At 74.1% G+C, this 55,334-nt stretch carries 57 protein-coding genes (1 of these 57 running past the window's edge); 35 read left to right on the top strand and 22 right to left on the bottom strand.

What is annotated here, in order from left to right; genetic code table 11:
* On the bottom strand, positions 1-1,128 hold the start of the coding sequence (locus tag KMS84_RS16485; protein WP_256916970.1) for a glycoside hydrolase family 3 protein. The gene continues 1,881 nt to the left of window position 1, outside the view; 1,128 of the gene's 3,009 nt are visible here — the first part of the coding sequence; it begins with the start codon at positions 1,126-1,128; its stop codon lies beyond the left edge, outside the window.
* A gap of 466 nt (positions 1,129-1,594) precedes the next feature.
* On the opposite strand from KMS84_RS16485, the gene KMS84_RS16480 reads away from it, so the two are divergent.
* Complete coding sequence (locus KMS84_RS16480) at positions 1,595-2,152, top strand: PadR family transcriptional regulator (RefSeq protein ID WP_256916969.1); 558 nt, start codon at positions 1,595-1,597, stop codon at positions 2,150-2,152.
* A 108-nt stretch (positions 2,153-2,260) separates the two neighbouring features.
* Positions 2,261-3,985: an acyl-CoA dehydrogenase family protein gene (locus KMS84_RS16475; RefSeq protein WP_256916968.1), complete on the top strand. Its 1,725-nt coding sequence runs from the start codon at positions 2,261-2,263 to the stop codon at positions 3,983-3,985.
* A gap of 152 nt (positions 3,986-4,137) precedes the next feature.
* Here the strand turns inward: KMS84_RS16475 and KMS84_RS16470 are convergent, their stop codons facing one another.
* The 3 genes from KMS84_RS16470 to KMS84_RS16460 all read right to left on the bottom strand — a co-directional run bounded on the left by KMS84_RS16470 (position 4,138) and on the right by KMS84_RS16460 (position 6,766).
* Positions 4,138-4,872, bottom strand: a complete 735-nt coding sequence (locus KMS84_RS16470) for a DUF6193 family natural product biosynthesis protein (protein WP_256916967.1) — start codon at positions 4,870-4,872, stop codon at positions 4,138-4,140.
* A gap of 26 nt (positions 4,873-4,898) precedes the next feature.
* Positions 4,899-5,552, bottom strand: coding sequence for a leucine efflux protein LeuE (gene leuE, locus KMS84_RS16465; RefSeq protein WP_256916966.1), 654 nt, complete (start codon positions 5,550-5,552; stop codon positions 4,899-4,901).
* Between the two features lie 116 nt (positions 5,553-5,668).
* A complete protein-coding gene (locus tag KMS84_RS16460) occupies positions 5,669-6,766 on the bottom strand; it encodes a hypothetical protein (protein ID WP_256916965.1) in 1,098 nt (365 codons plus the stop codon).
* Positions 6,767-7,145: 379 nt separating this feature from the next.
* Here KMS84_RS16460 and KMS84_RS16455 point away from each other — a divergent pair, with 379 nt between their 5' ends.
* From KMS84_RS16455 to KMS84_RS16430, 6 genes are all read left to right on the top strand, one after another.
* Complete coding sequence (locus KMS84_RS16455; protein WP_256916964.1) at positions 7,146-8,249, top strand: sensor histidine kinase; 1,104 nt, start codon at positions 7,146-7,148, stop codon at positions 8,247-8,249.
* Positions 8,243-8,905: a response regulator gene (locus KMS84_RS16450; protein WP_256916963.1), complete on the top strand. Its 663-nt coding sequence runs from the start codon at positions 8,243-8,245 to the stop codon at positions 8,903-8,905. Before KMS84_RS16455 ends, KMS84_RS16450 begins: the two co-directional genes overlap by 7 nt.
* 73 nt (positions 8,906-8,978) lie before the next feature.
* The gene (locus tag KMS84_RS16445; protein WP_256916962.1) at positions 8,979-10,454 is read left to right on the top strand and encodes a nitrilase-related carbon-nitrogen hydrolase; all 1,476 of its coding nucleotides are present in this window, start codon (positions 8,979-8,981) and stop codon (positions 10,452-10,454) included.
* A 130-nt stretch (positions 10,455-10,584) separates the two neighbouring features.
* Entirely contained in the window at positions 10,585-10,836 is a 252-nt protein-coding gene (locus tag KMS84_RS16440) for an NfeD C-terminal domain-containing protein (RefSeq protein WP_256916961.1), read from the top strand.
* 11 nt (positions 10,837-10,847) lie between these two features.
* Positions 10,848-12,044 (top strand): SPFH domain-containing protein, encoded by a 1,197-nt coding sequence (locus KMS84_RS16435; RefSeq protein ID WP_256916960.1) that lies wholly within the window; start codon positions 10,848-10,850, stop codon positions 12,042-12,044.
* Between the two features lie 115 nt (positions 12,045-12,159).
* The gene (locus KMS84_RS16430) at positions 12,160-13,002 is read left to right on the top strand and encodes a hypothetical protein (protein WP_256916959.1); all 843 of its coding nucleotides are present in this window, start codon (positions 12,160-12,162) and stop codon (positions 13,000-13,002) included.
* A 27-nt stretch (positions 13,003-13,029) separates the two neighbouring features.
* On the opposite strand, the gene KMS84_RS16425 is transcribed toward KMS84_RS16430, so the two are convergent.
* Positions 13,030-13,629, bottom strand: coding sequence for a TetR/AcrR family transcriptional regulator (locus KMS84_RS16425; protein WP_256916958.1), 600 nt, complete (start codon positions 13,627-13,629; stop codon positions 13,030-13,032).
* Between the two features lie 256 nt (positions 13,630-13,885).
* Here KMS84_RS16425 and KMS84_RS16420 point away from each other — a divergent pair, with 256 nt between their 5' ends.
* The 5 genes from KMS84_RS16420 (at position 13,886) to KMS84_RS16400 (ending at position 19,477) form a co-directional block, all read left to right on the top strand.
* On the top strand, positions 13,886-14,464 hold the full coding sequence (locus KMS84_RS16420; protein WP_256916957.1) for a 2Fe-2S iron-sulfur cluster-binding protein: 579 nt from the start codon (positions 13,886-13,888) through the stop codon (positions 14,462-14,464).
* Entirely contained in the window at positions 14,461-15,453 is a 993-nt protein-coding gene (locus tag KMS84_RS16415) for an FAD binding domain-containing protein (RefSeq protein WP_256916956.1), read from the top strand. The genes KMS84_RS16420 and KMS84_RS16415 overlap by 4 nt, the downstream gene beginning before the upstream one ends.
* A complete protein-coding gene (locus tag KMS84_RS16410) occupies positions 15,450-17,573 on the top strand; it encodes a xanthine dehydrogenase family protein molybdopterin-binding subunit (RefSeq protein ID WP_256916955.1) in 2,124 nt (707 codons plus the stop codon). Before KMS84_RS16415 ends, KMS84_RS16410 begins: the two co-directional genes overlap by 4 nt.
* Positions 17,566-18,687, top strand: coding sequence for an XdhC family protein (locus tag KMS84_RS16405; protein ID WP_256916954.1), 1,122 nt, complete (start codon positions 17,566-17,568; stop codon positions 18,685-18,687). The genes KMS84_RS16410 and KMS84_RS16405 overlap by 8 nt, the downstream gene beginning before the upstream one ends.
* Before the next feature lie 394 nt (positions 18,688-19,081).
* On the top strand, positions 19,082-19,477 hold the full coding sequence (locus KMS84_RS16400) for a hypothetical protein (protein WP_256916953.1): 396 nt from the start codon (positions 19,082-19,084) through the stop codon (positions 19,475-19,477).
* Positions 19,478-19,492: 15 nt separating this feature from the next.
* Here the strand turns inward: KMS84_RS16400 and KMS84_RS16395 are convergent, their stop codons facing one another.
* Positions 19,493-19,774 (bottom strand): DUF3253 domain-containing protein, encoded by a 282-nt coding sequence (locus tag KMS84_RS16395; protein WP_256916952.1) that lies wholly within the window; start codon positions 19,772-19,774, stop codon positions 19,493-19,495.
* 226 nt (positions 19,775-20,000) lie between these two features.
* Between KMS84_RS16395 and KMS84_RS16390 the strand changes: the two genes are divergently transcribed.
* Positions 20,001-20,768, top strand: a complete 768-nt coding sequence (locus KMS84_RS16390; RefSeq protein WP_256916976.1) for a class I SAM-dependent methyltransferase — start codon at positions 20,001-20,003, stop codon at positions 20,766-20,768.
* Positions 20,769-20,798: 30 nt separating this feature from the next.
* Here the strand turns inward: KMS84_RS16390 and KMS84_RS16385 are convergent, their stop codons facing one another.
* Positions 20,799-21,398, bottom strand: a complete 600-nt coding sequence (locus KMS84_RS16385; RefSeq protein ID WP_256916951.1) for a hypothetical protein — start codon at positions 21,396-21,398, stop codon at positions 20,799-20,801.
* Between the two features lie 174 nt (positions 21,399-21,572).
* Positions 21,573-22,484, bottom strand: coding sequence for a helix-turn-helix transcriptional regulator (locus KMS84_RS16380; RefSeq protein WP_256916975.1), 912 nt, complete (start codon positions 22,482-22,484; stop codon positions 21,573-21,575).
* Positions 22,485-22,632: 148 nt separating this feature from the next.
* Between KMS84_RS16380 and KMS84_RS16375 the strand changes: the two genes are divergently transcribed.
* The 4 genes from KMS84_RS16375 (at position 22,633) to KMS84_RS16360 (ending at position 25,698) form a co-directional block, all read left to right on the top strand.
* Positions 22,633-23,394 carry a nuclear transport factor 2 family protein gene (locus KMS84_RS16375; protein WP_256916950.1) on the top strand — a complete coding sequence of 254 codons (762 nt, stop codon included), beginning with the start codon at positions 22,633-22,635 and terminating at the stop codon, positions 23,392-23,394.
* Positions 23,395-23,544: 150 nt separating this feature from the next.
* The gene (locus KMS84_RS16370) at positions 23,545-23,925 is read left to right on the top strand and encodes a nuclear transport factor 2 family protein (RefSeq protein WP_256916949.1); all 381 of its coding nucleotides are present in this window, start codon (positions 23,545-23,547) and stop codon (positions 23,923-23,925) included.
* A 51-nt stretch (positions 23,926-23,976) separates the two neighbouring features.
* Positions 23,977-24,906, top strand: a complete 930-nt coding sequence (locus tag KMS84_RS16365; protein WP_256916948.1) for a hypothetical protein — start codon at positions 23,977-23,979, stop codon at positions 24,904-24,906.
* Between the two features lie 117 nt (positions 24,907-25,023).
* Complete coding sequence (locus KMS84_RS16360; protein WP_256916947.1) at positions 25,024-25,698, top strand: hypothetical protein; 675 nt, start codon at positions 25,024-25,026, stop codon at positions 25,696-25,698.
* Between the two features lie 173 nt (positions 25,699-25,871).
* Here KMS84_RS16360 and xynC read toward each other — a convergent pair whose 3' ends face one another.
* Complete coding sequence (gene xynC, locus KMS84_RS16355; RefSeq protein WP_285893584.1) at positions 25,872-27,179, bottom strand: glucuronoarabinoxylan endo-1,4-beta-xylanase XynC; 1,308 nt, start codon at positions 27,177-27,179, stop codon at positions 25,872-25,874.
* 453 nt (positions 27,180-27,632) lie between these two features.
* On the opposite strand from xynC, the gene KMS84_RS16350 reads away from it, so the two are divergent.
* Positions 27,633-28,775, top strand: a complete 1,143-nt coding sequence (locus KMS84_RS16350; protein WP_256916946.1) for a S8 family peptidase — start codon at positions 27,633-27,635, stop codon at positions 28,773-28,775.
* Between the two features lie 21 nt (positions 28,776-28,796).
* Here the strand turns inward: KMS84_RS16350 and KMS84_RS16345 are convergent, their stop codons facing one another.
* A complete protein-coding gene (locus KMS84_RS16345) occupies positions 28,797-29,534 on the bottom strand; it encodes a flavodoxin family protein (RefSeq protein ID WP_256916945.1) in 738 nt (245 codons plus the stop codon).
* Positions 29,535-29,813: 279 nt separating this feature from the next.
* On the opposite strand from KMS84_RS16345, the gene KMS84_RS16340 reads away from it, so the two are divergent.
* The 6 genes from KMS84_RS16340 (at position 29,814) to KMS84_RS16315 (ending at position 34,974) form a co-directional block, all read left to right on the top strand.
* Positions 29,814-29,936 carry a hypothetical protein gene (locus KMS84_RS16340; protein WP_256916944.1) on the top strand — a complete coding sequence of 41 codons (123 nt, stop codon included), beginning with the start codon at positions 29,814-29,816 and terminating at the stop codon, positions 29,934-29,936.
* A gap of 35 nt (positions 29,937-29,971) precedes the next feature.
* Entirely contained in the window at positions 29,972-31,135 is a 1,164-nt protein-coding gene (locus KMS84_RS16335) for an MFS transporter (protein WP_256916973.1), read from the top strand.
* 247 nt (positions 31,136-31,382) lie between these two features.
* Positions 31,383-31,943, top strand: coding sequence for a snapalysin family zinc-dependent metalloprotease (locus tag KMS84_RS16330; RefSeq protein WP_256916943.1), 561 nt, complete (start codon positions 31,383-31,385; stop codon positions 31,941-31,943).
* Between the two features lie 97 nt (positions 31,944-32,040).
* On the top strand, positions 32,041-32,343 hold the full coding sequence (locus KMS84_RS16325) for an antibiotic biosynthesis monooxygenase family protein (protein ID WP_256916942.1): 303 nt from the start codon (positions 32,041-32,043) through the stop codon (positions 32,341-32,343).
* 205 nt (positions 32,344-32,548) lie between these two features.
* Complete coding sequence (locus tag KMS84_RS16320) at positions 32,549-34,210, top strand: serine/threonine-protein kinase (protein WP_256916941.1); 1,662 nt, start codon at positions 32,549-32,551, stop codon at positions 34,208-34,210.
* Complete coding sequence (locus tag KMS84_RS16315) at positions 34,207-34,974, top strand: hypothetical protein (protein WP_256916940.1); 768 nt, start codon at positions 34,207-34,209, stop codon at positions 34,972-34,974. The genes KMS84_RS16320 and KMS84_RS16315 overlap by 4 nt, the downstream gene beginning before the upstream one ends.
* 68 nt (positions 34,975-35,042) lie before the next feature.
* Here the strand turns inward: KMS84_RS16315 and KMS84_RS16310 are convergent, their stop codons facing one another.
* The 3 genes from KMS84_RS16310 to KMS84_RS16300 form a co-directional block, all read right to left on the bottom strand.
* Positions 35,043-35,315: an acetyl-CoA synthetase gene (locus tag KMS84_RS16310; RefSeq protein WP_256916939.1), complete on the bottom strand. Its 273-nt coding sequence runs from the start codon at positions 35,313-35,315 to the stop codon at positions 35,043-35,045.
* 424 nt (positions 35,316-35,739) lie between these two features.
* Positions 35,740-36,033 (bottom strand): hypothetical protein, encoded by a 294-nt coding sequence (locus KMS84_RS16305; protein WP_256916938.1) that lies wholly within the window; start codon positions 36,031-36,033, stop codon positions 35,740-35,742.
* A gap of 62 nt (positions 36,034-36,095) precedes the next feature.
* Entirely contained in the window at positions 36,096-36,287 is a 192-nt protein-coding gene (locus KMS84_RS16300) for a hypothetical protein (protein ID WP_256916937.1), read from the bottom strand.
* 218 nt (positions 36,288-36,505) lie between these two features.
* On the opposite strand from KMS84_RS16300, the gene KMS84_RS16295 reads away from it, so the two are divergent.
* Positions 36,506-36,895, top strand: coding sequence for a VOC family protein (locus tag KMS84_RS16295; protein ID WP_256916936.1), 390 nt, complete (start codon positions 36,506-36,508; stop codon positions 36,893-36,895).
* A 115-nt stretch (positions 36,896-37,010) separates the two neighbouring features.
* On the opposite strand, the gene KMS84_RS16290 is transcribed toward KMS84_RS16295, so the two are convergent.
* The 3 genes from KMS84_RS16290 to KMS84_RS16280 form a co-directional block, all read right to left on the bottom strand.
* Positions 37,011-37,838: an SCO6745 family protein gene (locus tag KMS84_RS16290; RefSeq protein WP_256916935.1), complete on the bottom strand. Its 828-nt coding sequence runs from the start codon at positions 37,836-37,838 to the stop codon at positions 37,011-37,013.
* 109 nt (positions 37,839-37,947) lie between these two features.
* A complete protein-coding gene (locus tag KMS84_RS16285) occupies positions 37,948-38,862 on the bottom strand; it encodes an aldo/keto reductase (RefSeq protein ID WP_256916934.1) in 915 nt (304 codons plus the stop codon).
* Between the two features lie 254 nt (positions 38,863-39,116).
* On the bottom strand, positions 39,117-39,494 hold the full coding sequence (locus KMS84_RS16280) for a hypothetical protein (RefSeq protein WP_256916933.1): 378 nt from the start codon (positions 39,492-39,494) through the stop codon (positions 39,117-39,119).
* Between the two features lie 227 nt (positions 39,495-39,721).
* On the opposite strand from KMS84_RS16280, the gene KMS84_RS16275 reads away from it, so the two are divergent.
* Complete coding sequence (locus KMS84_RS16275; RefSeq protein WP_256916932.1) at positions 39,722-41,110, top strand: helix-turn-helix domain-containing protein; 1,389 nt, start codon at positions 39,722-39,724, stop codon at positions 41,108-41,110.
* Between the two features lie 146 nt (positions 41,111-41,256).
* Positions 41,257-41,859: a sugar O-acetyltransferase gene (locus KMS84_RS16270; protein WP_256916931.1), complete on the top strand. Its 603-nt coding sequence runs from the start codon at positions 41,257-41,259 to the stop codon at positions 41,857-41,859.
* Positions 41,860-42,016: 157 nt separating this feature from the next.
* On the opposite strand, the gene KMS84_RS16265 is transcribed toward KMS84_RS16270, so the two are convergent.
* The gene (locus tag KMS84_RS16265) at positions 42,017-42,259 is read right to left on the bottom strand and encodes a DUF5302 domain-containing protein (RefSeq protein WP_256916930.1); all 243 of its coding nucleotides are present in this window, start codon (positions 42,257-42,259) and stop codon (positions 42,017-42,019) included.
* Between the two features lie 165 nt (positions 42,260-42,424).
* Here KMS84_RS16265 and KMS84_RS16260 point away from each other — a divergent pair, with 165 nt between their 5' ends.
* From KMS84_RS16260 to KMS84_RS16240, 5 genes are all read left to right on the top strand, one after another.
* A complete protein-coding gene (locus tag KMS84_RS16260; protein WP_256916929.1) occupies positions 42,425-42,931 on the top strand; it encodes a hypothetical protein in 507 nt (168 codons plus the stop codon).
* Positions 42,932-43,177: 246 nt separating this feature from the next.
* On the top strand, positions 43,178-43,528 hold the full coding sequence (locus tag KMS84_RS16255) for an STAS domain-containing protein (RefSeq protein WP_256916928.1): 351 nt from the start codon (positions 43,178-43,180) through the stop codon (positions 43,526-43,528).
* A 207-nt stretch (positions 43,529-43,735) separates the two neighbouring features.
* Positions 43,736-45,496 carry a bifunctional phosphatase PAP2/diacylglycerol kinase family protein gene (locus tag KMS84_RS16250; protein ID WP_256916972.1) on the top strand — a complete coding sequence of 587 codons (1,761 nt, stop codon included), beginning with the start codon at positions 43,736-43,738 and terminating at the stop codon, positions 45,494-45,496.
* Position 45,497: 1 nt separating this feature from the next.
* Entirely contained in the window at positions 45,498-46,451 is a 954-nt protein-coding gene (locus tag KMS84_RS16245; protein ID WP_256916927.1) for a YihY/virulence factor BrkB family protein, read from the top strand.
* The gene (locus KMS84_RS16240) at positions 46,452-47,222 is read left to right on the top strand and encodes a phosphatase PAP2 family protein (protein WP_256916926.1); all 771 of its coding nucleotides are present in this window, start codon (positions 46,452-46,454) and stop codon (positions 47,220-47,222) included.
* A 250-nt stretch (positions 47,223-47,472) separates the two neighbouring features.
* Here KMS84_RS16240 and KMS84_RS16235 read toward each other — a convergent pair whose 3' ends face one another.
* The 5 genes from KMS84_RS16235 to KMS84_RS16215 form a co-directional block, all read right to left on the bottom strand.
* Entirely contained in the window at positions 47,473-49,026 is a 1,554-nt protein-coding gene (locus KMS84_RS16235) for an FAD-dependent oxidoreductase (RefSeq protein ID WP_256916925.1), read from the bottom strand.
* Positions 49,023-49,754, bottom strand: coding sequence for a class I SAM-dependent methyltransferase (locus KMS84_RS16230; RefSeq protein ID WP_256916924.1), 732 nt, complete (start codon positions 49,752-49,754; stop codon positions 49,023-49,025). Before KMS84_RS16230 ends, KMS84_RS16235 begins: the two co-directional genes overlap by 4 nt.
* A 56-nt stretch (positions 49,755-49,810) precedes the next feature.
* A complete protein-coding gene (locus KMS84_RS16225) occupies positions 49,811-51,007 on the bottom strand; it encodes a lycopene cyclase family protein (RefSeq protein WP_256916922.1) in 1,197 nt (398 codons plus the stop codon).
* Positions 51,008-51,179: 172 nt separating this feature from the next.
* Positions 51,180-51,605, bottom strand: coding sequence for a hypothetical protein (locus KMS84_RS16220; RefSeq protein ID WP_256916921.1), 426 nt, complete (start codon positions 51,603-51,605; stop codon positions 51,180-51,182).
* A gap of 327 nt (positions 51,606-51,932) precedes the next feature.
* A complete protein-coding gene (locus KMS84_RS16215; RefSeq protein ID WP_256916920.1) occupies positions 51,933-52,559 on the bottom strand; it encodes a sigma-70 family RNA polymerase sigma factor in 627 nt (208 codons plus the stop codon).
* A gap of 337 nt (positions 52,560-52,896) precedes the next feature.
* Between KMS84_RS16215 and KMS84_RS16210 the strand changes: the two genes are divergently transcribed.
* Together KMS84_RS16210 and crtI are read left to right on the top strand one after the other, a co-directional pair.
* Positions 52,897-54,246 carry a polyprenyl synthetase family protein gene (locus KMS84_RS16210; RefSeq protein ID WP_256916919.1) on the top strand — a complete coding sequence of 450 codons (1,350 nt, stop codon included), beginning with the start codon at positions 52,897-52,899 and terminating at the stop codon, positions 54,244-54,246.
* The coding region (gene crtI / locus KMS84_RS16205) for a phytoene desaturase family protein (RefSeq protein WP_256916918.1) at positions 54,243-55,334 on the top strand (1,092 nt) is incomplete at its 3' end. The genes KMS84_RS16210 and crtI, both read left to right, overlap by 4 nt.

Genomic DNA, 55,334 nt, shown 5'->3' with positions numbered 1-55,334 from the left:
CCCCAGTTCGTAGGCGGTGACGTCGGCCCCCTCCCCCACCGCCCCGCGCTCGGCCTGGGTCATCTGCCCGGCCTTCTCCTTCAGGGACATGCGGGAGAGCAGGTCGGCCACGCGCGTGCGCACCGGCAACCGGGCGTTCAGGTACGGCAGTCCGTTCGCGTCGACGACGATCTCGGGTGTCTCGGCGGGCGCCTTGGCGCCGGTGACCGTGAGCCGGAGCGGGACGGTCTCGGCGGTCTCGGCCGGCTTGTCCCGGAGGGTGCGGACCGTGACGGTCCGTGTGGCGCCCGAGGCCGTGCCCGCCGGGAAGGTGAGCGTTCCACTGACCGGCGTGTAGTCCCTGCCGGGTTCGGCCGTGCCGTCGGCGGTCGCGTAGGCGACGGTCACCGGCTCGTCGAGGGGGGCGGAGGCGGTGGTGGCGACGGTGACCGAGACGGTGGCCGTGCCGCCCTCCCGCACCGGGTAGACGGCGGCGTCGGTCGTCACGGTCGCGCGCAGGGACTGGTCGGCCCGGCCGTACAGCTCGACGTCGTCCATGGCGAAGTCGCCCTTGACGCCGACGGGGAGCGTGAGTGCGTAGCCCCACATCCGGTCGAGTCCGAGGACGTGGTCGATGCCTCCGACGGGCTGGTAGTCCGTGCGGTAGACGAAGTCGGCGAAGGGGAGCTCGACCTGCTTCCAGCCGGTGAAGTCGTCGGTGAAGGAGGTGGTCCACAGTTCGGAGGTCTCGCCGTTCGCGCCGCCGTCCTTGATCTCGAAGGGGATCTTCCCGCCGGTGTTGCGGCCCTCCCACCACAAGCGGACGCCCCGGTGGGCGGACCAGTCGTGGGCGGGCCGGTCGGCGGCGAAGTCGTGGGTGAAGCCTCCGTAGCCGCTGATGTCGTAGGCGCCCGTGAGCACCTTCTCGCCCTCCGGGGCGTCGGCGCGGGCGGTCAGCCGGAGGGCGGGCGGATCGTCGCTGTCGCCGCCCCAGGCGAAGATGCCCTCGGCCGGCTGGGAGGCGAAGGGGACCTCGCCCTCGAAGCGGTCCACGGGCACCGGGAGGGGGTCGTCGGCGGCCCGGGAGGCCGTCGGCGACACCACGGCGAGGAGCAGGACGGTGGAGAGGAGCAGAGCGGTTCTCGGCATGGACCTTCCCTGGACTCTCATGGTTCACTCAATACTTAGATCACGTCGTGAGTTAACTAACGGCCCGCACACCCGTCAAGACGTCACGTCAGACATCTCGGGAAGGGCGACACCCCATGAGGGAGACCCCCCGCACGGTCCGGGTCCTGCCGGCCGGACTCCCCGCCACGGACGACTCCGCGGAGCGCCGTGCGCCCTGGACGCGCTCGGCTCCGAGCACTCGGGCGGCGCCGATCTGATCGTGCGCGGGGGCCGCCGACCAGAAGTGGCGGTTGCGGTAGGGAGGTGCGGGCCCCGGCGGTGAGCGGCCGGCCGCGCCCCGACGGTGAGGGGGTGACGCGTGTTCCGCCGCCGAGGGGGTGGGGCATGCGCCGCCCGGCGATGGACCGGGTCACCCGCGCCGGGTGAGCCGTGTCTCACGGCGACGGCGTTGCTATGCAACGAGGTGCATAGGAAGATCGTGCGCATGGCGCTCGAGCACGCGATCCTCGTCTCCCTGCTGGAGAAGCCGGGCTCCGGCTACGAGCTGGCCCGGCGCTTCGAGCGGTCCATCGGCTACTTCTGGACCGCCACCCACCAGCAGATCTACCGCGTGCTCAAGCGCATGGAGAGCGACGGCTGGATCGACGTCCGGGACGTCCCGCAGTACGGGCGTCCCGACAAGAAGGAGTACTCCGTCGCCGGGCCGGGGCGGGACGCCCTCGCCGCCTGGCTCCGGGAGGCGACCGAGCCCGAGAGCGTGCGGCACGACCTGGCCGTGAAGGTCCGCGGCGCCGCCTTCGACGATCCGGCCGCCCTGATCGGCGAGGTCGAGCGGCACCGGCAGGCGCACGCCGACCGGCTGGCCCACTACCTCGCGGGCGAGGTCCGCGACTTCGGGGAGCCCGCGACAGGCGACCGGCTCGACGCCGAACGGGAGCTCCAGCACGTCGTGCTCCGGGGCGGCATCGCGTACGAGCGGATGATGATCGCCTGGCTCGACGACGTCCGCGCCACGCTCTCCGGCTTCGAAGTCGACCGCTGACCGGCTCGCCGGTCTCCGCCCCCCGGTACCCGCGGCACCCGCGGCACCCGCAGCCACACGGCACCTCTCTCCGACCCTCACCCCTCACCCAGCCGAAAGGCGGCACTCATGGCCGACACCCTGCTCTTCAACCCGCGGACGTACGACCCCGCGCACTTCGACCCGGAGACCCGCAGGCTGCTGCGCGCCACCGTCGACTGGTTCGAGGAGCGGGGCAAGCGCCGGCTGATCGAGGACTACCGCACCCGCGCCTGGCTCGGCGACTTCCTCGCCTTCGCCGCCAAGGAAGGACTCTTCGCCACCTTCCTCACGCCCTCCTCCGCCGCCGGCGAGGGCGAGGGCGACAAGCGGTGGGACACCGCACGCATCGCCGCCCTCAACGAGATACTCGGCTTCTACGGCCTGGACTACTGGTACGCCTGGCAGGTGACCATCCTCGGCCTCGGCCCCGTCTGGCAGAGCGACAACCCGGCCGCCCGTGCCCGCGCGTCCCAACTTCTGGCCCAGGGCGAGGTGTTCGCGTTCGGACTGTCCGAGAAGGCACACGGCGCCGACATCTACTCCACCGACATGCTGCTGGAGCCCGACGGCGCGGGCGGCTTCCGGGCCTCCGGCTCCAAGTACTACATCGGCAACGGCAACGCCGCCGGGCTCGTGTCCGTCTTCGGCCGCCGCACCGACGTCGAGGGCCCCGACGGTTACGTCTTCTTCGCCGCCGACAGCCGCCGCCCCGAGTACCACCTGGTCAAGAACGTCGTCGACTCGTCGAAGTACGTCAGCGAGTTCCGTCTGGAGGACTACCCGGTAACGCCGGAGGACGTCCTGCACACCGGGCGCGCCGCGTTCGACGCCGCGCTCAACACGGTCAACGTCGGCAAGTTCAACCTGTGCACGGCGTCGATCGGCATCTGCGAGCACGCGATGTACGAGGCCGTCACCCACGCCCGGAACCGCATCCTCTACGGCCGCCCGGTCACCGCCTTCCCGCACGTGCGGCGCGAGCTGACCGACGCCTACGTCCGCCTCGTCGGCATGAAGCTGTTCAGCGACCGCGCCGTCGACTACTTCCGCACCGCCGGCCCCGACGACCGCCGTTACCTCCTCTTCAACCCGATGACGAAGATGAAGGTCACCACCGAGGGCGAGAAGGTCATCGACCTGATGTGGGACGTCATCGCCGCCAAGGGCTTCGAGAAGGACAACTACTTCGCCCAGGCCGCCGTCGAGATCCGCGGCCTGCCCAAGCTGGAGGGCACGGTCCACGTCAACCTGGCGCTGATCCTCAAGTTCCTGCGCAACCACCTCCTCGACCCGGCCGGCTACGAGCCCGTGCCGACGCGCCTCGACGCGGCCGACGACGACTTCCTCTTCCGTCAGGGTCCGGCCCGCGGCCTGGGCTCGGTCCGCTTCCACGACTGGCGGCCGGCCTTCGACGCGTACGCGCGCCTGGCCAACGTGGCCCGCTTCCGGGAGCAGGCCGACGCGCTGTGCGACTTCGTCCTCACGGCCGCCCCCGACAAGGAGCAGTCCCAGGACCTCGACCTGCTCCTCTCCGTCGGGCAGCTCTTCGCGCTCGTCGTCCACGGACAGCTGGTCCTGGAGCAGGCCGCCCTGGCGGGCCTCGACGAGGACGTGCTCGACGAGCTGTTCGCCGTCCTCGTGCGGGACTTCTCCGCACACGCCGTCGAGCTGCACGGCAAGGACTCCGCGACCCCCGAGCAGCAGCGGTGGGCGCTCGGCGCGGTGCGGCGGCCCGTCGTCGACGGGGAGCGGTCGGAGCGCGTCTGGCAGCGCGTCGAGGCCCTCTCCGGGGCGTACGAGATGATGCCCTGAAGCGTGCGGGGCAGGTCGGAGCGCGTCGCGGGGCGGGGCCGGCCGCCCTGCCGGGCGACACGTTCCGCGATGCGCTCCGACCCGGCGGGCAGGCGCCGGGCACGCCTCGCCGTCGGCGCGACGGCGCTCTCGTTCCGCCCGGAGGCGATCGCTCAGGGCGTTCCGAGGGTGACGGGTCCGAGGCGGGGCGGCAGCTGAGCGAGGGCCGCCGCGACGGCCTCCCCCGCCGTCGTCGCCTCGGCGACGGCCTCGCCCATGTACTGGGCGCTCAGCGTGTACGGCCCCTCCCCCCAGGCGTTCAGGCACAGCGGGACGACGGTGAGACGCGGGCGGGTGCTGGTGGAGAAGCGCAGCGTCCCGTGGCTGGTGAACGGGTAGAGCGCCCGCAGCGCGGGCTCGGCGTAGGCGGCCTCGACGAGGGCCCGGTACCGAGGCCGGTCCTTGTCGTCGGCCTCCGTGCGCAGGTGCCGCCACTCGGACTCGGCCAGCGCCGCAGGATCCCGGTCGGGCACCTCGAAGCGTCCGGTGAGGCGCGTGAACGGCGCGGCGCGGTGGATGTCGTCCAACGCCGTCCCGTCGTGCCAGCCCTGGGCGGCCAGGGCCACCTGGACGAGGTCCCGGGTGTCCCCGGTGACCAGCGCGAGGTCCTGGAACGGCTCGTGCCCGCCGATCGACCACCGGCGTTCGGCCGCCCAGGCCCGGACGGTCAGGGCCGCCCGGTGCGGGGCGGGACTCGGGACCGAGGCGTGCAGCAGCGGCTGGGACGCGGAGGCCTCGAACGGGACGTCGAGGCCGTGCGCGTCCGCCGCGGCGCGAAGGGCCGCGGCGAGGCTGCCCACCGCCGCGATGTCGGCGTACGGAGCGGCTGGATCGAGGGAGGCGGCCATCGGACGAGTATGCCGCCGCCGTCGGCTCAGGCGCTCGCGAGGGTGAGCTTGACGGCGAAGCCGAGGAAGAGGGCGCCGGCGGCGGTCGTGGCGCCCGCGGACAGACGCTTGCGGCGGCGGAAGGCCTCCGCCAGCCGGGTGCCGCTGAAGATCAGCGCGGTCAGGTAGAGGAAGCTGGCGAGCTGGGCGAACGCGCCGAGCACGACGAAGGAGACGGCCGGGTAGGCGTACCCGGGATCGACGAACTGCACGAAGAACGCGACGAAGAACAGGATCGCCTTCGGGTTGAACAGGCTGATCGCCAGTGCGCGCCGGAACGGCCGCTCCCCGGCCGCCGGCTCCTCGGTCCGCGCGTCGGGCACGGCCGGCTCGCGCCGGGCCCGCCACATCGACCGCGCGGCCCTCAGCATCCCGACGGCCAGCCAGGTCAGATATCCGGCGCCGGCGTACTTCACGATCCCGAACAGCACGGCGTTCGCCTGGAGCAGCGAGGCCACTCCGGCGGCCGACAGCGTCATCAGCACGGCGTCCCCGCACCACACGCCGGCGGCGGCCGCGTAACCGGTGCGGACGCCCCGGCGGGCGGCGACGGACAGCACGTACAGCGAGTTCGGCCCGGGCAGCAGGACGATCAGGACGAGACCCGCGAGATAGGTGGGGAGGTCGATGACACCAAGCATGGCAGCGAGTGTCGCACGGGGGTGCGACAGCCCGCCGAGCACCCCGTCGGACCTGGCAGGACGCCGCTTCCCGCCCCCTCTCCGGGCGTCTCACGGCCCTGCCGGGCGCCGGGGCCCTACCGGGCCGTGACCGTGAGGTACGCGGTCTTCCTCACCCGGCCGTGGTGGGCGACGATCGTCACGGGATAGCGGCCGGGCCGGGCGTCGGAGCGGACCGTGGCCGTGCCGAAGTAGCGCGGGTCGTCGCCGTCGGCGCCCTTGCTGTCGTCGCGGCGGAGGTGGAGGACCCCGGTGAACGCCGGTGAGGCGGCCGTCAGCCTCGTCTCCTCGCCCGGGTCCGGGTCCTCGTCGTGCCACATGACCGCGACGCGGCGCCCCGCGCCGACCCGGACCGTGTGCGCGCCGCCCGAGTAGCCCCGGCCCGGGTCGTAGAACTCGGGGCCGTGGGCCCTGCCCCGGTAGTCGCGGTCGCCGGGCCGCGACGCCCGCACCGTCAGACGCCTCACGGCGATGCGGCGGCCGTGCGGGCCGTACAGCTCGAAGGCGTAGACGCCGTCCGCGAGGACGGACCTGAGCCGCGGCCGTGCCGAGAAGGCCCGGGGGTTGTAGAAGTCCGTGTCGGCGTCGTGCACGAGCCGCACGGGCCGGGGCAGGGCCGCGGACCGCACGGTGAAGTCGGCGCCCCGCTCGCCGGGGTACAGGTCGTCGAAGGCCAGCCATACCGGCTCGCCGGGGCGGGTCGCCTCCCGCGCCGTCGGCAGGGTGAAGGAGGGCCGCCGGGCGGGGACGACCTGGATGCGGTCGCCCGCCACGGTACGGCCGTGGACGGCGACGTCCAGCGGATACCAGCCGGGCTCGGCCGTCATCCTGCGTGTGCCCACGGCCCAGTAGTGGTCGTCCTCCCAGCGCAGCCGCACCGGCGCGCCCAACGCCGACGACCGGGCGCTCACCGCGTCGCCGCCCTGCGCCCGGCTGACGCCGTATAGCATCATGTGGACCCGTTCCCCGGGGCGGGCGTCCGTCTGCCCGTTGAGGACGAGGTAGGGCTTGCCGCTCGCCGTCCCCCCGCCGTCCGAGGTGACGGACGCGGAGTGCGCGGACACGCCCGTGCTCGGGCCCGCCGCGCCCGGACTCGTCGCGCCGGCGCACCCGCACAGCACGAGACCGGCCGCCGCGACGGCCACGGTCCTGGACCAGTTCATCGTTCCCCCCATGGGTCGGTCTCCTGAGGAAGAGGGGGAACGGGCCCGGTCGGTCACCTTCGGGCAGCGGGAAAAGCCGGCCGTTACCGGTTCGTTGGGCGGGACCCCTCGGTGGGGCGGGGCGCCGTCCGGGACGCGCCCGGCGCACGACCGGGGGATGGAGGGGGCTACTGCGGGGCATGTACTCGGTAGCCGACGCACGATCACGAGGAGGACGTCATGAATCGTCAGTCCAGGATTCATGTCCGTGTGAGCCGTCGGCCCAGCGCGCCGTCGAGGGACGAGATCGACCGCAGGACGCCGTCGGGGCGTCTCCTGCCGTACTGACGGACGGCGCCTCTCACTCTTGCGAGTGAGGCGTGCGGGGCTGCCGGCCAGGACACTGAACGGTATGCCGAGCCCACGGATCGTCGACGCACTGGTGGCGTCGGCCGTCGTCGCGGCCACGGTCGTCCCGGTGCTGCCGTCCCCCGGGCCGTGGTGGTCGGCGCCGCTGGCGCTGCTCGCCTCGGTTCCGGTGGTGTGGCGGCGGCGGGCGCCGGTGGCGGTCACCCTGGTCGTCGGGGCGGCGATGTCCGCGCTGGTGCTGTGGCACAAGCCGCTGCTGCTGCCCTGGGGGCCGCTGGTGGGCGTGTACACGGTGGCCGCGCTGAGTCGCCCCCTGGTGCGGCTGGTGTCGCTGCCGGTCACGGTGGCCGCCGTCTCCCTCTCGCTGGTCCTGCCGCGCGAGAGCGCCGACGTCTATCCGCTCATGGGGACGGCGTTCCTCGCCGCGTTCGCGCTGGGCGCCGCCGAACACGCACGGCGTTCGCAGGCCGCCGAGCACGCCGAGCGCGCCCGGCGTCTGGAACAGGAGCGGACCGCGGCGGTGCTGCGTGAACGCGCCCGCATCGCCCGCGACATGCACGACATCGTCACGCACTCGGTCGGTCTGATGGTCGTCCAGGCGGAGGCCGGTCCCTTTGCGGGGCGGGGCGCGGCGGACCGCGGGGACGACGCCCGGACGGAGGCCTTCGACCGCATCGCCGACACCGGGCGGGCCGCTCTGGCCCAGTTGCGCGCGCTGCTCGGCGTCCTCAGGGACGTCCCGGCGGACCCGTCGGCGGACGTGCTCCAGCCCGGTCTCGCCACCCTCGCGGACCTGGTGCGCTCTTCCGGGCTTCCGGCGCGGCTGGCCGTGGAGGGCGAGCCGCGCGGGATACCGCCCGAAGTCGGCGTCGCCGCCTACCGGATCGTGCAGGAGGCGCTGACGAACGTCCGCAAGCACGCCGCCGCGAGCGCCGTGTCCGTACGGGTGCGCTGGGGCGGCGACCTGGAGATCGAGATCTCCGACGACGGCCGGGGCGGCCCGCCGCGGCCCGGGGGCCTCGGCATCGTCGGGATGCGGGAGCGTGCGACGACGTGCGGCGGCACCCTGCGCACCGGGCCGGGCCCGCGGGGCTTCACCGTCCTCGCGCGCTTCCCCGTGGACGCCGTGGGCGACGCGGCGTGCTGAGCGTTCTCGTCGCCGACGACCAGGATCTCTTCCGTGCGGCGTTCGCCGCGATCCTGGACGGTCAGGACGACATGACGGTGGTCGGCGAGGCGGCCGACGGAGCCGCCGCGGTCCGGGCGGCGCACGAACTGCGGCCCGACGTCGTGGTCATGGACGTGCGGATGCCGGTCATGAACGGTGTCGAGGCCACCGCCCGGATCTGCTCGGCGCTGCCTTCGCGCGTCCTGGTGCTCACCATGTTCGACCTGGACGAGTACGTGTACGACGCGCTGCGGGCGGGCGCCGGGGGCTTCCTGCTGAAGGACATCAGACGGGACGAACTCGCCGACGCCGTAAGGGTGGTGGCCGCGGGTGACTCGCTGCTCGCGCCCGCGGTCACCCGGCGGCTGGTGGAGGACCTGGTGAGGCGACCGGGTCACGGTGTCCTGCCCGCTCTCGCCGCACGGCTGCGACAGCTCACCGCCAGGGAGGCCGAGACGCTGCGGCTCGTCGCCCGGGGGCTGTCCAACGCCGAGATCGCGGGCGCCCTCGTCGTCACCGAACACACCGTCAAGACGCACGTGAGCCACGTGCTCACCAAACTCGGCCTGCGCGACCGCGTGCAGGCGGTGGTGTTCGCCTACGAGTCGGGGCTCGTCGCACCGGGCGGTCCCTGACCCGCGGGAGTGAGACCCCGAAGCGCCCGCGCGAGCGACGCGCCGGGGCGGCCGCGCGGAACACGATCGCCCCATGACCACAATCGTCTCGACCCTCGCCAGTTCCCTGCTGCTGCTGTTCGGCACGGGCCTCGACCCGCTGCCCTGGCTCACCTGGCTCGCGCCCCTGCCGGTGCTCCGACTCGCGCCGCGCGTGGGCGCGCGCGCCGCCTGCTGCGCCGCGGGGCTCGCCTGGCTCCTCGGGCAGAGCAGGATGTGGCCCTACTTCCTCGGCGCCCTGGAGATGCCGTTCCCGGCCGCCGCCGGAGTCGTCGTCGGGCAGGCGCTGGTGTTCGCCCTGCTGACCCTGGCATACCGCCGCCTGCTGCTGAACGGACGTCCGCTCACCGCCGCCGCCGCGGTCGCCGCGGGCTGGGTCGTCCTGGAGTACGCGCTGTCGCTGGCCCTGCCGCACGGGGCCTGGCTGAGCCTGGCCTACACCCAGACCGACGTGCTGCCGGTGCTCCAGACGGCCTCGCTGACCGGACCCTGGGGCATCACGTTCGTGGTCCTGGGCCTCCCCGCGGCGCTGGCCGCGGCGGGCGCGCCCCGGGCCCGGCGCAGGGGCCGGGTTCTGGTGGCTGCCGCCGTCGTCCTCGCCCTGCCGCTCGGCTACGGCACGTGGAGGCTGTCGCAGCCGCATCCCGTCACCACCGCCCGCGTCGCCCTGCTGGACACCGACCGCCCCGACGACACCGTCGCCCTGGCCACCTCCGCGGGCCGCCGCCTCCTGGACCGCTACGTCACACACGTCCGCCGTCTGCCCCGCTCGACGAGCACGGTCGTCCTCCCGGAGAAGACCTTCGCCGCCGACGGGCGGACCCTGCCGCTCCTGGCCGGTCCGCTCCGGCGGCTGGCCGTCGAGCGCCGCCAGGACATCGTCGTCGGGCTGGTGCTCGACCGCGGCGGGGCGTCCTACAACGCCGCGCTCGGGTTCCGCGCGCGCGGCGGCGAGCCGGTCGTGTACCTCAAGCACCACCTCATCCCGGGGGCCGAGGGAGACCTGCGACCCGGCGGCGGGCTGACGTTCGTCTCCCCCGGCCGTGGCCTCATCGTCTGCAAGGACCTGGACTTCCCGGCCCTGGTCCGCGACTACCGCCGCCACGGCGCCGCCGTCCTGCTCGCGCCCGCCTGGGACTTCACCGAGGACGGCCGGCTGCACAGCCGGATGGCTCTCGTCCGCGGGGTGGAGAACGGCCTGACCGTGGCGCGCGCGTCCCGCGCCGGGAGGCTGACCGTCAGCGACCCGTACGGCCGGGTGCTCGCCGAGCGCGTCACGGGCCACGACGACGTCACCACGGTCACGGCCGCTCTTCCCGCCGACGCGGGCGCCACCGTCTACACCCGGTTCGGCGACTGGTTCGCCCGGCTCTGCGTCCTGCTGCTCGCTCTCTCCCTCGCGGTCCTCGCCCGGCGGCGCTCGCACGGCGGCGACCCCGACGGCCCCGAGCCGGAGCCCGGTCGCGTCGCACCCCGGAAGGCGCGGGTGGCCGCCCGCGAGGACGTGTGACGACGCGTGACGTGCCGAGGCCCCCGCCCCCGGGCCCGGGCGTGAACCCGGGCCCTGCGACCCTTTGGGTCTGCGACCGCACTGGGACTATCGTCGGATACCGGAGCCAGGACGAGGAGGACGGCCGGTGATGCCGCAGGACGAGGCCGTGCTCGGCTGCACGGGAGACCTACTCATCGCCACGCGCGGGTCCGCGGGGCCCGGCGAGGTCCTGGTGCGGGTCAGAGGCGGCTCGGAGACCTTCCTCGCATGGTCCGAAGCACCCCTGCCCGTCGGCTCGACGGTGCTTGTGATCGAATCGCGTGGATGCCGCGAGGTCGGCGTCATCGAATGGGTGGATCCACTGGACGCGCTCGGCGAGGACACCGCCGACGCAGGCTGAGGAGTACAGGCATGTTCGGATACCGCGTCCCCGCCCCCGACGAGGCGATGTTGATCTCGGGAGGCAGGCGCGGACTGGGAGGCGCGCCGTTCCGGGTGGTGACCGGGCACGGCAAGTTCGTGCTCCCCGTCTTCCGCAAGGTCCGGTTCCTCACCCTGTCCATGTGCGAGTCCGAGGTCACCGAGACCTGCGTGACCCGGCAGGGCATCGCGCTGCACGTCCGCGCGGTCATCGCCTTCAAGGTCGGCAACGACCACGAGAGCATCATCAACGCGGGGCAGCGCTTCCTCTCCGACCAGGAGCAGATGTCCGTGCTCACCGGCCGCATCTTCGCCGGTCATCTGCGCGCCATCATCGGCTCGATGACGGTCGAGGAGATCGTCACCGAGCGGCAGAAGCTCGCCGCGGAGGTCCTGGACACCTCCAAGACCGAGATGGCGAAGATCGGCCTCATCGTCGACTCGCTTCAGATCCAGTCGATCGACGACGGCGAGACCGGCTACATCGACGCGATGTCCGCCCCGCACAAGGCGGCCATCCAGCGGCAGGCGCAGATCGCGCAGGCGCAGGCCACCCAGACCGCGGCCGAGGCCCAGCAGGAGGCGGCCCGCAAGCAGGCCGAGTACGCGCGGCAGACCGCCGTCGTCCAGGCGGAGTACTCGGCCGAGATCGACCGCGCCCAGGCGCAGGCCGCCCAGGCCGGGCCGCTGGCGCAGGCCCACGCCCAGCAGGAGGTGCTCGCCGCCCAGACGGAACTGGCCCAGCGCCAGGCCAAGCTGCGTCAGCAGCAGCTGGTGGCCGAGGTGGTCAAGCCCGCCGAGGCCGAGGCCGAGCGGGTCAGGATCCTCGCGGCCGCGGAGGCGCAGCGCATGAAGATCCAGGCCGAGGCGGCGGCCTCGTACGACCGGGTCGCGCTCGACCGGATGCTGATCGACCAGCTCCCGCAGATCGTCAAGGAAGCCGCCGGCGGCCTCGCCGGAGCCAACGTCAACGTCCTCAACGGGGCGGACGGTCTGGGCGAGATCGCCGCCGGTCTGGTCTCCCAGGGCCTGACGATCCTCGACTCGGTCCGCCAGAACCTGGGCGGCCAGGACTCCGACGGCGCCCGCGCCGCCGGCGACCGCTCCGAGGGCAAGGCCAACGGCCTCCTCCAGCTGCCCGCCCGCAAGGACAAGAAGTCGGACGACGGCCCCGTGGACGTCGACTAGCGTCCGTGGCCGCGAGCTGAACGAGGCGAGGGGGCCTGCCACCCGCTGCGGCGGGCGGTGCGGCACGGCGGCGTTTCGCCCGGACCCCGGTCCGCCGGCGATCTAGGCTCGGCCCGTGGGGCAACCTGAGCAGCGCGCCGAGGGCGCGGGACCGTTCACCACCCGGCTCACCTGGCGCCTTCCCGACGGCGGCACCGCGGTGTGGGAGTCGCGCCCCGCGCGCCGGCGGGGGGTGCTCTCCGTCCGCCCCCTCGGGGCGGGGCCGGCTCGTCGCGTCCGGGCGGACGCCGTCTCCCTCGCCCGGCTGCGGCGGCTCAACGCCGTCTCCGCGATCTCCTTCGTCGTCGGCGGAGCCCTGTTCGCGGCCGGGGCGGCCGTGGCCCAGTTCGGCTCCGGCGACGCCACCGAGTGCGCGTCGATCTACTTCGTGGGCGGGCTGTTCTTCAGCCTCGGCGGGTACGTCTCGCTGCTCCAGGTGATCAACGCGCCCCGGCACGTGGCCGGCGGAGCGGGTCGGCTGCTCACCCCGCGCTGGCGATGGTGGAGTTACGAGCCGGCGCGGGTGGACTGGCTGAGCGCGTTCGTCCTGTTCGCGGGCACGCTCGTCTTCGCCGTCGACCTGCTGGACTCCTTCCTCCAGGGCCTGAGCGTGCAGCAGGTCAACCGGCTGATCTGGGCGCCGGACGTGATCGGCTGCGCCCTGTTCCTGATCTCCGGTCACCTGGCCGTCGCGGAGATCTGGCACGGCCGGATCCACCTCCGGATCCGCGGCCTCGGGGAGTGGATCGTCGTCGTCAACCAGCTCGGGTCCGTGCTGTTCATGGTCTCGGCGCTCGCCGCCTACACCCGGCCCGCCACCGGCAGCCTCGTCAACGCCGACATCGCCAACTGGGGCACCCTGACCGGCGCCCTGTGTTTCTCCCTCGCGGGCGTCCTCCAGCTCGGCGAGCACTCGTAGCGCCGGGCGGGGCCCCGGGCGCCGGGGTCAGGACGGCACGGCCGTGCCGCCGGGTCCCGGGGCTCCGGCGCGCAGCCCGTCCATGACGAGGTCGAAGAGCCGCGCGGCGCGCGGGCGCCAGTCGTCGGCGGGCGTCAGCTGCCACAGGCCTCCGATGGCGAGGATCAGATCGTCGGGGGTCACGCCGGGCCGGATGGCGCCCACCGCGTCGTTAGCGCGCAGGAGGAGCTCGGCCGCGTCGGTGACCGGGGTGTGCGCCGGTTTCTCTGGGCCGCCCGGTGTGCTGGTGGCGAGGCGGATCGCGTCGGCGAGGCCGGCCTTGGTCATGGCGAACTCGGCCAGCCGGTCCATCCAGGCGCGCAGGGCCCGGTCCGGCGGCAGCTGTTCGAGCAGCTGGGCCGCGCTGTCGGCGACCTGCCGCATCTCGTGACGGTAGATCTCCAGGACGAGGGCCTCGCGGTGGGGGAAGTTGCGGTAGAAGGTCCCCTGCCCCACGCCCGCCTTCCTGGCGATCGCGCTGAGCGGCGCGTCGGGGCACCGCGTCAGCTCGGCCAGGGCGACCTCGAGGATGCGCTCGCGGTTGCGTTGTGCGTCCGAGCGCAGGTTCGCGTTCTTCTCGTGCTGCACTCGGCTCTCCTCGGGGCGCGCGGGAATCCCGCCCTTGCTAAGCGGACAGCTGTCCGTTACGTTGTCGGCACCAGCGGACGACTGTCCGGTTCGGGGACCACGATAGCCCCGGCCGGGCCCCCGCGGCAGCCCGCGACGGCCTCGGGGCCGTCCCGCGCGTCCACCCCGCCACCGTCACCCCGCAACGAGTCGACCCGGCAGCCGTCAGGCACCGGCGGCCACCGCCTTGCTTCCCGAAAGCGCGAAAGAAGCTCTCATGGCCTTACCCACGTCCAGCGTCATCACCTTGCACGTCAACGGCGAACCGCGCACGCTCCCCGTCGACCACCGCACCACCCTGCTCGACGCGCTCCGCGAGCGACTCGACCTCACCGGCACCAAGAAGGGCTGCGACCAGGGGCAGTGCGGAGCCTGCACCGTTCTGGTCGACGGCCGCAGAACCGTCGCCTGTCTGCAACTCGCGGTCGCGACCGAAGGCCGTCAGGTCACCACCATCGAGGGCGTGGCGGACGGCGACCGGCTGCACCCCGTGCAGCAGGCGTTCCTGGACCTCGACGGCTACCAGTGCGGCTACTGCACTCCCGGACAGATCTGCTCGGCGATCGGCGTGCTCGCGGAGCACGCCGCCGGCTGGCCGAGCGCCGCCACGGCCGACGTCCGGCCCTCGGCCGGACCGCCGCCGCTGACCGCGGACGAGATCCGTGAACGCATGAGCGGCAACCTGTGCCGCTGCGCCGCCTACCCCTCGATCGTCGAGGCCGTCGCCAGTGCCGCGCAGCCCGCGCCCGCGGCGGGCAAGGGCACGGGACCGGAAGCGAAGGAGCCCGCCGCATGAGGGAGTTCGGCTACCGGAAGGCCCCCGACGTCGCGGGCGCCGTCGCCCTGCTCGACGCCGACCCGGACGCCCGCTACCTCGCCGGCGGCACCAACCTGGTCGACCTGATGAAGACCGGCGTCGAACGACCGGGACGCCTGGTCGACGTACGCGACCTGCCGCTGGACCGCGTGGAGCCCACCCCGGACGGCGGGGTGCGCATCGGCGCGACCGTCACCAACAGCGACCTCGCGGCGCATCCCCTGGTCCGCACCCGTTACCCCGCCCTGGCGCAGGCGGTGCTCGCCGGCGCCTCCGGCCAGCTGCGCAACATGGCCACCGTCGGCGGCAACCTGCTCCAGCGCACCCGCTGCGCCTACTTCACCGACGTCACCGGACCCTGCAACAAGCGTGTCCCCGGCAGCGGCTGTCCCGCCGTCAGGGGCGACAACCGCCAGCACGCCGTCCTCGGCGCGTCCGCACAGTGCGTGGCCGTGCACCCGTCGGACATGGCCGTCGCGCTGGCCGCCCTGGACGGCGTGGTGCACTACGAGACGGCCCAGGGACCCGGCGAACTCCCCCTCGGCTGGTTCTACCTGCCGGTCTCCGACACCCCGCACCGCGAGACGGCCCTGCCGGCGGGCGCGCTGATCACCGGCGTCACGCTGCCGCCGGCGCCGGTCGCCGCCCGTTCCCGCTACCGCAAGGTGCGCGAGCGCGCCTCCTACGCCTTCGCCGTCGGCTCGGTCGCCGCGGCGCTCGAGGTCCGCGACGGCGTCGTCAGCGACGTGCGCCTGGCGTTCGGCGCGGTGGCGTCCCGGCCCTGGCGGGCCCGCGCGGCCGAGCGGACCCTGACGGGGGCGCCCGCCGACACGGAGTCGTTCGCGGCCGCCGCCGACGCCGAACTGGCCTCGGCCCGGCCGCTGTCGCACAACGGATTCAAGGTGACCCTGATGCGCAACCTGACCGTGGCCGTGCTGAGCGAACTCGCCGAGGAGGCCGCCCGATGACGGCCGAGGCTCCCCTCGCCCCCGCCCGCGCCGTCGGCGCCGCTCACGTCCGCGTCGAGGGACGGGACAAGGTCACCGGCGCGGCCCGGTACGCGGGCGAGGTGCCCTTCGCCGGCCTCGCCCACGGCTGGCTGGTGTCGTCCACCGTGGCACGCGGCCGGATCCGCGACATCGCGACGGAGGCCGTCCTCGCGATGCCCGGCGTCCTGTGCGTGCTGGACCACCGCAACGCCCCGCCGCTGAAGACCGACTACGTGGGCATGCTGGGCACCCGGCCGGACCCGACGTGCGCGGTCTTCCAGCACAACCGGGTACCCCATCTGGGCTGGCCGGTGGCGCTGGTGGTCGCCGAGACGTCCGAACAGGCCCGCGAGGCCGCCGAATCCCTGGTCGTCCACTACGAACAGGCCCCGCACGACGTCGGGTTCACCGGGGACCACCCCGACGCACACCCGTCGGACGGACACATGCCCGCCGTCACGGACAAGGGCGACCTCGCGGCCGAACTCGCCGCGTCCGCCGTCGTCGTGGACGCCACGTACACCACGCCCGAAGAGCACCACCACCCCATGGAGCCCCACGCGGCCACCGCCCGCTGGGACGACGACCGGCTGGAGGTGATCGACTCCAACCAGGGCGCCACCTGGGTCGTCGCGGAACTCGCCAACCTCTTCGGGCTCGATCCCGCGTCGGTACGGGTCCGTTCGGAGCACGTCGGCGGTGGCTTCGGCAGCAAGGGCGTGCGCGCCCACCAGGTGGCCGCCGTGATGGCGGCCAGGGCGACCGGACGTCTGGTGCGCGTGGTCATGACGCGGCGTCAGATGTTCACGCTGGCCGGGCACCGCAGCCCCACGATCCAAAGGGTCAGGCTCGGGGCCGACGCCGACGGGCGGCTGCGCGCGCTGGACCACCGCTCCCTCAGCCGCACCTCCACCGTGTTCGAGTTCGTCGAGCCGAGCGCCGGCGTCGCCCGGGTGATGTACGACGCCGACGCGCACCGCACGGAGAACCGGGTCGTGCCGCTCGACGTGCCCACCCCCACCTGGATGCGCGCGCCGGGCGAGGCGCCGGGCTCCTTCGCGCTGGAGGCGGCGCTCGACGAACTCGCCCACGCCTGCGGCGTCGACCCGGTCGAGCTGCGGCTGCGCAACGACCCGGTACGGGGCCCGGTCTCCGGTCTGCCCTTCGCCGGACGCAATCTGCGCGCCTGCTTCGAGGAGGGCGCCCGCCGCTTCGGCTGGGACCGGCGCGATCCGCGGCCCGGAGTGAGGCGCGAGGGTCGCCGGCTCCTCGGCACCGGCACCGCGGCGGCCTCCTTCGGCGCGGGCGCCGCGCCGTCCACGGCCTCGATCACCGCCGAACCCGACGGCCGCTTCACCGTGCGGATCTCGGCGGCGGACATCGGCACCGGCGCGCGGACCGCCCTCACCCTGGTGGCCGCCGACGCGCTGGACGTCCCGGTGGACCGCGTCCGCGTGCGCCTGGGCGACAGCGCGTTCGGGCCCGCGATGATCGCGGGCGGTTCCATGGGCACACGGTCCTGGGCCTGGGCCGTCATGGCCGCCGCGCGTGAACTGCGCGACCGTCTCGTGCCGGGCGCGGCGATCCCGGCCGAGGGCGTCACCGTGCGCTCCGACACCACCGAGGCGATCGCCGCCCTCGCGCGGAAGGAACGGCACTCCTTCGGCGCGCAGTTCGCCGAGGTCGCCGTCGACACCGACACCGGCGAGGTCCGGGTGCGGCGCATGCTCGGCGTGTTCGCGGCGGGACGCATCGTCAACCCCCTCACGGCTCGCGGCCAGCTCACCGGCGGGATGATCTGGGGCATCTCCATGGCCCTGCACGAGGAGGCCGCGCGCGACGCGCTCTCCGGCGGGCCCGTCGGAGCCGACCTCGCGGGCTACCACGTGGCCACGCACGCCGACGTCCCGCGCGTCGAGGCGCACTGGGTGGCGGACGACGACCCCGAGGACCCGGTCGGCATCAAGGGAATCGGCGAGATCGGCGTCGTCGGCGCGGCCGCCGCCGTCGCCAACGCCGTGTGGCACGCCACCGGCGTGCGCCACCGCAGCCTGCCCATCCGTCCCGACCGGGTCCTGGCGGGCGGCCGGGATGCTTGACCTCGCCGCCCAACTGGGCGACTGGCTGGCCGAGGGCCGTGAGGCCGCTGTCGCGACCGTCGTGTCGGTCGCCGGCAGCGCGCCGCGCGGCCCCGGCGCCGCCCTGGCCGTCGACCGGCGGGGAACGGTCATCGGGTCGGTGTCCGGCGGGTGTGTGGAGGCCTCCGTGTACGACCTGTGCGCGCAGGCGCTGGAGACCGGCGACAGCGTGCTCGAACGCTTCGGCTACAGCGACGAGGACGCCTTCGCCGTCGGACTCACCTGCGGCGGGGTCCTCGACGTCCTGGTCACCCCGGTCACGAAGGACGGCCGCGTGGGCGCGCTGCTGCGGTCCGCCCTGGAGCGCGCGGCGCGGGGCGAACCGGTGGCGCTCGTCAGGGTCGTCCGCGGTCCCGCGGCCCTGCTCGGCGGCGCGCTGCTCGCGCACGCCGACGGCACCCGCGAGGGCGCGCTCGGCGGGCCCGAGGACCTCGATCGCACCGCCGCCGCACACGGCGTGGCCGCGCTGGACACGGGCCGCACCGGCACCGTCGAGGTGTCGCCGGACGGTTCGCACTGCCCGGGCGGTCTCACCCTGCTCGTCGAGCCGAGTGCGCCGCCGCCCCGGATGATCGTGTTCGGGGCCGTCGACTTCGCGGCGGCCCTGGTCCGCGCGGGCAAGTTCCTCGGCTACCACGTCACCGTGTGCGACGCCCGGCCCGTCTTCACCACTGCGGAGCGTTTCCCCGAGGCCGACGAGGTCGTCGTCGACTGGCCGCACCGCTATCTGCGGAGCACCCGGACGGACCGGCGCACCGTGGTGTGCGTGCTCACCCACGACGCCAAGTTCGACGTCCCGCTGCTGGAGGTCGCGCTGCGGCTGCCGCTGTCGTTCGTCGGCGCGATGGGCTCCCGGCGCACCCACGCCGACCGGGACCGGCGGCTGCGCGACATCGGACTCCAGAAGCACGAGCTGGCGCGGCTCAGGTCCCCCATCGGCCTGGACCTCGGCGGCCGCACGCCGGAGGAGACCGCGCTGTCGATCACGGCGGAGATCGTCGCCGCCCGCCGGGGCGGGACGGGCCTGCCGTTGACCGGAACGGACCGGCCGATCCATCACCGCCGCTCCGCCTGAGCGACGGCGCGCCCGGCCCCGCCCGGGCCGCAGGTGCCTGCCGTGGCCCGGGCACACCGCACGTGCCGCGGCGGCCGGTCCCGGGCGGGCCGGGCCTCCGGTGCCGGGCCTCCGGTGGCGCCGGCCCGTGCGGGGGCGCCCGGGCCGGCTCGGCAGGTCCCCGATCCGACACGAGGACGCGGCCTGGCCGCTTCGGACCGGCCGCCGCGCTTTCATTGACCGTGCCGGGGTGGACGGGCACTGCCGAAGGCGTGATCACCACGCGGCTCCGGCACGCCGTGCGGCCCGGCGGCTCAGGGCCGCTTCGCGCCACCGTGCGTCGCACCACCAGCGGGAAGAGGGCCCATGACCGGCCGCGCTCGGCATCCTCATCCACGAGCTGCTGCACTCCGGCGTGAAGAACGGCCATGCCCTGCTGGTGGCCGCCCTCCAGGTGTGGCTGACCAACATCATCGCCTTCGGGCCGGCCTACTGGGAACTGGACCGGGGCGGCCCGGTGGCGCGCACCCAGTCGCCCCGCGGCGAGCTCCCCCTGGCCGACTTCCGCTTCTCCCAGGACGAGAACGACGACGCCGTCGAGGAAGTCGCCGACGGGGCCAGCAAGAAGTCCGACTGGGTGCCGACGCTCGTCGACCACCTCTACGTCTCGGTGACCAACTCGACGGCGTTCAGTCCCACCGACACCATGCCGCTGTCGACCCGGGCGAAACTGCTCATGAGCATCCAGAGCATCGCGGCCCTGATGACCTCGCTCCTCGTCATCGCCCGCGCCGTCAGCATCCTGCACTGACCCGCCGCAACTCCTTCAGCCTGCCCGGCGGACTCGGCGGATGCGGATCGGGCCCCGGGCCGTGTCCGGCTCGACCGGGCGCCCGCCCTGAGTGATCTCGACCTCGCCGGCCGTGACCAGCCTGCGGGCCGCGAGGCGGGCGGGCTCCATCAGCTCACGCCATCCGTCGTCGTCCCCCTCGTACACCGCCCGCGCGACGTCGGAGGGACAGATCGTCTTGGAGGGACCACGGCGCTCGAGCAGTTCCAGGATCGCTCGCTCCAGACGCCGGCCGGTGCGCCGTTCGCTGTCGCTCACCACGCCAGTATCGCCCGGGCGCAGCTCGGGGGCGAGGGTGAGCGGGAGCGGGAGCGGGAGCGGGAGCGGGCGGAGGCCGTGATCACCCGGCTGCCGTGCGACGTCTGTCATCCGCCGCCCGCCGGCCGCCGTCCGGCCGCCGTCTGCGGTCCGCCGACGACACGCTTCCAGGGCTAGGGTCCATGGCGTGAACGCAGACGACGCGGACCGGCGGTGGACCCGGTCCATGCCCGAGGCCTACGAGCGCCATCTGGTGCCGGTGCTCTTCCGCCCCTTCGCGGCCGACCTGGCGGCCAGGGCGGCGGCCCTGCGGCCCGGAAGGGTCCTGGAGCTCGCGGCGGGAACGGGGGCGCTGACCTCTGCCCTGCTCACCGCCATGCCCGCGGCGTCCGTGGTCGCCAGCGACCTCAACGAGACGATGGTCGCCGCCGGATCGGCGCGCGCACCCCGGGCCGACTGGCGGCGGGCGGACGCGCAGCGGCTGCCGTTCGAGGACGGCGCTTTCGATCTCGTGGTGTGCCAGTTCGGGGTGATGTTCTTCCCCGACCGGCCCGGCGCCTACGCCGAAGTGCGCAGGGTGCTGGCCCCGCACGGGCGCTTCCTCTTCAACAGCTGGGGGCCCCTGGCCTCGCACGGGTTCGACGCCGCCTTCCAGGCCGCCCTGGAACAGTCCGTGCCCGGCGCCGCGCCCGCCTTCCTCAGGGAGGTGCCTCACGGCTACACGGACCGGTCGTCGGTCGCCTCGGACCTCGCGGCCGCGGGGCTCGGCCTTTCCGCCGTCGAGGACGTCACCCTGGCCGGCGTCGCGGAGTCCGCCGCCTCCGTGGCCACCGGGTTCCTCACCGGCACACCGGTCGGCGCCGCCCTGGAGGCACGGCAGGACGCCCAGGCCGTCAGGTCCGCCGTCGCCCGGCGGATGACGGAGAGCCTGGGCCCCGGCCCCGTGACGGCGGCGATGACCGCGACCGTCTACACGGCACACCACCGGGCATGACGGGGTCGACGCACGCGCGACCCGTTCGGCTCAGCGTCGGTAGAGCTGCCACATGGCGAGTTCGTCGTCGTGCGCGCGCAGGCGTTCGACGGCCTCCGCCGGGGTGCGCCGTTCGGTGAGTTCGTAGAAGAGGAACAGCGGGGCGAAGACGCTCGCATAGCCGAAGGGCGCGCCCAGAGGAGCGATGTAGGCGCCGGCGTCCAGGAAGGCGTCGGCGAGGGCCGGGTCCCCCGTGTCGCAGCCGGTGGCGATCGTGACGCTGCCGGGGAGCCGGAAGTGCTCGCGGACGCGGTCCGGTCCGACGTCGCCGGTGAACGGCTGGAACCTGCCCAGGTCGTCGGCGACGTCTTCCATCAGGATGCGTCCCTCGTCGCCGTGGCACGCCAGGACGACGTAGGGGGCGATGGGTGCGGCGCCGCCCAACGCGGCGACCAGGTGGCGAGGCTGACCGACCCTCAGGTAGTTCACCCGGACGCCGAAGACCTCCAGCCCGTCGCGGAGCGAACGGGCGAACTCGCCACCGACGTCGATCAGGTCGACCTCCGTCCAGGCCAGACGACCGGCCTGGACCTCGCGCACCCGCGACGGACGCTGGGTCGCCAGCCACTCCTCTTCGTCCGCGTGCGTCACTCGACTTCTCCGTGCGTCACTCGGCGCCTCCCGCTTCCCCCGGACTCCCCGGACTCCCCGGACTCCCCGGATTCCCCGGACAAGATGCCACGTCCATCGCACCCGCCACAGCCGATCGCGGACTCGCGGTCGCGGCTTCCCGGTCGCGAGGGAGTGCGGCGCGACGAGCGCCGGTCAGCCGGGACGGCGCCCGCGGACCGAGTCGCGGAAAGCGATCGGGGTCTGTCCGGTGCGCTGGTGGAAGTACTTGCTGAAGTGGGTGGCGCTGGAGAAGCCCAGGCGGCCGGCGATCCGTGCGGCCGGCCGGTCGCTGTGGGCCAGCAGGCGCTTGGCTTCGAGGACGACGCGCCGGTCGATGAGCTCCTTGGCGCCGAGGCCGGTGGAGGCGAGGGCGGCGCGGGAGAGGGTGCGGGGCGAGTAGCCGAGCGCCGCCGCGTAGTCCTCGACCCGGCGGGTGCGGGCGAAGTCCTTCTCCACCGCGTCCCGGAAGCGCACGTACGTGCTGTCCGGTTCGGGTTCGGGTTCGGGCGCGGAGGCGCCGGCGGAAGCGGTGAGGTGGGCCAGCCTCAGCACGAGCACGGCCAGCAGATGGCGCAGGGCCACGGTGTGGATCTCTAGGGGCAGTTGTCCGAGGGCCCGGAACTCGGCCGCGAGATGGTCGGCGGCGAGCCGCAGGGCCCGGGCGTCGTCGTCGGACCGGGGCCGGCGCAGGACCGGCGCGTGCGGGTCCTCCACTCGGGCGGCGGCCGTGGTGGCCGGGTCGAGGAAGTCCTGGCGGAAGAGGACCAGCGTGCCCTCGACGTCGGTCAGGTCGTCCCACTGCTGCACCTGCCCCGGGCGGACCCACAGCCATGAACCGGGCGCGAGGCGGTGGGCGGTGAAATCGACCGTGTGTCGCAGGGTTCCCGCACCGGGGGTGATCAGGTGGTGGAAGTCCGGGCGCTGGGGGATCGCGAGCCGCTCGCCGGAGACGCGGTGACGCAGGTCGGCAAGGGACAGCACCTCGACGCCGGCGGGGGTGCCGGCCGGCGCCGCGAAGGAGACCTCGGGGATCTCTCGACCCGCCTTGTGTCGGTTTCTGACCATCATCAGTCGTCAGCGTATCCGATTCGTCCAGATCATCGGCCTTACGTTGAAGAGGCGAACTCCTCCGGCGCCCTTCGGTGTCGGAAAAACGCAAGGGCGTGACCGTCGCCCACTCCCCCCGCCTCACCCACACCTGAGGAGAACCTCCGTGAGCAACGCCAAGAACACCGTCCTGACCGCCGCCGGCGAGCTGTTCGGCCGGCGGGACCCGAGCGCGGTCGACCGCTGGGTCGCCGCCGACTACCGTCAGCACAGCGCCCTGGCCGCCGACGGCCCCGAGGCGCTGCGCCGGCTGGTCGCCGGCCTGCCGGACGGCTTCCGGTACGAGGGCGCCCGAGTGATCGCCGACGGCGACCTGGTCGCCCTGCACGGCGCCTACCACGGCTTCGGCCCGGAGCCGCTGGTCGCCTTCGACGTCTTCCGCGTCGACGCCGACGGGCGGCTCGCCGAGCACTGGGACGCCCTCACCCCCCTCGTGCGGGACACGGCGTCGGGCCGTTCGCAGACCGACGGTCCGGCCCAGGTCACCGCGCCCGGCGACACCGAGGCCAACCGGGCCCTCGTCGCCGAGTTCGCGCGGAAGGTCCTGGTCGGAGCCGACTACTCGGTGCTCACCGACTACCTCTCCACCGAGACCTACCACCAGCACAACCCGGAGGCCGCCGACGGCCTCGACGGTTTCGGGGCCGCCGCGGCGCAGTGGGCCGAGCAGGGCAGGAACCTCGTCTACAAGACCGTCCACAAGATCATCGCCGAGGGCGAGTTCGTGCTGCTCCAGTCCGAGGGCGAGTTCGGCGTCCCGGTGGCGTACTACGACCTCTTCCGCGTCCAGGACGGCAAGATCGTCGAACACTGGGACGTCATCGCCCCGATCCCGGCCGAACTGCCGCACGACAACGGCGTGTTCTGACCCGAGCCCGCTCCGGCCCGGGCCCCTCGGCGGTGACCCGAGGGGTCCGCCGACCCCTTGCCGCACGAACTCGTCCCGTGCCTGTCCGCCCCTCACCCCGCTCGACGACCTCACCGCGCCGCACCCGGCGCCCGACCATACGGTGGCACCATGAACGACCCGGAGAGCAACAAGACCACGGCCAAGGCGTTCTACGACCTGATGTTCAACCGGTGCCGCCCCGCCGAGGCCATCGACCGGTACGCCGGAGACACCTACATCCAGCACAACCCCCACGTCGGCGACGGCAAGCAGGCGTTCGTCGACTACTTCGAGCGCATGGCCGCGGAGTACCCGGGCAAGCGGGTGGAGATCAAGCGCGCCTTCGCCGACGGCGACCACGTCATCCTGCACTGCCACCAGACGTGGCCCGCCGAGGAGTACGCCGGGATCGACATCTTCCGCTTCGACGCGCACGGCAGGATCGTCGAACACTGGGACGTCCTCCAGGTCGTCCCTTCCACCAGCGACAACGACAACACCATGTTCTGACGACGGACATCCGTGCGGCCCCCGACGGTCATCACACGCCATCGCGAGGGGTTGATCCACGCCTACGTGCTCGACTCCGCCGCCTTCGGAGCGCTGCGGCCCGCCGCGTCGTTCAGGCCTCGGGCCGGCGACGACGTCGTGGAGTCGGTGGTCCGGCCCGATCTGAAACGGGTCGTGTACACGACGCTGAACACGGTCGTCTCCCTCACGCGCGGCGGTGAACCGGTGTGGACCGCCGCCTTCGAACCGCGCTCCGGGGAGCGCCACGGTCACCGGCCCGGCTGTGCACTCTCCCTGGACGGCCGGACGGTGTGGGTCTACCGGCCGGACGCCATGGCGGGGCGGGCCGAAGCGGACCAGCGGGTCGGGCACGACGCCGACGACGGGACGGTCCTGGCGCGCCGGCCGTTGGAGACCGTCGGGCACGCGGCCGGCCGCTACGTGCACCCCCTGGACGGCACCGTGTACCTCGACATCGGTGAGGGCCAGGACGGCTCGGTCGTCGTCAGGAGCACGGCCGGAGCGGGCGGCGCGCCGGAGTTCGACTCCTTCCCGTGGTCCGACCGCTGCCTGATCGGCCTGTCGCCCGACGGACGGCAGTTCATGACCGTCGATCACGATCAGGCGGACGTGGCCTTCCACCGCCATCCCGACGGGGAGGTCCTCCTCACGCTGTCCGTCGACGCGTTCGGCCATGACCCGCAGGACACGTTCGTCGAGTGGAGCGGAGGCTGTCTGACCCCGGACACGGCCGTCGTCACGCTGGGCGGTGAACGCGAGGACGAGGAGGAGTGGTGCGGTCACCATCTGGTCGACGTGCGGACGGGCGCGGTCCGCGGCGAATGGATCGTAGAGGTCAACGACCCTTACGGGCTCGTGTCGTTGGGCGACGGTTCCTGGCTCACCGCCGGCCGCGACGGGACGTCCGTCCACCGGATGCGGGCGCCGCTGCCGGCCTCGGCGCGGCCCGCGGGTACGTAGTTTCCCCGATGCCGTCGACGACCGGTTCACGGGATCGTGGTCGTGCGTCCCGCCCGCGCTGTCCGGCCTCACCGCACGGCCGGTGTGCGTGCGGCGCGGACCGGAAGGAGAACGCGTATGACCATGCGGCCGTCGGGCGAGCCCTCGTCCACCGAACCCGCGGACGAGGCGGAACTCCCCTGGGTTTCTGTCAGGCCCGACAACGGGCCCAGCAAGGCCCTGCTGCTCAAGGGATCGCCCCTCATCGCCCTCGGGGCCCTGCGGATGGGCCTCATGATGGCCCGGGGTCGGGGCACTTCGGCCGGGTCGGGCGTGGCGGGCCTGGTGATCGGGCTCCTGGCGGTCGTGTTCCCGCTGCTCCTGGTCGTGATGCTCGGCGGCCTGCGCTGGGCCCATGCCGGGATGCGTCTCGAAGACGGCGTTCTCACGGTGAGCGACCGGTGGAACCGCAAGGTCCTGCGCGCGCCGGTGTCCTCCCTGACGGGCCTGCACACGCTCAAGGCGCCCTTCGACGGACCCCACAAGGACCGGATCGTCATCACGTCGAGGTCCCACCGGCCGGTGCTCGTCGATCCGCGGTTCTGGGACGCGGAAGGGCTGCGCGAGCTCTGGCGGGACCTGCGCCTTCCCGTGCAGGACCACGGCTTCCTCACCTGGCCCCTGCTGAAGAAGCGCTTCCCGGGGATTCCCACGCCATGGCGTCACGACCACGTCGTCCTGTTCACCCTCCTCGCCGTGGTCGGCTGCGTCGCGTATGTCGCCCTGGTCGTGAACCTGCCCTTCTTCCTGTGACGGCCCACGACGGCCCGCGATCGCTCATGACGGCCGGGGAGAACCTGTGACGGCTCGTCAGGATGCGAACCGGGCCTTCACGACGCCGGGTTCGGCGCATCCGGCGTCGCTCCGGCCGCGGTCGGGATCCGGCGGGCGAGCGGTCGGTGCGCCTCCCCCGGCGGGCGCTCCGGTCAGGCGGTCACGAACGTCGTGATGCTGCGTGCGGGGAGCGTGGCCGTGAAGGCTCCGTTGGAGACGCGGGCGGCGGCCTGCGCGGCGACGCTCCTGCTCGCGTCGGTCAGCCACGACGAGACGCTCGAGGCGCTGCCGTTCGCCAGGGTGAACTGCTGACTCACCGCGCCGGCACCCTTGTTGACGGCCACCACGACCGTGGAGCCGCCGTTGCGGTACGCCGACACGTAGACGTCCGAGGCCGGCTTCGGCGTCGCCTCGACCCGGACGGATCCGGGGCGGACGAACCTGGCGAAGTGCGCCATGCAGGCGCCACGCTTGCTGATCCTGCCGTCCTCGCGCAGCGGACCGTAACTGCGCCGGATGTACCACCAGATGTACGCCTGGAACTCGGCATCCACCATCGCGCGGTGGATGTGCTCCCCGACATCGAGCGCTTGCGGCCACAGGTCCGCCGAATCCGTGCTGTTGGGGTAGTACACCTCCGTCATCCAGAGTTCCTTGCCCGCGCCCTTCTGCTTGAACAGGGGGTAGGGGAAGTTCGCGAACGGCGTGCCGTAGAGGTGGGCGCCGACGACGTCCACGTTGGCGAGCGCCACCGGGTCGTTGAGGATCGGGTCCGACATGTTCTTCAGGTACTGGAAGGACTCCGGCGCGATGACCCGGGTGCTGATAGACCCCGCGTTCTCCCGCAGGAAGCGGACCATCTCGGCAGGGGTCCACCACGTCCAGTCCTGGGCGTAGTCGGGCTCGTTCTGCACCGAGACGGCGTACAGGTTCACCCCGTTGTCGCGCAGGAAGGCGGTGAAGTCGTTGAGGTGCTGGGCGTAGGCGCCGTACATGGAGTACCTCAGGCGCCGCGCGTTGGTCTGGCTGCCGCGGACGAAGGTCTCGACCATCGAGGAGGGCGGGTTCCACGGCGACGCGATGACCGTCGCGCCGAGTTCGACGGCGCGCTTCGCCGTCGCCAGGTCGCGGCTCCAGGCGGACCGGTCCTCGGGGACGGGGATCCGCAGGAGGGAGAGGCCGAGGCGGCCGTCTCCGGCGCCGAACGCCGTGTCCCGCTGGGCCGCCGTGAGGTCGCCGATCCAGGCGGAGTGGCTCATGCCTCCGAACCCCCGGACGACCTGCCGTCGCGCCGACACGTCGATGACCACGGTGGCGGTGGTCGCCGCGACGGCGTTCGACGCCCCGGCGAGGGAGGTCGTCGCCGTGAGGACCGGCAGGGCGCCCATCGTCGCCAGGACCGACCTGCGGCTCGGCGATGGCCGCTCCCCGTTCGCGGACTCGTTCCGACTGTGCGTCATGTCCTGTCCTCCACTTGGCCGTTGCTGTCGAGGGGCCGTTCTCGACCCGTGTGGGAGCGCTCCCACTGTCACGCGTGACCATCCGTGTGCCGGTTTCCTGCGGGAGATGCCGAGATGCCGCCGATAGCGCGCGCAGCCGGTGCCGGCGGCCCGGAGGGCACGCCCACCTGTTCGACATCGTGAACAGTGTCCAAGACTGCGGACATCACGAAAGTTAACGACGCCCCTCGACACCGTCAACCCTCCTGACGGCACGGACGCCTCGCACGCCCCGACGGCCCGTCAGCCCGGGCGCGCGGCAGGGTGCCCGCCGGGCGGGGCCGTCCCCGGGGACAGCGGCCGTCGCGCCTCTTGCGGACTCCCGGATTTCGGACAACGCCTGGCCGGAACCGTTCGTCCGCCGCCGTCGTCTTGTGCGCTGACTGTGTGCGAAGCAGGGATATGGGGGACATCGTGACGCGGAACGCGACCAAGGCCGGCCTCATGGTGATGGCCGTGATGACGGTGCTCGGGGCTTCGGCCTGTGGCGGGAAGGCCGGCGCGGCGGCCGGAGAGGGCGGGACGTCGCCCGCGCACGGGAAGTCGCTGCCCGGGCCCGGCAAGGGGTCCGCCGCGACGGCCGCCGGCGACGGGCTGTCGTCCGACACGGCGCCCGGAGCCTCCACCGTCCTGGGGAGGTCGCCCGTGGCGACGCGGATCGGAGCACTCCCGGTCAGCCGGCACGTGCCGTGGAACCTGGACATCCTGGACCAGCGGTCGCGACCGCTGAACGGGAAGCTCACCACCACCGCCACGGGCAAGGGCGTGCACGTCTACGTGATCGACACCGGGATGGACGTCGCCCACAAGGAGTTCGGCGGACGCGCCCGGCTCGGCGCCGACTTCGTGGGCGCCAAGGACTCCGGCGACTGCTTCAGCGAGGACGGCATCGGCCACGGCACGTTCGTCGCGGGCGTCATCGGCGGGGCGAAGTACGGCGTGGCCCCCAAGGCGGAACTCGTCCGGGTCCAGGGCATCCTGTGCGAGAGCGACGGCGCCGGCTCCCCCGCGGCGGCCGAGGCCGCTCTGGTGAAGTCCGTCAAATGGGTCACCGCGCACGCGCAGAAGCCCGCGGTGGTGAACATGTCGCTCAACCTGGACCACCGCTCCGCGACCCTGGAGTCGGCGGTGAAGAAGATGGTCGCCGCGGGCATCCCGACGGTGGTGTCGGCCGGCAACTACCACGACGACGCCTGCAAGCACTCCCCCGCCGGCGTCCCCGGCACGATCGTCGTGGCGGCCTCCACGTCGAAGGACCGCCCGTGGACCGACAGCGGCTCCTACGGTTCGGGGTACGGACGGTGCGTGGACCTGTACGCGCCCGGCGAGAAGGTGACCGCCGCTCTCGCCGGCGGGGGCACGGCCACCGAGGACGCCGGTGCGACGTCCTGGGCCGCGCCGCACGCGACCGGCGTGATCGCGCTGTACCTGTCGGCCCACCCGCACGCCACCGCCCAGCAGGTGCACACCTGGCTCGACCACACGGCCACCCGGGGCGTCCTGCACGGCGTGCGCGCCGACACGCCCAACCGGCTGCTCAACACCGGCGGCATCTGACGCCGCGTCCCGGGCCGCGCCCTACCGGTGCTCGGGATTGGCGTGGTCGTGACGGCAGCCGGCGTCCCAGGCGCTGCGCTGGTTGCCGTACGCGGGGATCCCGCCCAGGTCCTTCAGCGCCCGGGCCATGTGCAGCAGGTTCCAGGTCATGAAGGCGGTGTTGCGGTTGGTGAAGTCGTTCTGGGGCCCTCCCGAGCCGGGGTCCAGATAGGAGGGGCCGGGTCCTGCCTCGCCGATCCAGCCGGCGTCCGCCTGGGGAGGGATGGTGTACCCCAGGTGTTGCAGGCTGTAGAGGACGTTCATGGCGCAGTGTTTGACCCCGTCCTCGTTCCCGGTGATCAGACAACCGCCGACCCGGCCGTAGTACGCGTATTGGCCGGCGTCGTTGAGCAGGCTGGAACAGGCGTAGAGCCGTTCGATCACCCGCTTCATCACGGAACTGTTGTCACCCAGCCAGATGGGGCCGGCCAGCACGAGGATGTCGGCCGCCATGACCTGCCGGTACAGATCCGGCCAGGCGTCCGTCTGCCAGCCGTGCTCCCTCATGTCGGGCCACACACCGGTCGCGATGTCGTGATCGACCGCTCTGACCACGTCGACGTGCACCCCGTGGTCGCCCATGAGGGCGGTGCTGCGGTCGATCAGGCCCTGCGTGTTGCTGGTCTCGGGCGAGCGTTTCAGGGTGCAGTTGACGACCAGGGCCCGCAGGTCGTCGTACCGGGCCGGCGGTGTGTCGTTCGAGGGCGACGAAGCGGTCACACGATCCTCCGTGATCGGCGGCCGCCCGGTGTCGGCGGCCCGTCCATGTCCCGGCACCAGCCTGTGGGCTCCTCGCGGGCGACGCCATCACAGCGCATCCGAACGGGCCGGGCCCGCCCGGTCGCGGGCCGCGGGTCGCCGGTCGTGGGTCGCGGGTCGCGCGGGTCGCGGGCGACGTGGTGCGGGCGGCTCGTCCGGGCCGACGCGACCGCTGCTACCTTGCTCGCTGTGACGCGGGAACGGCCGCGGCGACGACACCGCCGCCCGACAGTGCGGGACGTGATCCGGACGCCCGCGGCAGCCGAGGCGCGCGCGATGCTCGCGCGGTGCGCGGCCGCCGGTGAGGACTGCTCCGAACGGTCCCTCCCCGCCCTGCGCCGGGCTCCGGAGCCGGACCGGTGACCCCGGCGGACACCCCGGCCGCGCCCGCACGGCAGATGGCGCCGCTGTACGCGGCGGGGTTCACGACGGCGTTCGGGGCGCACGGCATCGCCGCCAGTCTGGGCGCCTCCGCACACGGCGCCGTCACCTCGCTGCTCGTGCTGGGCGCATTGCTGGCCCTGTACGACGGGGCCGAGGTCCTGCTCAAACCCGTCTTCGGCGTACTGGCCGACCGGATCGGCGCCCGCCCGGTCCTGCTCGGGGGGCTCGTCGCCTTCGCGGCCGCCTCCGCCGTGTACACGGTGGCGGACAGCCCCGGCTGGCTGTGGGCGGCCCGGCTGGGCCAGGGGGCGGCGGCCTCCGCGTTCTCGCCGTCCGCCTCCGCCCTGGTCGCGCGGCTCAATCCCGCCGCCAAGCGCGGCCGTGCCTTCGGCAGTTACGGCTTCTACAAGTCGATCGGCTACACCCTGGGCCCCCTGCTGGGCGGGGTCCTGGTGTGGGCCGGCGGACTGCGCCTGCTGTTCGCGGTGCTGACCGCGCTCGGCGCGGCCGTCGCCGTGTGGGCCGCGCTCGCCGTGCCCGTCGTCGCGCCGCTGCCCAGGGCCCGCCAGACGGTCCTGGACCTGGCCCGGCGGCTGACCCGGCCCGCCTTCCTCGCGCCCACGTCGGCGCTGGCCGCCGCAACGGCCGCCCTCTCGGTGGGCGTCGGCTTCCTGCCGGTGTCCGGCCGGGCGGCGGGCCTCGGTCCGGTCGCCACCGGCGCCGCCGTCTCCGTGCTCGCCGCCTGTGCGGCCGTCGTGCAGCCCAGGGCGGGTCGGGCCCTGGACGCCGGACGCCTCACCTCGGGCGGTGGCATGGGCACGGGGCTGCTGATCGCTGCCGTCGGTCTCGCCTGCGCCATGCTGCCGGGCCTGACGGGGGTCCTGGCCGGGGCCGCCCTGATCGGCGCCGGCACCGGGCTGATCACCCCGCTCGGCTTCGCCGCCCTCGCCGCCTCCACACCGGCGGAACGCCTCGGCCAGACCATGGGCGCCGCCGAACTCGGCCGCGAACTCGGTGACGCGGGCGGCCCCCTGCTCGTCGCCGTGGTCGCTTCGTGGACCACTCTCGCCCACGGCTACGCGGCCCTCGCGGTCCTGCTCGCCGCGGGCGCGATCCCCGCTCTCGCGCGCCGCCGCCCCGGACCGGCATCGACGGGAGACGCGCCCGGGCGCTCCTGACCCGGACCGTGCGGGCGGACCGTCCGCAGGACACGGCGGGCCCGGTCCCCGAAGTGGCGGGGCTCGTGCCGGGCACACGCCGCCGACGCGGCCAGCACGGCTCCCGCGCACCGCCGTGGCGGCCCGGAAGCGGCCTGCGGGTCCACGGCGGACGGCCACATCAACGGATTCGTCAGGGCCCCGGCTGGGCAGGGAACCCCATGAATGTCATGAGCACGACTGCCCTTCCCCCACAAGGAGGTCGATCATGCACGTCCGAACCCTGACCGGCGGCCTGGCCGCCGCGTGTCTGATGTCGTTGGCCCTGGCGGGCGGCCAGGCCGCCGCCGCACCCCACACCCCGAAGGCGGCGCCGGCCGCCCGCGTCCTCACCTACGACGCCGGCGGCTCCGCGGAGTTCCGCAGCGCCGTCGACCGGGGCGCCGCGATCTGGAACGAGAGCGTCGACGCCGTCGAACTCCGGCCCGCGGCGGCCGGGCAACGGGCCAACATACGCGTCCTCGCGGACAACGGCTGGCCGCGCGCCCTGCCCGGCACACTGGGCAGCGGCACGGTGTACATCGGACGCCAGGCCGTCGACGAGGGCTACGACACCGTCCGCATCTCCGCGCACGAACTCGGGCACATCCTCGGCCTGCCCGATCGCAAGCCCGGTCCCTGCACGAGCCTGATGTCCGGCTCCACCGCCGGCACCGCGTGCACCAACCCCTACCCGAACTCCGCCGAGAAGGCGCAGGTCGAGCGGAACTTCGGCGGCGCCCTCACCGGCCGGGCCCCCGCCGCGCGCGCCGAGGCGATCGTGGACTGAGCATTCCGGTCACCGGCATGTTCTCCGGGCGCGGCGGGTAGGCCGGGGGCGTCCTCGGAGCAGCGGGGACCGTCAAGCTCGTCGAGGAGGTCGCGTCATGTTCGCGGTGATCTACCGGTGGCGTCTGCACGAGGGCAAGGAGGAGCAGTTCGCGGCCGGTTGGCACCGGGTGACGCGGGCCATGCGCGAGCAGTGCGGCAGCTACGGTTCCCGGCTGCACCGGGCCGACGACGGCACCTGGGTGGCGTACGCGCGCTGGCCGGACGCCGCCACGCGTGAGGGGTGCCCGGACGTGGACCCGGAAGGGGAGGCCATGATGAGGGAGGCCGTCGCCGAGAGCCTGCCCGCCATCCGGTGCCAGGTGTGGGACGACCTCCTGGCGGAGCCGCGGGGCGACTGACCCGGGCCGACGGTACGGGTCGGGCCTGCGGGGACGTCGTGCGCCGGCGTCCGCACGCGCCGCCGGTGGGCGCCGGGCCGGGGAAGGCCCGGCGCCGCACCGCAACCGCGGTGGCCGAAAATGTGTCTCCTCTCGCGTGGCTCGATGCCGGGCTCGATGCTCGGAGGACGTGTCCGGGGCCGGCGGGCCGCGTTGGGGGGATGGAATGAACACATGGGCAGTGCCCGGCTACACCGAGTCTTCGGAACTCGGGGCCGGGGCGAGCGGGCGGGTCGTGCTGGCCGTGCACCGGGAGACCGGCGTCCCGGTCGCGGTCAAGTACCTCAGCGAGTCGCTGCGCACCCGGCCGGGCTTCGTGCACGGCTTCAGGGCGGAGGCGCGGCTGCTCGGCGGGCTGGAGAGCGCGTACGTCGCCGAGCTGTACGAGTACGTCGAGAGCCCGGACGGCGCCGCCATCGTGATGGAGCTCGTGGACGGCGTCTCGTTGCGCACCCTGCTGACCAGGGCGGCGCCGCTCGATCCCGAGGCCGCCCTCGTCGTCCTCAAGGGATCCCTGCTCGGGCTGGCCGACGCGCACCGCGTCGGCGTCGTCCACCGCGACTACAAGCCGGAGAACGTCCTGGTGGTCCCGGACGGATCGTCCCGGCTCGTCGACTTCGGCATCGCGGTGGACGCCGGAGCCAGCGCGGGCTCGGCGGGCACCCCCTCGTACATGGCGCCGGAGCAGTGGACCGGCGCCCCCGCCTCGCCCGCCGCCGACGTGTACGCGGCCACGGCCACGTTCTTCGAGTGCCTGACGAGTCACCGGCCGTACCGCGGCGACAACCTCGCCGAGCTCGCCCTTCAGCACGTCGACGCGCCGATCCCCGCCGACGAGGCGCCCGAGCCGGTGCGGGACCTGGTGCTGCGCGGCCTGGCCAAGGACCCGGCGCAACGGCCCGACGACGCCGAGGCCTTCGTCAGGGAACTGGAGGCGGCCGCCGGCGCCGCCTACGGAACCGACTGGGAGGAGCGCGGCCGCGGCCGGCTCGCCGCGCTGGTGGCGCTGGTGCCGCTGCTGCTGCCGTCGGCCCGCAGCGCCCCGCGGACCACCACGGACACCGCGCGCACGGTCCTGCGCCGGGCGCCGGCCCGCGGCGGGGCGCGCTCGTGGCTGCCGGGCCGGACGGGGATGCTCGTGTCCGGTGCGGCCGTGCTGCTGGGCGTCCTGCTGTCCTACGGCCTCCGGCACGTTCCGCAGGCGGACCCGCAGGAGGCGGGCCAGGCCCTGGCCACCACCCGTGCCCAACCGGTCGTGGAGCCGGGCGGGTCCGCCTCTCCCACCGCGTCGGCCTCCGACTCCGCGTCCCCGACGCCGACCGGGTCGGCCACCGCGTCGACGACCGCGGCCCCCGACGTGTCCCCCTCCGACACGGCGTCCGCCGGAGCCGGCGCCCCCTCGGCGTCCGCCACGACGGCCGCGCCGGTCGAGACGACGGCGCCCGGCGGGCCGACCACCGAGGCCACGCCGACGTCCGCCGCCCCGAGCCCGCCGTCCGCACCCGCCGTCAAGGCCGTCTCGGTCACCGACTTCTGGCAGACCGGATCGGCGACGGCCACGGCGACCGTCACCGTCACGACGGACGGCACCGGTCCGCTCTCCCTCACGGTCTCCTGGTCCACCAGCGACACCGGCAGGGGAGCCGGAGCCCCGGACGGAGAGTCCCAGACGTTCCGGCGCAGCGGCGCCACCCAGTACACCCTCTCCGTCGACCACACGTTCCAGGGCACGGGCTGCTACTGGGCCGTCGGTGTCGTCACCACCCCCGCCTCCGCCGACGGAGGCGCCTCGCAGCAGCTTCTGACCAGGCGGTGTGAGATCCGATGAGCACGTTCGACGACCGCACGCCCGCCCCGGCCGGGACCCACGAACCCACCCGGCCGTCCGGTCCCGCCGACGCCCGGGGCCCCCGTGCCGAGCCCGGTCCCGCCGACGCCGAGTACAGCGCCACCGTGCTGGCCAGCCACTGGGTCCAGCGGCCCTACGAACCGGACACCACCCTCGTCGAACCGCCCGCCCCACCGTCCTCGGGGCCGACGGCGCCACCCCCGGGAGGAGCGCCGGCGCCGGGCGCGGGGCCGACCGTGCCGGACCGTGTCGAAGGCACGGTGCTGCGCTTCGGTCCGGGCGTGACGGCGGCCGTCGCACGGCGCACCGACCGGACGCTGCCCGCGCTGCCGCCGACACCCGCGCGCCCGCGTCGCCCTGCGCGCCGGCACGCCCTGCCCGCGCTGGTGCTGATCTGCGTCATCGCGCTCCTCGCCTGGCAGCGCCTCGGGCCCCCGCTCCGCGTGGGCGCGGTGCGGGTCACCGCCGCCCCGGCGGCCCTGGGGTGCGACGGCACCTCGGACATCGTCGGAGTCGTCGCGACGAACGGCCGTGCGGGCACGCTCTCGTACCGCTGGACCCGCAGCGACGGCACCGCCTCGGGCACGCTGCGGGAAGTGCTGGTCCGCGGCCAGCAGCAGGCGCGTCTGCATCTCCTGTGGACCTTTCAGGGGAAAGGTCGCTACACGGCCCGGGCCGAGCTGCGCGTCCTGTCCCCCGTCGACCGCACGGACGTCATCCGGCTGACGTACGACTGCCCCTGACGGACGTCGAGCCCACGCGGCCAGCGAAGGCTGCGGCGTGCTGCGGTGCCGGTGAGGCGACGGGAGGGTCATCCCTCCCGTGTCGGCGGGGTCACGGTGATGTCGAGGGTGAAGGCGACCCGCGCCGCTCCCGCCACGTCCGGGGCTTTCGCCGGCACGGTGATCCTGGCGCTGCCGCCCCGGGCGCCGACGGACCGCAGCGAGGCGCGGGCAGCGCCCCCGGCGTCCACGCTCCACCCGGAGGCCACGACGAGGGCCGGTGCGGAACTGCGCACGGCCGCCCAGCGCTTGTCGTCCGTGCGGGGCCGCAACACCAGTGACACCACGGTCCCGGGACGCACGCACAACGACCGTCGGGGCGCATCACCCGGAGCGACGGTGACCTCCGTCCGTCCCGCGACGCAGGCGGCGGCCGAAGCCGAGGGCGACGCGGCGGGCACGGGCGCGCCCGGCCCCGTCGGGCTCGCGGTCCGGGCCGAGGTGGACGTGGGTGAGGGCGAGGCAGGCAGGGCGGAGCCGGTGGAGGGCGCACCGCTCGACGGCTCGGCGGGGCGAGTCCCGGACGCCCCGCCGACCGTGCCCGGGTCCGCCGACGTGCCGCAAGCCGTCAGGACGACGGCCACGAAGACGACCCACACCGCAGCCCACCGCCGCATGCCCCACCTCCCGGCCTCCGGCTCCCAGCATGCCCGACCGGCGTCCCTCCGCGGGGAAGAAGTCCGGACGAGGCCGTGTCGTGGTGGTCCGACGCCGTGGCCGGCGGAGTCAGGCGCCGGCGTGGCGCGGGGCGACGGCGTGTCGTCGTGCGCCGCGGTGGGCCTGCCGCTTCGCCACGGCCTGCTGGAGGCGTTGCAGCCACAGGGAGGCCGTCACCAGCAGACCGGCGAAGACCGCGAGGAGGAGGACGGCGACCCACATCTGGCGGCTGGCGGGATGGGTCCAGCCCGTCCAGGCCGCCGCGGCCGTCCACAGCACGACTCCAGCGGCGTAGAAGGCGCGGGTCCGGCGCAGCTGCCGCACGGCCCGCAGGGAAACCCGGTGATCAGTCTTCGGTGCCATGGCGACCGTGTACCCCGGTGCACGCTCTTAAGCCGAAGAGGTTGCGCAGCCCCTCGTTCGCGCTACCGCCGCTGGTCGGCACGGCCTTCGACGTCGCGTCGCACGGCCGCGCCCTGGTCCTCGACCAGCCCTTCCTCGTCGGGGAGTTGGAGGACGCTGCCGCAGTGACCGCACAGCCTCCCGTCCTCGGCCGGCGTCCCGCAGGCCTTGCAGAAGCGGTTGCCCTCGTCGTGCGCACTCGGTTGCGTCGTCATGACTCTCCCGGAACAGGTGGACGGTGCGATACGCGGCCGGAGTACCCACGGCGCACCTGTTGATTCGTCCCGCCCGGCCGGACGACGACGGACACCCGGTGGACCGAGGTGCGTCCGTCGGCGATGATCACCCCACGGACAGGGCCGCGACGCACGGTGTCGACGGCCCCGTCGCACCGGCACCGGCGCCCCGGGCGCCCCGACCCCGCGGAGACATCGTGCGCGTGATCGACTTCGACCATCTCGTCCTCAACGTCGCCGACGTCGAGCGTTCGCTGGCGTTCTACACCGGCCCGCTGGGGCTGCAACCGGTGCGCGTGGAGGAGTGGCGGGCCGGGAAAGCGCCCTTTCCGTCCGTGCGGGTGAGCCCGACCACGATCATCGACCTCGTGAGGGCTCCCGCCGAGCGCCCCCAGCACTCCAACGTCGACCACATCTGTCTCGTGGTCGAGCCGCTCGACTGGCAACAGGTCGTCGAGTCCGGCGAGTTCACGGTGCTGGACGGCCCCGGTGAGCGATTCGGCGCCCGGGGCACCGCCCTCTCCCTCTATGTGCGGGACCCTGACGGCAACACCGTGGAACTGCGCTGGTATCCACAGGACGCCTGAGGAACACACGGCCCGGGTCGGGGACTTCGGGGCCGGCCGATGGGGCCCCCTCGCACCCGCGCCCCGTCGGCCACAGCTCGCCGGCCGCCGGTAGTCGGTCATTGATAGTCGGTCGTCACCGCGAGCCGGCGGCCACCAGCCTCGCGGTGATGGGTTCGAGTTCGGCGACCAGTTCGTCGAGCTCGGCGGGCGACAGAGCCTCGTACGGCGCGGCGGCGAGCTCGTCCGTCAGGTCCTCGACGCGCTGCCTGGTCTCACGGCCCGCGTCGGTGAACCGGCCTTCGGCGTCGACGAGTCCGCGCTCGCGCAGGCCGTCCATGACCTCGGTCAGCCGCTCCTTCGGCAGGTGATGGACCCGCCCGAACGACTCCGGAGGGTGGATGCCCTGCTCCAGCGCGGAGAGGATGTGGGCCTCCGTGCCGCCGATGCCCGCACCCACGAGGGCGGCGATGTGCCCGTCGCCACGGTGCTCGCGCAGCATCGTCGCCGCATGCCACAGCCGGGCGACCGGGTCGCTCGGCACCGGCACGGTACGCATCCCGGCATACATCACCCGGCCTTCCGTGGGCGCGCTCGTGGCCGCCTTGGTCGTCAGGTCGGCGGCGCGCACGAGACCCGCGGAGCCGGCCGGCTCGCCGCCGAGGATCCGCCGCAGCGAGGCCGCGCTGCCCCGCTCCCGTGCGGCTACGGACGCCTCCGGCGGGATCGTCTCCCACGCGCTCGGGATGTGCCGGGCGGCCTCCCCGTCGGCGAAGTTGTAGAAGGCCGCGTGCACCACCTGCGCCGGCACGCGCCCCAGCGGAGCGGCACGGCTGGCGAAGTAGCCGTCCCAGTAGGTGCGGTGGCCGAGCGCGGCCAGCTCCTCGTTGCACTCGTCGGCGAAGAAGGTGACCAGGCAGATCGGCTCCAGAAGCTCGAACATGCGGCGCGCGGTGTGAGTCATGCCCCCACATCATGCCTGCGCCCGTCCTCCCCCGTAGAAGGGCACGGGCCGTCAGAACGACCTCCCCGTGGGGAAGTCGGACCTCTCCGGCTTCGCATCGGAGCGGGCGTCAGGCTTCGTCCGGACCGGGCGAGGTGAGGCGTGCGATCTCCTCCTCCGACAGGCGCAGCGCGCCGGCGGCCATGTTCTGCTCGAGATGGTCCGGATCGCCGGTCCCAGGGATCGCGAGGACGTGCGGCCCCTGCCGGAGGGTCCACGCCAGCCGGACCTGTGCGACGGACACACCGTGCGCGTGGGCGACGGCGCGTACCGCCTCGCCGTCCTCGGCGGCCGGGCCCGCCTCGCGGCCGGGGCCCGCGATGGCGAAGAACGGGACGAAGGCGATTCCCAGTTCGCCGCAGCGTCGCAGGAGCGCCCGGTCCTCGCTCGGCGCGCCGATCCCGTAGGGGTTCTGCACGCAGACGACCGGGGCGATGGCCCGGGCCTCGGTCAACTGCTCGCTCGTCACGTGGGAGACGCCGAGGTGGCGGATCAGCCCGGCGTCGCGCAGCTCTGCCAGCGCGCCGAAGTGCTCGGCGATCGAACCGTTCCGCTGTCTCGGGGGAACGCGCAGGTTCACCAGGTCCAGGTGGTCGCGGCCGAGTTGGCGGAGGTTCTCCTCGACCTGGCCGCGCAGCTGCTCCGGCGTCGCCCACCACCACGCGCCCGACGGGTCACGGCCGGGCCAGACCTTGGTGCTGATGACCAGGTCCTCCGGGTACGGCGCCAGGGCCCGGTTGATCAGCTCGTTGGCGGACCGGGTCGACGAGAAGTAGTACGCGGCCGTGTCGATGTGATCGACGCCGAGTTCGACCGCGCGCCGGAGCACCGCGATCGACCGGTCGCGGTCACGCGGCAGGCCCCGGTCGAACGGCTCGGTTCCCGTCAGACGCATCGCGCCGAACCCCACACGACGGACCGTCAGGTCACCGAGTCGCCAAGTGCTGTGTTCTGCACCGGGGTTGGCGGGTGGGCTCGTGGACATGGCTCTCCTCTTCGGAACGGGGGACGCGAAACCGGCGACGGGCGCGCGCCGCGTCGAGCGACTCGGCGAGACGGCGCCCGGAACGGGCCGGGGGCGCGGAGGCCGGCGGCCTCCGGGCAAGGAAAAAGCCTCCCCGGCGGATCGGAATCCGCGCCGAGAAGGCTCACGTGACGACCGGGATCCTAGCAGGCCGGAAGGCTTCCGATCGTCACGATGCCGCAGCCGCACGGGTAACGGCCCGGGCGGCCACGGTTTCAGCAGGTGGAACTGGTGGAGATCCGTATGCCGGTGACGCTGTAGGCGTTCGTGAACGCGGTCTCGCTGTTCGGCGGCAGACAGATCGAGCTGCCGTCCTGAAGCCGCAGGTACGCCACGTCGTCGTTCCGGGTGTTCACCACGTGGTAGTGCGGGCGGGACCTGACCGTCTGGTAAGAACTCGTGACGTCACGGTACTTGGCGACCGGCGTACCCGAGTCCCAGGCGTGCTCGTCGACGTAGAAGCAGACGTAGGGATACGGGCAGCCGTGGGTGGGAGACTCCGCGGCAGCCGCCGAAGCGCCGGTCGCGGACATGGTCGCGATGGCCACGCCGGCGCCCGCGAGAGCGGCCGCCTTGCGGATGAGGGACGTCATGGTCGAATCTCCAGGTGGTGAGGTGTGGGGCACGCGGGCGGCGCCCGGTCGCGGATGCGGCCCGTCGTACCGGCCCGGCCGGTACGACGCCAAGAGCATCGGCTGTCACCGTGGTCCGGCGCAACGAATTCGGCCCCGTCGGGGACAATGGAACCGTCCCAGCGCATCTGACGTGCGCTCATACGAGTGCCTGGGATGGGCGATCGCGGGCGGACGACGGAGGATCGGTGTCGGGTCGGGACGACGTGGAGGAGTTCGCGGCGCTGCTGCGTCGACTCAAGGACCGCACGGACCGGAGCTACGGCTCCCTGGCACGTCGCGTCAGCATGAACACCTCCACGCTGCACCGGTACTGCGCGGGCGAGGCGGTGCCGCAGGACTTCGCGCCGGTGGAACGGCTCGCGGCCTTCTGCGAGGCGACTCCGCAGGAGCGGTTGGAGCTGCACCGCCTGTGGCTGGCGGCGGTCGCGGCCCGGCAGCGGGTACGGACGGCCGCTGCCGATGATCCGGCGGATCCGCCCTCTCCCCTCCCCGCACCAGCACCCGCGTCCCCGTCCTCGGGACCGACAGCGGGAGCCGGGTCGGCGGCGGCAGCAGCATCGGCACCGGCAGTGCGGGACGGAGGGACCGACGGGGACGGCGAGGACCGCGGGGACGCTCTCGACCTGGACCGGTCCGTGCCCGCCCCCGGCTCCCGACCGTGGTTCCGCCGCCGGAGGATCTGGGCGGCGAGTGCCGTCGCGTGCGCGGTACTCGCGGCTCTGGGGGGCGCCTACGCGCTGTCGGACGACCACTCCCCGCGGGCTGACGCCGTCCGCCCCGGGAGCCCCGGGACAACCGCCCCCGGCGTGCCCCACCGTTCGGTGAGACCGTCGGCCGACACGTCCCCGACCCCGTCCCGCAGCTCCGCCTCGCACGCCGCACACCACCCGGCTCCCTCCCCCACGGCCGCGGTCGGCGGTCCGGGCCCGACCGCGAAACCGCCCGCCGCACTGCCCCTCGCCTGGACCACCTCCCTGATCTGGGACATGGGCTGCGGGCAGGACTACGTCGTCGACAAGCCGCCCGCGCAGGTGCCTCCGCCGCCGGTGGAGCAGGACGCCGGAGCCTGGGCGGTGTCGCAGGGCGCGGTGCACGGGCGGGAGACGAGGGTGCGGGTCTCGGTGCAGGGGCGGTCGTCCACCGCCGTGGTCCTGGAGGCGCTCCACGTCCGCATCGTGAGCCGCGACCGGCCGCGCTCGGGGATCGCCTACTCCATGGGTCAGGGCTGCGGCGGCGACCTCACGCCCCGCAACTTCGCGGTGAACCTCGACGCCGACCGTCCCCTCACCCGCCCGCAGAAGAGTTCGGACGGCCAGGAGAGCGTCCCCGCCGTCCGCTTCCCCTACCGCGTCTCGGCCGAGGACCCCGAGGTGCTGCTGGTGGACGCGACGACGCAGGTCTACGACGCCCGCTGGTACCTCGAGCTCGACTGGTCCTCCCAGGGCCGCACCGGCACGATCCGCATCGACGACCACGGCCGCCCGTTCCACACCACCAGCATCGAGGGAATGCCGCATTACTGGTTCGGGACGAAGGACACGAGCGCGGAGGCGTGGTTGCCCTTGGACGACTAGCTTCCGGCGCCGGACCCCGGGTGAGGTTGCACGGGGGCCTCTCGGGTGTGCACGTAGGCTTCGGACGCGCGGTCGCGCAGGGCGCGTCGGGGCCGGGGGCGCGTCGGGCCGGTGCCCGAGGAATCCGAGTGAGGGAGCACTCCGCTGTGACGGACACGCACGAGGAAGAAGTCCTGGCCCGCATCGCCAAGGGGCTCGTCTACACCGAGTCGGAGGCGGCCTTCCAGGCTCCCCGCCGGCGCACGGACCAGATCTTCGAGTACAACCGGACGCCGCCGGGCGAAGAGGACAAGCGCCGTTCGCTGCTCGTCGCGATCTTCGGCTCGATCGGCGAACGCACGGTGCTGCTGCCGCCGTTCCACGCCGGGTTCGGCAGCAACGTCCACATCGGCGACGACTTCTTCGGCAACGTGAACCTGACGTTCGTCGACGACGTCGACATCCGCATAGGCGACGGCGTCATGATCGCCCCCAGCGTCACGCTGACCACCACGGGCCACCCCGTGCACCCCTCGCGCCGCGACGACTTCGGGCGGTTCTCCGAACCCGTCGTGATCGAGGACAAGGTGTGGATCGGCAGCAACGCGGTGATCCTGCCCGGCGTGCGCATCGGCTACGGGTCGGTCATCGGCGCCGGCAGCGTCGTCAGCCGGAGCATCCCCCCGATGAGCGTCGCCGTCGGCACACCGTGCCGGGTGGTCCGCGCGATCACCGACGAGGACCTCACGACGCGCACGGCCGACTCCTAGCCGTTCGTCACGGCTCGGCCCGGCGGGCGGGCCGGCAGGCGGCCGGGAGACCCCGGCGCGCCCGCCCGGCCGCCGGACGAGTGCCGCCGTCCTCACCCGAGTTCACCTGACAGGGGCGCGGCCGGGTTCGTGTGCCAGGGGGGCCCACCCCCGGAACTCAGCCGCCGCTCTTGCGTCGGAACGACCGCTGGCTCGCCGCCGGGCCGTGCGCCCCGTGGATCTTCGAGGTGCCGGCGTTCCCCGCGGCGTCGCCGGCGTCGGCCTGCACGCCGCGCTTGCGGGCCAGAGCCTCACGGAACTTGCGCTTCAAGTCGTTCTGACCGTCGTCGTCGGGAGAGAGGGGACCGCTCTCGCCGTCGACCGGCTCCGAGCCTTCGGGCGATGCAGACTCTGCGGCCATGGTGACCTCCTGGCACTGGGCAGTGGAGAGCACAGCTTGTCATGCCGGGCGCCGCGCGGGAGGAGGCGTCCGGGCCGGGAGGCGTCCGAACGGACCGTTTGCGCGAAGGAGGCGCGAATGAGGTACGCGGTTCGGGGGCAGCCGCGAGGGATGCAGGGAAACCAGATGTACGTCACGAGCAACGCACACGGTCGGCCTGTACGCGAGGACGCCGCACAGGAACGGCACGAGGGAAGGCACCGGCGCACCGGACGACGAGGGGGCCGGTGGCACCGGCGGCTCCTGGCCTACCGAGGGGTCGAACTGCTGCCCTCCACGGCTCCGGCGGGGACGGGCGAGGAGTGCCTCCTGCTGGTTCACATCCGCAAAGTCGTCGGGCAGGTGACCTATCGGGCCTGCGACGAGTGCGCCGAGGGCGTGATCACGGACGTCGTTCTCGACGAGCCGTTCCGCGACTGCGGGCTCGGCACCCGCGCCCTGTCGCACCTGCGGTCCCGTCATCCCGGCGTCACCTGGCGCACCACGCTGGAGACCCGTCTCACCCGCGGTCTGCTGCGCCGCATGCGCATTCCGCGGATCCCCCCGGCCGCCGTGCGGGGCAGCTGCTCGCACCTGCGAACCTCCGTGGCCGCCCCCGAAACCGCTCCCGCAGGCGGCCCCGGTCGTCGGTGACCCGGTTCGCGGCCGGCCGCCGGGGCGGCCTGTCGGAGCGCGGCGGTCTGTGCGACGCTGCAAGGACAACCAGCCTGGTCTGGTAGGAGACCCCGCGCCGCTCTCAGAGGTCACAGCGTGACCGGGACGCGGTACGGGTTGTCTTGCTCGGCTGCGTGCGCGCCCACTGCGCACGCTCGACGCCCTCGCCTCGCAGGGCGTGATGGGCTCGACCCCGACAGGGGGCGGACCGTGAACGTCCTCGCCGTGACGACGACACAGCACCATCCCACCCACACCGTGATCACCGTCGCCGGAGACATGGATCTACAGACCCACCCGGAACTCGCCCAGGCCGCGTCCCTCGTCCCGGCGCACTGCACGACGCTGGAGATGGACCTCTCGGGCGTGGCGTTCATGGACTCCAGCGGCCTGAACCTCCTTCTGCTGCTGCGCCGGCGCGTCCGGGCCCAGGGCGGTCGCCTCACCGTCACCGGGCTGCGCCACCAGCCGCGGCACCTGCTCGTCCTGACGGGGACCCACCGGCTGCTGACCGCCGACCCGGCCGGGCACCGCCGGCCGCCTGCGCCCCGCGGCCCGCGCGGCTCCCGCGGCTGACCTCGACGCCCGGCGCGGGCTCGCCCTGCCTCCCTTCCCCTCCCCTCGGCCGGGGGGGGCCGCCTCGCCGGTGTGCGGCCCCGATCGGCGCGCCGATCAGTCGTCCACCTGTGACAGGTCTGCGCGCGCACTTCAGGGGCAGACGGTGGATCGGCCGCAACGTCCGCGGCCGACACCGCCGTACGGCGCCGACCCGTGGGAGACATGATGCCGACCGCTGCACCGGAGAGACCGGCCGAACTGCCCGGCGAGAGACCGGGAACCGCCCGGCCCGGCCGCTCGTTCGCGCTGCCCCGCGGCCTGGGACGAACCGCCGCACGCATCGGGGCGCTGACGGTCTGCCAGGGTGCGCTGATGGTGGGACTCGGCCTGCTGATCACCGGGCCCGCCCGCGGAGCGTGGCCGATCACGGTCGAGGACGACGTCAACGAGGGGTTCGAACGGGCCCGGACCGGCACCCTCACGAGGCTGTCGTACCTCGGGTCGGAAGCCGGTGACACGCTCACGGTGATCACCGTCACCGTCCTGGTGTGCGCGGGCCTGATCCTGATACCCCGGTTGCCGATGTGGCGTCAGGCCTCCTTCCTCGCCGTCGCCGTGTCGCTCCAGTCACTGGTGTTCCTCGTCATCACCGAGTCGGTGGACCGGCATCGCCCCGAGGTGCACCGCCTGGACCCCTCCCCGCCCACCTCCAGCTACACCTCCGGCCACACCGGGGCGGCCACCGCGCTCTACGGCGGGCTGGCCGTGCTCGCGCTGTCCCGGCTCCGCGGGCCCTGGCGGCGCGTCGTGGGCGGTCTGCTGCTCCTCGTGCCGGTCGTGGTGGCCGTCGCCCGCCTCTACCGGGGCATGCACCACCCCACGGACGTCATGGGCGGGCTGGCCAACGGCAGTCTCTCCCTGCTGATCGTGGGCCGTGCCCTGTTCACCGACACCACCGTCACCGCTCCGGTCGAGGCGAGCCCCGCGCCGTCCGCCGTGACCGCGGAGACGGCCGCGGGCGGCACACCGGACCGCGGTCGCACCGCGGTGATCTTCAACCCCACGGTGACCGGGGAAGCGGACCGCGAGGCGCTGCGGGAAGTCCTGGAACGCCACGGTCACCACGCGCCGGAGTTCATCGAGACCACGGCGCAGGACCCGGGCACGGGTCAGACGGCGGCGGCGATCCGCGACGGCGCCCGCCTGGTCGTGGTCTGCGGCGGCGACGGCACCCTGCGGGCGTCCGCGGACGCCCTGGCCGGCAGCGACGTGCCGCTGGCCCTCGTGCCCTGCGGCACCGGGAACCTGCTGGCCCGCAACCTCGGTCTGCCCCTGTCCCCCACCGCCGCGCTCGACGCCGCCCTGCGTGGCACTCCGCACCGCATCGACCTCGGCCGCATCGAGGGCGACGATCTCGCCGCCACCCACTTCGCCGCCATGTCCGGGGCCGGACTGGACGCCGCGATCATGGAACAGACCGACGACCGCGCCAAGTCGGTCCTGGGCTGGCCCGCCTACGTCCTGGCCGGCGTCGGCGCCCTGCGCACACCGCGGATGCGCCTGACCGTCCGGCTCGACGGCGCACCCGAACTGCACCGCACGGCCCGCATGGTGCTCATCGGCAACGTCGGCACCGTGCAGGGCGGCACCACGCTGCTGCCCGCCGCCCGCCCGGACGACGGCCGCCTCGACCTGTTGATCCTCGACCCGCGCGGGGTGGGCGGCTGGCTGCGTGCGCTGGCGACGCTGCTGCGCGGCGGCCGCAAGCCGCCCCGGCCGTCGGCGGTGGACACCGTCACGGCACGCGGCGAGGGCGACGACAGGGCCGTGCCGGTGGAGTTCTTCACGTTCCGGCGGGCCGAACTGGCCTTCGACTCCCCGCAGTCCCGCGAGCTCGACGGCGACCCGGTGACGCCCGGCCGCCTGCTGACCGCCGAGGTGCGGCCGGGTGCGCTGACCGTGCTGCTGCCGACGGGGGGCGCGTGACATGGGTACGGCGACCAAGGTCCCCGAGACGCGGGACATGACCGGCGACGAACTGTCCGCCGACGAGGCGCTGATGTCGCTGCGCCGCTACGGCAGCTGGGCCCTGCTGCGCGACTCCTTCGTCCGCTTCCGGTACGCCGACGGCTTCACCCACTCCCGGGCGCTCGCCCTCCAGACGGTCCTGTCGGTGATACCGCTGGCCATCGCGTTCGTCGGCCTGTCGACCACCCTGCACACCGAGAACATCGGCCGGATCGCGGAACTGACGATCCACCGGATGGCCGAGGGGCCCAGCGCCGACGTGGTCGACGACGCGCTCGACCGCAGCCGGCACACGGCGGGCGACGGCGCGCAGGTCGCCCTCTGGTTCGGCCTGCTCTTCTCCCTGGTCAACACCACCACGGCGATGTGCCAGGTGGAGCGCGGCGCCAACCGGATCTACGGCAACGAGCGCGACCGCCCCTTCCGGCAGAAGTACCTGCGCGGCCTGGTGATGTCCGTCTGCGCCGGGCTGCCGCTCGGACTGGGGTTCATCGTCATGGTGGCCGGCGGCGACCTGGCCTCCGCGGCGGTGAGCGTCTACCGGCTCGACGGCGGAGCCCAGACGGCCTGGGAGGTGCTGCGCTGGCCCTCCGGGCTGCTGCTCGCGCTCATCTCGGCGAGCGTGATCTTCCGCCGCTCGCCGCGCCGCAAGCAGCCCGGGTACACCTGGCTGGCCTTCGGGGCCGCCGTGTACCTGGTGCTGTGGACGGCGCTGACCTGGCTGCTGAGTCTCTACCTGGGGATCAGCGGCTCCTTCGACACGGTCTACGGCCCGCTCAGCGCCTTCATGTCGCTGCTGCTGTGGGCCTACCTGACCTCCATCGCCCTCTTCCTCGGACTGGCGTTCGCCGCGCAGCTGGAGGCCGCGCGGGCCCAGCGGTCCGAGCCGATCGAACCCGATCCTGGAGTCTGAATGGTTGTGCGAGCCGCGGCCCGGCGTCTTCGAGACCATCGTCGCCGGACGGCCGACCGCAGATTCGGCGCCCGGCTGCTGGGAGCCGCAGTCGTCGCCGCCGTCGCCGCGGTGCCCTTCGCGCTGCTGCTCGTCCTCGTCGAGGGCCGGTGGCGGCCGCTGCGCCGCCTGGACTCGGGCGCCGCCGAGCGACTGCACCAGACGGCCGTGGCCCACCCGGCGTGGACCGCCGTCCTGCGCTTCCTGTCGGACTGGGTCTGGGACCCGGCCGTCCTGCGGACGGTGGTCGCCCTGCTCACGCTCTGGCTGCTGTACCGCAGGGCGTGGCGGCTGGCCGCCTGGTCCGCCGTGACGGCGGTGGCCGGCGGGCTGATCGGCCTCCTGGTCAAGACGGTGGTCGAGCGGGCCAGGCCGTCCCTGGAGGATCCGGTCGCGCACGCGCCGGGTTTCTCCTTCCCGTCGGGTCACGCGATGACGGCCACCACGTCGTTCGCCGTCCTGCTGCTGGTGCTGCTGCCGCTGGCGCCGCGCGCCTGGCGGCCCGCGTGCTGGTGCGTCGCGGTGGTGTCGGTGGTCGGCGTCGGCTTCACCCGGGTCGCGCTCGGCGTGCACTGGTTCAGCGACGTGGTGGGCGGCTGGCTGCTCGGCCTGGCCGTCGTCACCCTCACCGCCTGGGCCTTCGAGGCGTGGCGCGCCGAGGCCGGCCGGGGCCACGCCGAGGTGAGCGAGGGGCTGGAGCCCGAACTCGTCGACGCCCACCCCGAGCCGTGACCGCCGGGCCCGGCCGGACGGACGGACCGGAGCGCCCCGGAGCGGCGTCGGAGATCCCGGCGACCGCCCGGGCGAGGGCCGAGCGGTGAACGGGTGGATCGTCGTCGTCGTGATCGCGATCGTCCCGTTGGCGGCCTTCCGCCTGTGGGCGCAGTCGGAGAGCGCACGCGACTTCTGGCGGCGCCGACGGCGGGGACGGTAGCGGGAGCGGGCCGGGGCGGCGTTCAGGAGCGTGGTACGGGCTCCGGGGTCAGCCGAGTCGTGCGAGGCCGCGCAGGGCCGCGCTGCGGCCGCGGTCCGGCACCGTCCACAGGGTCTGGCCCCTGACTCCCCAGCGTTCCAGGAGCGCGTTGGCCGCGAGGAAGCCGCTCGTGGCGGCGCGTTCCATCAGGGCCACGGGCAGGTCGGTGCGCACGAGGTCGCCGGCCACCACCAGCCCGGGGTGGGAGGTGCGCACGGTCGGCCGGTCGCGGTATCCGCCGACCGGGAACAGCGGGCAGTCGGCCCGCCACTCGTGCCGTGCGTCGACCACCGTCGCCGCCCGCGTCTCGGGGTACACCCGGTGCAGTTGCTCCATCAGGCGTTTCTGCTCGACGTCGTGGACGGCGTGCTCGGGCAGGGCGTAGGCGTGCAGCTCGACGACCGAGCCCGCGGTGCGCGCGGCCCAGCGGGCCGCCTCCCCTTCCCAGCGCTCCAGCACGCTGACGTTGTCGAGGGTGCCGTAGCCGCTGGTGCCCAGGAAGCCGGGCCGGTCGGCGGCGACCGGCCGGTCCAGCCACAGGCGTGAGACGAGGAACGGCGGGGCGGCGCGCAGCCGCGAGATCCGCTCCCGCCAGGCGGCGTCCCCCAGGCGGGGGGAGCGTGCGACGAGGGAGCCGAGACCCGCCGTGTCCAGGGCGAGGACGACCGTGTCGTGGTGCTGTTCCGCCGTGTCCGTCGCGACGACGAAACCGCCGTCCGCGGCCGGTTCGACGGCGTCGACGCGCACGCCGGTGCGCAGGTCGACGCCGTGGCCGTCCAGGTAGCCGGCGAGGGGGTCCCACAGGGCGGTCGGGAACGGTTCGTCGGGCACGTCGAAGAGCAGGCCCTCCGCGGAACCGAGGAAGTAGATGTGGAACATCAGCACCATCTCGGCGGCCGACAGCCGGCGCGGGTCGGCGAAGAAGCTCCGCGAGAACACCTCGAACGCGAGGTGGTGGGCGGCCTGCGGGAAGCGGATCGCGTGGAGGAAGTCGTACGCGCTGACGCCGTCGAGCCGCTCGTAGACCTCCGGGACGCGGACGTCCAGCAGGGGCAGCGCGGCGACGGGGTTCATGCGGACCAGGTCGCGCAGGGTGAAGGTGGGACTCAGGGCCACGAAGCCGAGGGCGCTCCACGGCGGGGTGCGCGGGACGTGCCGGAAGCTGTCCCGCACGCCGCTGCCGTGCCGCAGCGGGTAGTCGGGCAGCGCGCGCAGACGGGTGAGCCCCGGATCGGTGCGCCGCAGCAGGCCGCGCAGGTTGTAGTACTGACGGAAGAACGCGTGGAAGCCGCGGCTCATGGTGACGGCGCTGCCGTCGGAGAGAACGGTCGGCAGGCCGGACAGCCGTCCGCCCAGGGCGGGTTCGCGCTCGTAGAGCGTGACCCGCACGCCCTTCTCGGCCAGGCCCGTGGCGGCCGCGAGGCCGGCGATGCCGCCGCCGACGACCGCCGCCGTCGGGGGCCGGTCGCCCGTGACGCGCGGTGCGCCCGGGGTGGGCAGGAGGGTGCGGGCGCGCCGGTCCCGGCCGCGCCGCGCGGCGTCCGGTCGCCGGGTGCGGGTCATCGGCCGTCCTCCGCGCTCGGGCCCGGGCGGCGGGCGACGACGGTGTGGGTGATGCCGGTCTGCCAGCCGGGCAGGGGCAGCGCCCTGACGTCCCGGAATCCCGCGGCGCCCACCCGGGCGGTGAAGCGGTCGGCCGTGTCGAAGTCCACGACGCTGCGCCACAGGTGGCGGTACAGGTCGCCGTCTCCCAGCAGCGTGGCCACGGGCAGCACGAGGCCGCGGCACACTCCCGTCCACAGCGCGCGGTGGACCGCCCTGCCGCTCAGCGTGTACTCGTGCACCGCGAGCCGGCCGTGCGGGGCGAGCACGTCGCGCACCGCGCGCAGCACCGCGTCGGGGTCGGTGACGTTGCGGAAGAGGTAGGCGGCGAAGACCGCGTCGAACGGGCCGCGCACGCCCGCCTGCGCGAGCCCCTCGGCGGGGGCCCGCACGAAGGTCACCCCGTCCCGCCACGGTTTGCGCGCGGCCCGCTCCAGCATGCCGGCGGAGGCGTCGACCGCGGTGATCTCGGCGCCGGGCAGGACCGCGGCGAGGGCGGCCGTGGAGGCGCCCGTGCCGCAGCCGAGGTCCAGCACCCGCAGCCCGGCCCCGCCGTCGGGCAGCCCGAGGCGGCGCGCGGAGCGGCGCAGTTGGCCGTGGTAGCCGGGGTTGGCGGCGACCAGGGTGTCGTAGCTGCGAGAAGCGTGGTCGAACGCGGCGGCCAGGTCCTCGTCGCGCAGCAGGGTCATGCGGTCTCCTTCGGGTGGTCTCGTGTCTCGTGGGCCCGCCGTGTGCCCGGTGCCGCTCACCGGTCGGGGGCGGGCGGCCTGCGGGCGAGCCAGGGCAGCTCGGCCGCGCTGCGCAGCATGGGCAGGACGGGGGTGCGGACGCCGACGGAGAGGTCCTCGTGCAGCCGGGCCCCGCCGTCGAGGAAGCGCAGCAGCCGTTCCATCGGCACCTGGGCGAAGAGCCGTTCGAAGAAGGCGGCGCCGTCGACGCGGCCGGTGTCCAGCGCCCGCAGCATCACCGCGTCCATGGCCCGCGAGCGCGCCGTGTGGGCCGGCGGCGGCAGGGGGTCGCGGTCCGCGTGCAGGGCGTCGGCGACGGCACGGGCCTGGCGCTGGACGGCGGAGAAGGTGTAGCCGGTGGACGGGCGGGTGGCGCCTCCCGCGGCGCCGATGCGGAAGACGGAAGGGGACGGCCGTCGCACGAACCGGGCGTCGGTCATCGGGATCACGCCGGTCTCGGTCGCGGTGACCTCGAAGTCTTCGAGGCGCAGCACGTCGTGGGTGTAGCGGCGCAGCTCGTCCTCGTACGCCTCGCGCGACAGGACGGCGTCGGAGAACCGGGTGTACTCGACGAGGGCCTCGTGCCGTCCGGTGGGCAGGACGTAGCCGAAGGCGAGGCCCCGGGACGGTTGCGGCACCCTGAAGTCCATGAGGTCCACCGTCGCGGGTTCGAAGACCGGCCGCGCGGTGCGGACGAACCAGCCGCGGAAGTGCTGGAGGAGGGTGGTGCGGGCCGCGGGCAGCCGGGCGAGGGGCCGGGAGTCGAAGACCCAGCGGGCGCGTACCGCCACCGGCCGGCCGTCGGGGGCGCGGGCGTGGACGTCGGCTCCGTCAGCGCCGGCGTCCACCCTCTCGACGGTCGCCTCCAGCCGCGTGACGTCGTCGCACCGGTCCAGGTCCCGGGCGACGAGGCGCTCGAAGTCGTCGGAGCGCAGCATCTTGTAGCGCAGGGGGGCGATGTCGTCCTCGATGCGCCGTCCGGCGCCGCCGTGCACCCGGAGCCTGCGCCACTCGGCGGTCAGGGCGGCGTCGTACGGGCCGGCCCCGGGCTCCCAGAAGCACCAGGTCCGGCTCGGCGGCCGCAGCGGGCCGGGCGGCGCGTCCACCAGGACGGCGGACACGCGCCGGGAGCCCGGGGCGGTCTGCGCGAGCCGGTGGACGAGGGAGAGTCCCGCCGCTCCCGCGCCCAGGACGGCCACCTCGGCGTGCAGCACTGGCCGCTCCCTTCCCCTGTCCCACGTGTGTCGCACCGGCGGCGCGGGCAGCCGGTGGTCTGTCGGAAGCATTCCCCCCGCGGGCCCTCTCCGGATGCAGGCCGTGCCGGGCCGCTCGGCCGTCCGGGGGTGGCGTGGCCCACTCTCGCCCGATCACTCCCGGCGGTCGCCGTCAGCGGTCGGTCTCGCGGGGCCGGTGGGGACGGAGCCGGGCCGGCAGGCGGACAAGGCCGCGGGCGAGGGCGTGGGCGAGGGCCCGTGCCGCCGCGGCCGCGCGGCGCAGGACGCGGAGGGCCGCGCGCCGTGGGGCAGGGGCGGGCGGCGGAGGGAGCGGCGGCGGTGTCCTGGGCGCGTCCTCGTCGAGGTGGGAGCGGACCGCCGTCCACACGTGCGCGGGAGGCGGCTGGAGGACTTCACCCGGGCGGGTGAGGCGGCCCGCGGCCGCCGCGCGTTCGTACAGGGCCAGCCGTTCGCGGCACGCACCGCACTGACGGAGATGGCGGGCGGCCTCCGCGTCCCACGGCGCCCGGCTGCCGTCGAGGGCGCGCGAGACCAGCTCGGCGTGGGGGATGTGGGGCAGTGCCGGCCGCTCGGCCACGCCGTCCTCCTGACGTCCGCACGGTCCGTTGCGCGAGCCCCGCACTCGACGGGCGCGACCCCCGCAGCGGGCGGAGCCCCCTGCGACGGCTCCACGCGCACCACTACGGGCACAGCGGCGACCGCGGATGCACCGTCCGCACGAAACCCGCCGCCGACCAGCGGTCGCGAGGGGCGGGAAAGCCCGGGATGCCCCTGAGGGCCGGGAGGCCCTGGGAGCCCGGGAGGGCCGGATCGGATCGGGCGCGGATCGATCCGGATCGGGTGTGGACCCCGCGGATCGGCCCCTGAACGAACGCTCTCACTATCGCATCGTTTTTGCGTCGTATCACTCTCCGCGGTCGCCGACGCCCTCTTCCTGGAGGCAGCGGCCGAGCCGGTGCAGCCCGCGCCGGGCATGGCTCTTCACCGTGCCGAGGGGCCAGCCGGTGAGGTCGGCGATCTGCGGCTGCGTCAGGTCGTCGTAGAAGGCGAGGGTCAGCACGCGGCGTTGCGCGGCGGGGAGCCTGGCGAGTTCGCGGCCGATCAGGACACGGTCGAGGACGGCGTCCGGCTGTGCGTCGCCGTCGACGTGCCCGACGGACATGCGGGCGCCGGCCGCGGCCACGAGTTCGGCCCGCCGGGTCCGGGCCGCCAGGGCGTCGGCGATCTTCCGGCGGGTGATGCCGACCAGCCACGCGCTCAGCGTGCCGCGTTCGGGGGTGAACCCCGCCCGCCCCCGCCAAGCGGCCAGGAAGACGGTCTGGGTGACGTCCTCCGCCTCGCGCGCGTCGCCCAGCGACCGCCGTCCGAGCGTGTGGACGAGCGCGCCCCACCGGTGGTAGGCGGCGACGAGACAGGCCTCGTCGCCGGCCGCGAACCCGGCGGCGAGCTCCTCGTCGGCCAGGGAGTCCTCGGCCGGAGCCCACAGCGGCGTGCTGTCGACGGTCTGCTCGGTGACTTGGCGTGCAGTCATGATGCTGCTCCTCGTGCGGGCGGTGACCGTGCCGTCTCCAGGTGCGGGGGGCGGGGTCGGGTCTGCGGGGGCGGCCCCCGCGTGCCGTGTTCGCGGTCGCCGACGGCGACCGCCACTCCCCCACCATGCGAAGCACATCGACGCACGGACAAGTTGCATCGCCTTTGCGTCGTTTCTCGCGCGTCCCCGCTCCGGGGCGGGTGGCGCCTCCCGCGCGCATCGGACCCGCCCGCCGGGATCGCTCACACGTTTCTCCCCCGATGGCGCATCCGGGGACGGCCCCGTCGCGGAAGGCATTACGTCAGACACCCAGACGAGCGCGGCGAGAGGAACCGGGATGCGTCCCACCGAGGCGAAGGATCTTCCTGTGGCACAGAAAGCGCCGGACCCTCGCGCCGTGCGGCCCGTCGGCGGGTTTCCCCTGCTCGCGGACGGGCTGCCCGCCCCGGGCGCACCCGCGGAGCCGCCCCTGCCCGTGCGACTGCGGCTGGACGACGACGCGCTGGAGGCCGTCGACCGCGATGTGCCCGCGGCCGTGGGCCGTCTTCTGCTGGACCTCCTGAACGAGCGCGTGGAACGGGCCGCCGTCCTCGACCCGGTGTTCGGGCACGACCTCGCCGAACGCGTCGCGGCCTTCACCCTGGAGGGAGGCAAGCGCATGCGGTCGCGCTTCGTGTGGTGGGCGCTGCGGGCCTGCGGCGGCGGCCCGGCCGAAGCGGAGGCCGCCCTGCGGGTCGGCGCCGCCCTCGAACTGATCCAGACCTGCGCCCTGGTCCACGACGACGTCATGGACGGCTCGCCGCTGCGCCGCGGCCGGCCCGTCCTGCACGCGGACGTCGCCGCCCAGTACGCGGGCGCCGTGTCGCACGACGGCGGCCGGCGGTTCGGCGAGGCCGCGGCGATCCTGGCCGGCGACCTCGCCCTGGCCTGGGCGGACGACACGGTCGCCGCCCTGGAGGTGGACGCGGACGCCGGGCGCAGGGTGCGCGACCTGTGGAGCTCGATGCGCACCGAGATGGTGGCCGGCCAGTACCTGGACCTCCAGGGCCAGGTCACCTCCTCGGCGTCCCTGGCCCGTGCCGTGCGCGCCGCCTGCCTCAAGAGCGCGCTGTACTCGGTGGAACGTCCGCTGGCCCTGGGAGCCGCCCTCGCGGGCGCGGACAGCGCGCGCACCGCCGCCCTGTGCTCGGCCGGCCGCTGCGTCGGCATCGCCTTCCAGCTGCGCGACGACCTCACCGACGTGTTCGGCGACCCCTCGCGCACCGGCAAGCCCACGGGCGGCGACATCCGCGCGGGAAAGCCCACGTATCTGGCGGCGGTGGCCCGGGCCCGGGCGGAGGCCGCGGGCGACCGTCGGGCGCTGGCGGTGCTGGGTCGCTCGCTGGGCCGCGCCGACCTTCCCGACAGCCGTCTCGGCGAGGTCCGTGACGTGCTGGTGGCCACGGGCGCGCGGGACGTCGTCGAGGCGAAGATCGACCGGCTGGTCGCCCAGGGCATGCGCCATCTGGACTCCGTGCCCCTGGAGCCGCAGGCCCGCAGGCGCCTGCGGGAGCTGCTGCACACGGCGGCCGGCACGGACCCCGGGGTCGGACCCGGGCCAGGAACCGACCCCGGGCCCTGCGGCGCCGACGAGGGCATGCCCGTCTCCGCCCTGCTGACCGTCGGCGCCGAGGGGGTCGTCCGATGACCCGGACCGTCACCGGACCCACGGACCACGTGGTCGTGGTCGGCGCCGGGCTCTCCGGCCTCTCGGCGGCCCTGCACCTGCTGGGCGCGGGCCGCCGCGTCACCCTCGTGGACCGCGACGACCTGCCCGGCGGACGCGCCGGACGGCTGGAGCGCGGCGGCTACCGCATCGACACCGGGCCCACCGTGCTCACCATGCCCGACCTCGCCGACGAGGCGTTCGCCGCGGTCGGCGAGCGCCTGCGCGACCACGTCGACCTCGTCCCCCTGCACCCCGCCTACCAGGCGCGGTTCGCGGACGGCAGCAGCCTCGACGTGCACACCGACGCGGCGGCCATGGAGGCGGAGGTCGAACGCTTCGCCGGCGCGACGGAGGCCGCGGGCTACCGGCGGCTGCGCCGCTGGCTGGAACAGCTGTACCGCGCCCAGATGCGGCGCTTCATCGACGCCAACTTCGACTCGCCCCTGCAACTGCTGACCCCGGATCTGGCCCGTCTGGCCGCCCTCGGCGGCTTCGGCCGGCTGGACGCGGGGATCGGCCGCCACCTGCGCGACGAACGTCTGCGCCGTGTCTTCTCCTTCCAGGCGCTGTACGCCGGAGTCGCCCCGGCGCGGGCTCTCGCCGCCTACGCCGTGATCGCCTACATGGACACCGTGGCCGGCGTGTACTTCCCCCGCGGCGGCATGCACGCCCTGCCGCAGGCCATGGCGGACGTCGCCGCACGGGCCGGCGCGGACCTGCGCCTCGGGCAGACCGTCACCCGGCTCGAACGCTCCGCCGGACGGGTCACCGCCGTCGTCACCGACCGGGACCGCATCCCGTGCGACGCCGTGGTCCTCACCCCGGAGCTGCCGGTCTCCTACGGTCTGCTGGGTCGCACACCGCGGCGCCCGCTGCGCATCCGCCACGCTCCGTCGGCCGTCGTCCTGCACGTCGGCACGGACCGGACATGGCCCGGACTCGGCCACCACACGCTGTCCTTCGGCGGCGCGTGGCGCCGCACGTTCGACGAGCTGACCCGCGACGGCCGCCTGATGAGCGACCCGTCCCTGCTCGTCACCCGCCCCACCGCCACCGACCCCACCCTC

It is taken from the genome of Streptomyces hilarionis, from assembly GCF_024539675.1.
Classification (GTDB): Bacteria; Actinomycetota; Actinomycetes; order Streptomycetales; family Streptomycetaceae; genus Streptomyces; species Streptomyces hilarionis.
Note: the sequence above shows the minus strand (reverse complement) of the source record. Positions and strands in the feature narration are given on the sequence as shown.

Excerpts from the sequence above, each read along its gene's own strand:
- KMS84_RS16405 (WP_256916954.1), top strand. The coding sequence starts at position 17,566 with ATGCTTGACCTCGCCGCCCAACTGGGCGACTGGCTGGCCGAGGGCCGT.
- KMS84_RS16445 (WP_256916962.1), top strand. The coding sequence starts at position 8,979 with ATGACCACAATCGTCTCGACCCTCGCCAGTTCCCTGCTGCTGCTGTTC.
- KMS84_RS16290 (WP_256916935.1), bottom strand. The coding sequence starts at position 37,838 with ATGACTCACACCGCGCGCCGCATGTTCGAGCTTCTGGAGCCGATCTGC.
- KMS84_RS16285 (WP_256916934.1), bottom strand. The coding sequence starts at position 38,862 with ATGTCCACGAGCCCACCCGCCAACCCCGGTGCAGAACACAGCACTTGG.
- KMS84_RS16210 (WP_256916919.1), top strand. The coding sequence starts at position 52,897 with ATGCGTCCCACCGAGGCGAAGGATCTTCCTGTGGCACAGAAAGCGCCG.
- KMS84_RS16215 (WP_256916920.1), bottom strand. The coding sequence starts at position 52,559 with ATGACTGCACGCCAAGTCACCGAGCAGACCGTCGACAGCACGCCGCTG.
- xynC (WP_285893584.1), bottom strand. The coding sequence starts at position 27,179 with ATGACGCACAGTCGGAACGAGTCCGCGAACGGGGAGCGGCCATCGCCG.
- KMS84_RS16480 (WP_256916969.1), top strand. The coding sequence starts at position 1,595 with ATGGCGCTCGAGCACGCGATCCTCGTCTCCCTGCTGGAGAAGCCGGGC.
- KMS84_RS16330 (WP_256916943.1), top strand. The coding sequence starts at position 31,383 with ATGCACGTCCGAACCCTGACCGGCGGCCTGGCCGCCGCGTGTCTGATG.
- KMS84_RS16315 (WP_256916940.1), top strand. The coding sequence starts at position 34,207 with ATGAGCACGTTCGACGACCGCACGCCCGCCCCGGCCGGGACCCACGAA.
- KMS84_RS16245 (WP_256916927.1), top strand. The coding sequence starts at position 45,498 with ATGGGTACGGCGACCAAGGTCCCCGAGACGCGGGACATGACCGGCGAC.
- leuE (WP_256916966.1), bottom strand. The coding sequence starts at position 5,552 with ATGCTTGGTGTCATCGACCTCCCCACCTATCTCGCGGGTCTCGTCCTG.
- KMS84_RS16240 (WP_256916926.1), top strand. The coding sequence starts at position 46,452 with ATGGTTGTGCGAGCCGCGGCCCGGCGTCTTCGAGACCATCGTCGCCGG.
- KMS84_RS16475 (WP_256916968.1), top strand. The coding sequence starts at position 2,261 with ATGGCCGACACCCTGCTCTTCAACCCGCGGACGTACGACCCCGCGCAC.
- KMS84_RS16235 (WP_256916925.1), bottom strand. The coding sequence starts at position 49,026 with ATGACCCGCACCCGGCGACCGGACGCCGCGCGGCGCGGCCGGGACCGG.
- KMS84_RS16325 (WP_256916942.1), top strand. The coding sequence starts at position 32,041 with ATGTTCGCGGTGATCTACCGGTGGCGTCTGCACGAGGGCAAGGAGGAG.
- KMS84_RS16455 (WP_256916964.1), top strand. The coding sequence starts at position 7,146 with ATGCCGAGCCCACGGATCGTCGACGCACTGGTGGCGTCGGCCGTCGTC.
- KMS84_RS16230 (WP_256916924.1), bottom strand. The coding sequence starts at position 49,754 with ATGACCCTGCTGCGCGACGAGGACCTGGCCGCCGCGTTCGACCACGCT.
- KMS84_RS16370 (WP_256916949.1), top strand. The coding sequence starts at position 23,545 with ATGAACGACCCGGAGAGCAACAAGACCACGGCCAAGGCGTTCTACGAC.
- KMS84_RS16260 (WP_256916929.1), top strand. The coding sequence starts at position 42,425 with ATGTACGTCACGAGCAACGCACACGGTCGGCCTGTACGCGAGGACGCC.
- KMS84_RS16320 (WP_256916941.1), top strand. The coding sequence starts at position 32,549 with ATGAACACATGGGCAGTGCCCGGCTACACCGAGTCTTCGGAACTCGGG.
- KMS84_RS16280 (WP_256916933.1), bottom strand. The coding sequence starts at position 39,494 with ATGACGTCCCTCATCCGCAAGGCGGCCGCTCTCGCGGGCGCCGGCGTG.
- KMS84_RS16420 (WP_256916957.1), top strand. The coding sequence starts at position 13,886 with ATGGCCTTACCCACGTCCAGCGTCATCACCTTGCACGTCAACGGCGAA.
- KMS84_RS16300 (WP_256916937.1), bottom strand. The coding sequence starts at position 36,287 with ATGACGACGCAACCGAGTGCGCACGACGAGGGCAACCGCTTCTGCAAG.
- KMS84_RS16380 (WP_256916975.1), bottom strand. The coding sequence starts at position 22,484 with ATGGTCAGAAACCGACACAAGGCGGGTCGAGAGATCCCCGAGGTCTCC.
- KMS84_RS16265 (WP_256916930.1), bottom strand. The coding sequence starts at position 42,259 with ATGGCCGCAGAGTCTGCATCGCCCGAAGGCTCGGAGCCGGTCGACGGC.
- KMS84_RS16250 (WP_256916972.1), top strand. The coding sequence starts at position 43,736 with ATGCCGACCGCTGCACCGGAGAGACCGGCCGAACTGCCCGGCGAGAGA.
- KMS84_RS16460 (WP_256916965.1), bottom strand. The coding sequence starts at position 6,766 with ATGGGGGGAACGATGAACTGGTCCAGGACCGTGGCCGTCGCGGCGGCC.
- KMS84_RS16415 (WP_256916956.1), top strand. The coding sequence starts at position 14,461 with ATGAGGGAGTTCGGCTACCGGAAGGCCCCCGACGTCGCGGGCGCCGTC.
- KMS84_RS16435 (WP_256916960.1), top strand. The coding sequence starts at position 10,848 with ATGTTCGGATACCGCGTCCCCGCCCCCGACGAGGCGATGTTGATCTCG.
- KMS84_RS16390 (WP_256916976.1), top strand. The coding sequence starts at position 20,001 with ATGCCCGAGGCCTACGAGCGCCATCTGGTGCCGGTGCTCTTCCGCCCC.
- KMS84_RS16440 (WP_256916961.1), top strand. The coding sequence starts at position 10,585 with ATGCCGCAGGACGAGGCCGTGCTCGGCTGCACGGGAGACCTACTCATC.
- KMS84_RS16360 (WP_256916947.1), top strand. The coding sequence starts at position 25,024 with ATGACCATGCGGCCGTCGGGCGAGCCCTCGTCCACCGAACCCGCGGAC.
- KMS84_RS16470 (WP_256916967.1), bottom strand. The coding sequence starts at position 4,872 with ATGGCCGCCTCCCTCGATCCAGCCGCTCCGTACGCCGACATCGCGGCG.
- KMS84_RS16335 (WP_256916973.1), top strand. The coding sequence starts at position 29,972 with ATGGCGCCGCTGTACGCGGCGGGGTTCACGACGGCGTTCGGGGCGCAC.
- KMS84_RS16305 (WP_256916938.1), bottom strand. The coding sequence starts at position 36,033 with ATGGCACCGAAGACTGATCACCGGGTTTCCCTGCGGGCCGTGCGGCAG.
- KMS84_RS16410 (WP_256916955.1), top strand. The coding sequence starts at position 15,450 with ATGACGGCCGAGGCTCCCCTCGCCCCCGCCCGCGCCGTCGGCGCCGCT.